This window comes from Mesorhizobium sp. AA22, from assembly GCF_001672375.2.
In the GTDB taxonomy this organism is placed as follows: Bacteria; Pseudomonadota; Alphaproteobacteria; order Rhizobiales; family Rhizobiaceae; genus Mesorhizobium; species Mesorhizobium wenxiniae.
The window spans coordinates 3,648,233-3,704,628 of the sequence record NZ_CP048406.1; the positions used below are offsets into that span (position 1 = coordinate 3,648,233).

The 56,396-nt window shown below is 62.0% G+C and carries 55 protein-coding genes, 1 tRNA gene and 1 pseudogene (2 of these 57 running past the window's edge); 39 read left to right on the forward strand and 18 right to left on the reverse strand.

Annotated elements, in window-relative coordinates:
* Window positions 1–989, forward strand: the 3' end of a protein-coding gene (locus A9K68_RS17600; RefSeq protein ID WP_065009528.1) for a PAS domain-containing sensor histidine kinase. 1,582 nt of this gene lie to the left of the window's left edge; 989 of the gene's 2,571 nt are visible here — the last part of the coding sequence; the start codon falls outside the window, past its left edge; its stop codon occupies window positions 987–989.
* Between the two features lie 86 nt (window positions 990–1,075).
* The gene (locus A9K68_RS17605) at window positions 1,076–1,786 is read left to right on the forward strand and encodes a DeoD-type purine-nucleoside phosphorylase (protein ID WP_065009529.1); all 711 of its coding nucleotides are present in this window, start codon (window positions 1,076–1,078) and stop codon (window positions 1,784–1,786) included.
* Here the strand turns inward: A9K68_RS17605 and A9K68_RS17610 are convergent.
* Entirely contained in the window at window positions 1,783–2,088 is a 306-nt protein-coding gene (locus A9K68_RS17610; RefSeq protein WP_065009530.1) for a ribbon-helix-helix domain-containing protein, read from the reverse strand. The genes A9K68_RS17605 and A9K68_RS17610 overlap by 4 nt on opposite strands.
* 261 nt (window positions 2,089–2,349) lie before the next feature.
* Here A9K68_RS17610 and A9K68_RS17615 point away from each other — a divergent pair, with 261 nt between their 5' ends.
* The 3 genes from A9K68_RS17615 (at window position 2,350) to A9K68_RS17625 (ending at window position 4,993) form a co-directional block, all read left to right on the forward strand.
* Window positions 2,350–2,745: a VOC family protein gene (locus A9K68_RS17615; RefSeq protein WP_029352911.1), complete on the forward strand. Its 396-nt coding sequence runs from the start codon at window positions 2,350–2,352 to the stop codon at window positions 2,743–2,745.
* A gap of 79 nt (window positions 2,746–2,824) precedes the next feature.
* The gene (locus A9K68_RS17620) at window positions 2,825–3,373 is read left to right on the forward strand and encodes a Twin-arginine translocation pathway signal (RefSeq protein WP_065009636.1); all 549 of its coding nucleotides are present in this window, start codon (window positions 2,825–2,827) and stop codon (window positions 3,371–3,373) included.
* A 48-nt stretch (window positions 3,374–3,421) separates the two neighbouring features.
* A complete protein-coding gene (locus A9K68_RS17625; RefSeq protein ID WP_065009531.1) occupies window positions 3,422–4,993 on the forward strand; it encodes a GMC family oxidoreductase in 1,572 nt (523 codons plus the stop codon).
* A gap of 67 nt (window positions 4,994–5,060) precedes the next feature.
* On the opposite strand, the gene A9K68_RS17630 is transcribed toward A9K68_RS17625, so the two are convergent.
* Window positions 5,061–5,456 carry a hypothetical protein gene (locus A9K68_RS17630; RefSeq protein ID WP_065009637.1) on the reverse strand — a complete coding sequence of 132 codons (396 nt, stop codon included), beginning with the start codon at window positions 5,454–5,456 and terminating at the stop codon, window positions 5,061–5,063.
* A 301-nt stretch (window positions 5,457–5,757) separates the two neighbouring features.
* On the opposite strand from A9K68_RS17630, the gene urtA reads away from it, so the two are divergent.
* From urtA to A9K68_RS31345, 6 genes are all read left to right on the forward strand, one after another.
* Window positions 5,758–7,068 (forward strand): urea ABC transporter substrate-binding protein, encoded by a 1,311-nt coding sequence (urtA, locus tag A9K68_RS17635; RefSeq protein ID WP_065009532.1) that lies wholly within the window; start codon window positions 5,758–5,760, stop codon window positions 7,066–7,068.
* 126 nt (window positions 7,069–7,194) lie between these two features.
* Entirely contained in the window at window positions 7,195–8,811 is a 1,617-nt protein-coding gene (gene urtB, locus A9K68_RS17640) for an urea ABC transporter permease subunit UrtB (RefSeq protein ID WP_065009533.1), read from the forward strand.
* Window positions 8,808–10,040, forward strand: coding sequence for an urea ABC transporter permease subunit UrtC (gene urtC, locus A9K68_RS17645; RefSeq protein ID WP_065009534.1), 1,233 nt, complete (start codon window positions 8,808–8,810; stop codon window positions 10,038–10,040). Before urtB ends, urtC begins: the two co-directional genes overlap by 4 nt.
* Before the next feature lie 3 nt (window positions 10,041–10,043).
* A complete protein-coding gene (urtD, locus tag A9K68_RS17650) occupies window positions 10,044–10,790 on the forward strand; it encodes an urea ABC transporter ATP-binding protein UrtD (protein ID WP_029352899.1) in 747 nt (248 codons plus the stop codon).
* 70 nt (window positions 10,791–10,860) lie between these two features.
* The gene (gene urtE / locus A9K68_RS17655) at window positions 10,861–11,556 is read left to right on the forward strand and encodes an urea ABC transporter ATP-binding subunit UrtE (RefSeq protein WP_065009638.1); all 696 of its coding nucleotides are present in this window, start codon (window positions 10,861–10,863) and stop codon (window positions 11,554–11,556) included.
* A 494-nt stretch (window positions 11,557–12,050) separates the two neighbouring features.
* Window positions 12,051–12,227 carry a hypothetical protein gene (locus A9K68_RS31345; protein ID WP_082982505.1) on the forward strand — a complete coding sequence of 59 codons (177 nt, stop codon included), beginning with the start codon at window positions 12,051–12,053 and terminating at the stop codon, window positions 12,225–12,227.
* A 40-nt stretch (window positions 12,228–12,267) separates the two neighbouring features.
* On the opposite strand, the gene A9K68_RS17660 is transcribed toward A9K68_RS31345, so the two are convergent.
* From A9K68_RS17660 to A9K68_RS17690, 7 genes and pseudogenes are all read right to left on the reverse strand, one after another.
* On the reverse strand, window positions 12,268–13,419 hold the full coding sequence (locus tag A9K68_RS17660; RefSeq protein ID WP_065009535.1) for a GGDEF domain-containing protein: 1,152 nt from the start codon (window positions 13,417–13,419) through the stop codon (window positions 12,268–12,270).
* A gap of 96 nt (window positions 13,420–13,515) precedes the next feature.
* Complete coding sequence (locus A9K68_RS17665; RefSeq protein WP_065009536.1) at window positions 13,516–14,322, reverse strand: DUF72 domain-containing protein; 807 nt, start codon at window positions 14,320–14,322, stop codon at window positions 13,516–13,518.
* A 27-nt stretch (window positions 14,323–14,349) separates the two neighbouring features.
* Window positions 14,350–14,821: pseudogene (locus A9K68_RS17670) on the reverse strand (GNAT family N-acetyltransferase).
* 34 nt (window positions 14,822–14,855) lie between these two features.
* Complete coding sequence (uvrA, locus tag A9K68_RS17675; protein WP_065009537.1) at window positions 14,856–17,777, reverse strand: excinuclease ABC subunit UvrA; 2,922 nt, start codon at window positions 17,775–17,777, stop codon at window positions 14,856–14,858.
* Window positions 17,778–18,928: 1,151 nt separating this feature from the next.
* A complete protein-coding gene (locus A9K68_RS17680) occupies window positions 18,929–19,534 on the reverse strand; it encodes an ATP-dependent Clp protease proteolytic subunit (RefSeq protein ID WP_065009539.1) in 606 nt (201 codons plus the stop codon).
* A gap of 21 nt (window positions 19,535–19,555) precedes the next feature.
* A complete protein-coding gene (locus A9K68_RS17685) occupies window positions 19,556–20,032 on the reverse strand; it encodes an SRPBCC domain-containing protein (protein WP_065009540.1) in 477 nt (158 codons plus the stop codon).
* Window positions 20,029–20,343 carry a metalloregulator ArsR/SmtB family transcription factor gene (locus tag A9K68_RS17690; RefSeq protein WP_065009541.1) on the reverse strand — a complete coding sequence of 105 codons (315 nt, stop codon included), beginning with the start codon at window positions 20,341–20,343 and terminating at the stop codon, window positions 20,029–20,031. Before A9K68_RS17690 ends, A9K68_RS17685 begins: the two co-directional genes overlap by 4 nt.
* 235 nt (window positions 20,344–20,578) lie before the next feature.
* Here A9K68_RS17690 and ssb point away from each other — a divergent pair, with 235 nt between their 5' ends.
* Both ssb and A9K68_RS17700 read left to right on the forward strand, forming a co-directional pair.
* Window positions 20,579–21,097: a single-stranded DNA-binding protein gene (gene ssb / locus A9K68_RS17695; protein WP_065009542.1), complete on the forward strand. Its 519-nt coding sequence runs from the start codon at window positions 20,579–20,581 to the stop codon at window positions 21,095–21,097.
* A 134-nt stretch (window positions 21,098–21,231) separates the two neighbouring features.
* On the forward strand, window positions 21,232–21,657 hold the full coding sequence (locus A9K68_RS17700; RefSeq protein ID WP_065009543.1) for an OsmC family protein: 426 nt from the start codon (window positions 21,232–21,234) through the stop codon (window positions 21,655–21,657).
* Window positions 21,658–21,744: 87 nt separating this feature from the next.
* Here A9K68_RS17700 and A9K68_RS17705 read toward each other — a convergent pair whose 3' ends face one another.
* Both A9K68_RS17705 and A9K68_RS17710 read right to left on the reverse strand, forming a co-directional pair.
* Window positions 21,745–22,374 (reverse strand): MarC family protein, encoded by a 630-nt coding sequence (locus A9K68_RS17705; RefSeq protein WP_029352879.1) that lies wholly within the window; start codon window positions 22,372–22,374, stop codon window positions 21,745–21,747.
* A 78-nt stretch (window positions 22,375–22,452) separates the two neighbouring features.
* A complete protein-coding gene (locus tag A9K68_RS17710) occupies window positions 22,453–22,989 on the reverse strand; it encodes a hypothetical protein (protein ID WP_065009544.1) in 537 nt (178 codons plus the stop codon).
* An 86-nt stretch (window positions 22,990–23,075) separates the two neighbouring features.
* On the opposite strand from A9K68_RS17710, the gene A9K68_RS17715 reads away from it, so the two are divergent.
* Window positions 23,076–23,930, forward strand: coding sequence for an AraC family transcriptional regulator (locus tag A9K68_RS17715; protein ID WP_065009545.1), 855 nt, complete (start codon window positions 23,076–23,078; stop codon window positions 23,928–23,930).
* Window positions 23,931–24,121: 191 nt separating this feature from the next.
* Window positions 24,122–26,932, forward strand: a complete 2,811-nt coding sequence (gene gyrA, locus A9K68_RS17720; protein WP_065009546.1) for a DNA gyrase subunit A — start codon at window positions 24,122–24,124, stop codon at window positions 26,930–26,932.
* A 44-nt stretch (window positions 26,933–26,976) separates the two neighbouring features.
* Here the strand turns inward: gyrA and A9K68_RS31350 are convergent, their stop codons facing one another.
* Window positions 26,977–27,129, reverse strand: coding sequence for a hypothetical protein (locus A9K68_RS31350; protein WP_082982506.1), 153 nt, complete (start codon window positions 27,127–27,129; stop codon window positions 26,977–26,979).
* Between the two features lie 297 nt (window positions 27,130–27,426).
* Between A9K68_RS31350 and coaD the strand changes: the two genes are divergently transcribed.
* The 21 genes from coaD to glpK all read left to right on the forward strand — a co-directional run bounded on the left by coaD (window position 27,427) and on the right by glpK (window position 48,260).
* A complete protein-coding gene (gene coaD / locus A9K68_RS17725) occupies window positions 27,427–27,927 on the forward strand; it encodes a pantetheine-phosphate adenylyltransferase (protein WP_065009547.1) in 501 nt (166 codons plus the stop codon).
* 75 nt (window positions 27,928–28,002) lie between these two features.
* Window positions 28,003–28,593, forward strand: coding sequence for a peptidylprolyl isomerase (locus A9K68_RS17730; protein ID WP_065009639.1), 591 nt, complete (start codon window positions 28,003–28,005; stop codon window positions 28,591–28,593).
* Window positions 28,594–28,621: 28 nt separating this feature from the next.
* Complete coding sequence (locus A9K68_RS17735; RefSeq protein ID WP_065009548.1) at window positions 28,622–29,134, forward strand: peptidylprolyl isomerase; 513 nt, start codon at window positions 28,622–28,624, stop codon at window positions 29,132–29,134.
* Window positions 29,131–29,529: a hypothetical protein gene (locus A9K68_RS17740; RefSeq protein WP_065009549.1), complete on the forward strand. Its 399-nt coding sequence runs from the start codon at window positions 29,131–29,133 to the stop codon at window positions 29,527–29,529. Before A9K68_RS17735 ends, A9K68_RS17740 begins: the two co-directional genes overlap by 4 nt.
* A gap of 12 nt (window positions 29,530–29,541) precedes the next feature.
* A complete protein-coding gene (gene queA / locus A9K68_RS17745) occupies window positions 29,542–30,654 on the forward strand; it encodes a tRNA preQ1(34) S-adenosylmethionine ribosyltransferase-isomerase QueA (RefSeq protein ID WP_065009550.1) in 1,113 nt (370 codons plus the stop codon).
* Window positions 30,651–31,781, forward strand: coding sequence for a tRNA guanosine(34) transglycosylase Tgt (gene tgt / locus A9K68_RS17750; protein ID WP_065009551.1), 1,131 nt, complete (start codon window positions 30,651–30,653; stop codon window positions 31,779–31,781). Before queA ends, tgt begins: the two co-directional genes overlap by 4 nt.
* Before the next feature lie 210 nt (window positions 31,782–31,991).
* On the forward strand, window positions 31,992–32,228 hold the full coding sequence (locus A9K68_RS17755) for an Lrp/AsnC family transcriptional regulator (protein WP_029352863.1): 237 nt from the start codon (window positions 31,992–31,994) through the stop codon (window positions 32,226–32,228).
* 170 nt (window positions 32,229–32,398) lie between these two features.
* Entirely contained in the window at window positions 32,399–33,811 is a 1,413-nt protein-coding gene (locus A9K68_RS17760) for a circularly permuted type 2 ATP-grasp protein (protein ID WP_065009640.1), read from the forward strand.
* Window positions 33,812–33,948: 137 nt separating this feature from the next.
* The gene (locus A9K68_RS17765; RefSeq protein WP_029352858.1) at window positions 33,949–34,890 is read left to right on the forward strand and encodes an alpha-E domain-containing protein; all 942 of its coding nucleotides are present in this window, start codon (window positions 33,949–33,951) and stop codon (window positions 34,888–34,890) included.
* Window positions 34,891–34,952: 62 nt separating this feature from the next.
* Window positions 34,953–35,747 carry a transglutaminase family protein gene (locus A9K68_RS17770; protein WP_065009552.1) on the forward strand — a complete coding sequence of 265 codons (795 nt, stop codon included), beginning with the start codon at window positions 34,953–34,955 and terminating at the stop codon, window positions 35,745–35,747.
* A gap of 31 nt (window positions 35,748–35,778) precedes the next feature.
* On the forward strand, window positions 35,779–36,510 hold the full coding sequence (locus tag A9K68_RS17775; protein WP_065009553.1) for a peptidase: 732 nt from the start codon (window positions 35,779–35,781) through the stop codon (window positions 36,508–36,510).
* 55 nt (window positions 36,511–36,565) lie between these two features.
* Window positions 36,566–37,978, forward strand: a complete 1,413-nt coding sequence (locus A9K68_RS17780; RefSeq protein ID WP_065009554.1) for an aspartate aminotransferase family protein — start codon at window positions 36,566–36,568, stop codon at window positions 37,976–37,978.
* 129 nt (window positions 37,979–38,107) lie between these two features.
* Window positions 38,108–38,875 (forward strand): DeoR/GlpR family DNA-binding transcription regulator, encoded by a 768-nt coding sequence (locus tag A9K68_RS17785; RefSeq protein WP_029352850.1) that lies wholly within the window; start codon window positions 38,108–38,110, stop codon window positions 38,873–38,875.
* A gap of 126 nt (window positions 38,876–39,001) precedes the next feature.
* A complete protein-coding gene (glpD, locus tag A9K68_RS17790; protein ID WP_065009642.1) occupies window positions 39,002–40,528 on the forward strand; it encodes a glycerol-3-phosphate dehydrogenase in 1,527 nt (508 codons plus the stop codon).
* Between the two features lie 28 nt (window positions 40,529–40,556).
* Entirely contained in the window at window positions 40,557–41,639 is a 1,083-nt protein-coding gene (locus A9K68_RS17795) for an ABC transporter ATP-binding protein (protein ID WP_065009641.1), read from the forward strand.
* A gap of 13 nt (window positions 41,640–41,652) precedes the next feature.
* On the forward strand, window positions 41,653–42,723 hold the full coding sequence (locus A9K68_RS17800; protein ID WP_065009555.1) for an ABC transporter ATP-binding protein: 1,071 nt from the start codon (window positions 41,653–41,655) through the stop codon (window positions 42,721–42,723).
* A 2-nt stretch (window positions 42,724–42,725) separates the two neighbouring features.
* Window positions 42,726–43,592, forward strand: coding sequence for a sugar ABC transporter permease (locus tag A9K68_RS17805; protein ID WP_065009556.1), 867 nt, complete (start codon window positions 42,726–42,728; stop codon window positions 43,590–43,592).
* A 1-nt stretch (window position 43,593) separates the two neighbouring features.
* On the forward strand, window positions 43,594–44,514 hold the full coding sequence (locus A9K68_RS17810; RefSeq protein WP_203546849.1) for a carbohydrate ABC transporter permease: 921 nt from the start codon (window positions 43,594–43,596) through the stop codon (window positions 44,512–44,514).
* Window positions 44,515–44,580: 66 nt separating this feature from the next.
* Window positions 44,581–44,862, forward strand: coding sequence for a DUF2160 domain-containing protein (locus A9K68_RS17815; RefSeq protein ID WP_065009557.1), 282 nt, complete (start codon window positions 44,581–44,583; stop codon window positions 44,860–44,862).
* Window positions 44,863–44,939: 77 nt separating this feature from the next.
* Window positions 44,940–46,664 carry an ABC transporter substrate-binding protein gene (locus tag A9K68_RS17820; protein WP_065009558.1) on the forward strand — a complete coding sequence of 575 codons (1,725 nt, stop codon included), beginning with the start codon at window positions 44,940–44,942 and terminating at the stop codon, window positions 46,662–46,664.
* 102 nt (window positions 46,665–46,766) lie between these two features.
* A complete protein-coding gene (gene glpK / locus A9K68_RS17825) occupies window positions 46,767–48,260 on the forward strand; it encodes a glycerol kinase GlpK (RefSeq protein ID WP_065009559.1) in 1,494 nt (497 codons plus the stop codon).
* Between the two features lie 83 nt (window positions 48,261–48,343).
* On the opposite strand, the gene A9K68_RS17830 is transcribed toward glpK, so the two are convergent.
* On the reverse strand, window positions 48,344–48,898 hold the full coding sequence (locus A9K68_RS17830; protein ID WP_065009644.1) for a BA14K family protein: 555 nt from the start codon (window positions 48,896–48,898) through the stop codon (window positions 48,344–48,346).
* A 263-nt stretch (window positions 48,899–49,161) separates the two neighbouring features.
* Here A9K68_RS17830 and A9K68_RS17835 point away from each other — a divergent pair.
* A tRNA-Lys gene (locus A9K68_RS17835) sits at window positions 49,162–49,237 on the forward strand.
* A 198-nt stretch (window positions 49,238–49,435) separates the two neighbouring features.
* Here the strand turns inward: A9K68_RS17835 and dprA are convergent.
* The 4 genes from dprA to A9K68_RS17855 form a co-directional block, all read right to left on the reverse strand.
* Window positions 49,436–50,560: a DNA-processing protein DprA gene (gene dprA, locus A9K68_RS17840; protein WP_065009560.1), complete on the reverse strand. Its 1,125-nt coding sequence runs from the start codon at window positions 50,558–50,560 to the stop codon at window positions 49,436–49,438.
* Window positions 50,557–51,144 carry a glycerol-3-phosphate 1-O-acyltransferase PlsY gene (gene plsY, locus A9K68_RS17845; RefSeq protein WP_065009561.1) on the reverse strand — a complete coding sequence of 196 codons (588 nt, stop codon included), beginning with the start codon at window positions 51,142–51,144 and terminating at the stop codon, window positions 50,557–50,559. Before plsY ends, dprA begins: the two co-directional genes overlap by 4 nt.
* A gap of 121 nt (window positions 51,145–51,265) precedes the next feature.
* Window positions 51,266–52,552 carry a dihydroorotase gene (locus A9K68_RS17850; RefSeq protein ID WP_065009562.1) on the reverse strand — a complete coding sequence of 429 codons (1,287 nt, stop codon included), beginning with the start codon at window positions 52,550–52,552 and terminating at the stop codon, window positions 51,266–51,268.
* Window positions 52,549–53,511, reverse strand: coding sequence for an aspartate carbamoyltransferase catalytic subunit (locus A9K68_RS17855; RefSeq protein WP_065009563.1), 963 nt, complete (start codon window positions 53,509–53,511; stop codon window positions 52,549–52,551). The genes A9K68_RS17850 and A9K68_RS17855 overlap by 4 nt, the downstream gene beginning before the upstream one ends.
* A gap of 158 nt (window positions 53,512–53,669) precedes the next feature.
* Between A9K68_RS17855 and A9K68_RS17860 the strand changes: the two genes are divergently transcribed.
* Window positions 53,670–55,298, forward strand: a complete 1,629-nt coding sequence (locus A9K68_RS17860; RefSeq protein ID WP_065009564.1) for a DNA alkylation response protein — start codon at window positions 53,670–53,672, stop codon at window positions 55,296–55,298.
* Here the strand turns inward: A9K68_RS17860 and A9K68_RS17865 are convergent.
* On the reverse strand, window positions 55,280–56,218 hold the full coding sequence (locus tag A9K68_RS17865; protein WP_065009565.1) for an AEC family transporter: 939 nt from the start codon (window positions 56,216–56,218) through the stop codon (window positions 55,280–55,282). The genes A9K68_RS17860 and A9K68_RS17865 overlap by 19 nt on opposite strands.
* 167 nt (window positions 56,219–56,385) lie before the next feature.
* Here A9K68_RS17865 and A9K68_RS17870 point away from each other — a divergent pair, with 167 nt between their 5' ends.
* On the forward strand, window positions 56,386–56,396 hold the 5' portion of the coding sequence (locus tag A9K68_RS17870; RefSeq protein WP_065009566.1) for a hypothetical protein. 568 nt of this gene lie beyond the right edge of the window; only the first 11 of its 579 coding nucleotides appear in the window; the start codon lies at window positions 56,386–56,388; the stop codon falls past the right edge of the window.

Sequence of the window (56,396 nt, forward strand, 5' to 3'; positions counted from 1 at the left end):
CGTCGCTGGTGCGGCAGCTTCTGGCCTTCTCGCGCAAGCAGACGCTGCGGCCGGAGGTGCTCAACCTGACCGACGTGCTAGCCGATCTGCGGATGCTGCTGGCCCGTCTGGTCGGCAACGACATAAAGCTGAAGGTCGATCATGGTCGCGATCTGTGGCCGGTGAAGGTCGACATCGGGCAGTTCGAGCAGGTGGTGGTCAATCTGGCGGTTAATGCGCGCGATGCGATGCCGAACGGCGGCGACCTCACCGTGCGCACCCGGAATGTGACCACAGAGGAGAGCGAGAGCATTCCCTACCGCGAACTTGCGCCGGCCGACTATGTGGTGGTCGAAGTCGAAGACACCGGCAGCGGCATCGCCCCCGAAGTACTCAAGAAGATTTTCGAACCCTTCTTCACCACCAAGGAGGTCGGCAAGGGCACTGGCCTCGGCCTGTCCATGGTCTATGGCATCATCAAGCAGACAGGCGGCTTCATCTTCTGCGAATCCGAGGTCGGCAAGGGATCGGTGTTCCGCATCTTCCTGCCGCGCTACATTGCAGAGGCGAGAGCGGGGGGCGAACCCGGCGAGGCGCCCGCTGCACCGGCAAAGATCGCCGACGCAGCCAAGGATCTGTCGGGTTCGGCCACGGTGCTGCTCGTCGAGGACGAAGATGCCGTGCGGATGGGCGGCATGCGGGCCCTGACGTCGCGCGGCTATACCGTCCACGAAGCGTCCTCAGGCGTCGAGGCGCTGGAAGTCTTCGAGGCGCTCGGCGGCAAGGTCGACATTGTCGTTTCCGATGTGGTGATGCCTGAGATGGATGGGCCGACGCTGCTTGGCGAATTGCGCAAGCGGCAGCCGAACATCAAATTCGTCTTCGTTTCCGGCTACGCGGAGGATGCGTTCGCTAAAAACCTGCCGGCAGACGCGCATTTCGGTTTCCTGCCGAAGCCGTTTTCGCTCAAGCAACTGGCCACAATCGTCAAGGATGTGCTGGAATCTTAAGGCTTACTAATTCTCGCACTTGCGAAATGGCGTGAGACTGCCATGATTATGGGCGAAACGGGCGGCGGGTTTTGGGGGAGCATGCCGTGACGCCGCACAACGAGGCACGCAAGGGTGATTATGCCGCAACAGTGCTGTTGCCGGGCGACCCGCAGCGTGCCGAATGGATGGCGGAAACCTTTCTGGAGGCGCCGCGCTGCGTCAACCGTCGAAGGGAAGCCCTCGGTTTTACCGGCTTGTTTCGCGGCAAGCCCGTGAGCATCCAGTCCACCGGCATCGGCGTCTCGTCATTCCTGATCTACGCGCATGAATTGCTGGATTTCCACGGCGTGAGGACACTGATCCGCACCGGTACCTGTGGTGCCCTAACTGCCGCGGTTAAACTGCGCAGCCTGGTGATCTCGCAGTCGGTGCGCGGTGAAAGTGCCGAGAGCGGCCAGGTTTTTGGACTCTATGGTGCTGATGCCGGCCCCGATCCGGCGCTATTTTCCCGAGCCTTAGCCCGAGCTGCCGGAATCGGCATCGAACATCAGGCTGGGCTGACCATCTGCAGCGATATATTCTATCATCCTCAGGGGCGCGATCGCTTCGCCGAAGCGCAGGCCCACGGCGCGCTGGCCGTGGATATGGAGACCAGTGCGCTCTATCGCATCGCGGCGCATTTCGGCGCCCGGGCGCTGTCGATCCTGACTGTCGTCGACAATGTGGTGACCGGCGAGCAAACCGATTATTCCGAACGCCAAGCGCTTTTCACCGATATGACCCGCCTGGCACTCGATGTCGCGAGCGAAAGTTAAGCTGCTTGCCGCTTCGGGGCCGTGTGTTCTTCGATGCCCGGCCGATCGCCGCGCAGATAGAGGGCACAGGTCGTGCGCAACATCGAGGCGAAGTTCGGAATCTGGCCATTGATCTCTATGGCCTCGTCATAAAGCTTCGAGATGAATTTCGGCGTCGTTAAGCCTTGGCTGTCGGCGATCTCGTCGAGCAATGCCCAGAACGTCGCCTCGAGCTGGATACTCGTCGAGTGCCCATCGATGCGGATCGATCGATTGATCTGCCGGTAGCCCTCCGGATCCTGCCCGGCAAAAACCCTGCACATCGTTACCTCCCGTTCTTAGTGGTCTTGGCCATTCTTGTTGATTTTAGGCGCAATCAGCAGCGATTCGCGCCTTTGAGCAGTGCCTATTGCGGCCAATTATCTTCAGCCGGAAAGCGGAAAACGGCAATCGGACTTTCGTCCTTAGGCGGTTTGCCACCCCGTCGTTAGATTAGGGCGTGGTAATCGGCTGCCACCACCTTTGCCGCAACCCGCGCATAATCACGCCGACGCGCATGAGGCGCTGGTGCGACGGAGTGTCATTTGGCGAAGACGATCCACACGATGATCCGGGTTCTGGACGAGGCCCGTTCCATCGACTTCTACCGGAAAGCCTTTGGGCTGGACGTCGCTGAACGGCTCGATTTCGAAACCTTCACGCTCGTCTATCTGAGCAATGCCGAGGCGGGCTTCGAAGTCGAGCTCACCGTCAATAAGGGCCGCCAGGAGCCTTATGCGCTCGGCGACGGCTACGGCCATCTCGCGGTTTCGGTCGCCGATCTGGACAGCGAACATGACCGGCTCGGCGCGCTTGGCCTGAGCCCGAAGAAGATCGTCGAGTTCAACCGCGACGGAGCGCTGCTCGCGCGCTTCTTTTTCATCGAGGATCCCGACGGTTACAAGATCGAGGTTCTGCAGCGTCAGGGTCGGTTCAAATAGGAGACATTACGGCCGCGCCGGCCAGCGGGCGCTAGCCAGGGCACCTTCGGGTGCGAACAGCAAGCAAATGGAGGAACAAATGGTCACGATTTATGAGAGAAAGCCGGCCGATGAAAGGAAGCCCGGGCTATCGCGCCGCGAGCTTCTGAAGCGCGGCGGTGTCGGCGCGTTGCTGGTCATTTCGGGTAGTGCCGTCATCAGCTCGGAACATGCCTGGGGTCTCGAAACATCTGCGCTCAAGCCCGAAACCATGGCGACCCTGATCCAGATGGCGCGCGACATCTACCCGCACGACCAAGTGCCTGACAAATATTACGCAATCGCCGTCAAGGCCCATGACGAGCAGGCCGGCAAAGACCCAGCCCATAAGGACCTCATCGAAAACGGCATCGCCGAACTCGACTCGAAGTCGGGTAAGGGTGGCTACACCAGCCTCGGCTGGGAGGAGCAGCGCGTTGCCGTGCTAAGAGAGATCGAGGACGCGCCGTTCTTCCAGGCAGTCCGTGGCGGGCTTGTCGTCGGTCTCTACAACCAGAAAGAGGTCTGGCCGATCTTCGGCTACGAGGGCGAGTCCTACTCCAAGGGCGGCTACATGGCGCGCGGGTTCGACGACATCGAGTGGCTCTGAGCCCCCGTCGTCCCAAACCGTACACAATAGACATCATGGGAGGAAACCATGGCAGCACCATTTGATCTCACGAACGACGGCGTGGTTGTCATCATCGGCTCCGGCGCCGGCGGCGGCACGCTCGGCAACGAACTCGCCCAGAAAGGCATCGATGTCGTCATCCTGGAGGCGGGCGCACGCCACGAATACGAGGATTTCATCAACGACGAGTGGGACTCATTCGCCCAACTCGCCTGGACGGACAAGCGCACGACCTCGGGCGACTGGCGGGTGGCGAAAGATTTTCCCAATCTGCCGGCATGGATCGTCGAGGCGGTCGGCGGCTCGACCACGCACTGGGCGGGCGCCTCGCTGCGGTTTCAGGAGCATGAATTCAGAACGCTTTCGACCTACGGAAAACTAGAAGGCGCGAACCTGCTCGATTGGCCGATCACGCTTGCCGAGCTGGAGCCCTACTACGCAAAGGCCGAAGATAAGCTGGGCGTGACGCTCACCAACAACATCCCAGGCCTTCCCGGCAACAACAACTTCAAGGTGATGAAGGCCGGCGCCGACAAGCTCGGCTACAAGGAGTGCCACACCGGCCGGATGGCAATCAATTCCGAGCCGCGCGACGACCGCAATGCCTGCCAGCAGACCGGCTTCTGCTTCCAGGGCTGCAAATGGGGCGCCAAATGGTCGACGCTCTACAGCGAAATTCCCAAGGGCGAGGCCACTGGCCATCTCGAGGTCAGGCCGAACGCCATGGCTATCAAGATCAACCACGATGCGTCAGGCAAGGTGACCGGCGTCGTCTATGCCGACAAGGACGGCAGACTGCAGGAACAGAAGGCCCGCATCGTCGCCGTGGCCGGAAATTCGATCGAGAGCCCCCGGCTGCTGCTCAATTCGGCATCGAGCCAGTTTCCCGACGGTCTTGCCAATTCATCGGGGCAGGTCGGCAAGAACTACATGCGCCACACCACGGGCTCGGTCTACGGCATCTTCGACAAGCCGGTGCATATGTATCGCGGCACCACCATGGCCGGTATCATCCGCGATGAGGCCCGCAACGATCCTTCGCGCGGCTTCGTCGGCGGCTACGAGCTTGAGACGCTGTCGCTCGGCCTGCCGTTCATGGCCGCCTTCCTCAATCCCGGCGGCTGGGGGCGTTCCTTCACCACGGCACTCGACCACTACGACCATATGGCCGGCATGTGGATCGTCGGCGAAGACATGCCGCGCGAGGAAAACCGCATCACGCTGCAAGCCGATCTCAAGGACGAGCACGGCATGGCGGTAGCGGACGTCCATTTCGACGACCATGCCAACGACACGGCAATGCGAGACCACGCCTACAAGCAGGGCTCGGCGCTTTACGCAGCGGTGGGTGCGACCCGGACCTTCCCGACGCCACCCTATCCGTCGACCCACAATCTCGGCACCAACCGGATGAGCGAGAAGGCGGCCGACGGCGTCGTCAACAAGCATGGCCAGGCGCACGACATCAAGAACCTGTTCGTGTCGGATGGCAGCCAGTTCACCACCGGCGGCGCTGAAAACCCAACATTGACGATCGTGTCGCTGGCGATCCGTCAGGCCGACTATATCGCTGAACAGATGTCGGCCAAGAGCATTTAGCGATACCCTCTCGACTGCCTGTTGGCGCGGAACCTCGCAAGGTTTCGCGCCTCTTCTTGTCGGCTGTTCAACGCTTCGTGCAGGTGGAGGCGGTGAAGGCGCCGTCAGGCTGCTTCATGATGATGTCGAAGGACGGGCTGGTTTGACCGTCCAGGATGGCTTGCGTGAGCGAGATCGAGTTGCCGCCGGTCGTATAGCCGCCCAACGGACCCAACCATGTAATCTCGCCATTTGTATCCATCTGATAATTGTAGCCCTGCCGGGCGGTTCCGAAGGTCACCGGACCGCTATAGACATTTCCCTTGATGGTGATGTTGCCAAGGCTGAGGAACATGCCAAGCAGATAGACTTCGCAGTGATAGGTCCCGTCCGGCAATTTGCCGTGGGTGAAATCGGCGCGTGCACTGCCGGTGGCCGCAACCAGAAGCATGGTGCTGAAAATACGAGAAATCCTGGAGGTCATGACGTCGCTCTTTTGGAGATCGAGCTTGCCGCATTTTCCTGCAGCGCTGCAACCTTTCGTCGTCTTTGATACGGTGTTGCTCAAAATTCATGCATTAATTCGTGACTGATGAAAACTTAGGCGAGAGCGGAAAATTTTTTCTCAATCAGAACACCTGCGGCGGCGCTTAACTTTGGCAACTAATATATTAACCAGCTGATAGAGCAAGGAAATCTCAGCGCACTCAATTTTGCTCCCGCGGTTGGCACAGCGGTTGCATGGTCTGTTGGCGATGCGATCAACCAGCTAGGGAGTTTGAAATATGAGGGGCAGTTTCTCGACAATAACAAAAATGTTTTCGGCAGGCGCGGTCACAGCCGGCTTGCTGATGAGTGTCCCGGCCAGGGCGGCTGACGACACGATCAAGGTGGGTATTCTCCACTCGCTGTCGGGGACCATGGCGATTTCGGAGACGACGCTGAAGGACGCCATGCTGATGCTCATCGAAGAGCAGAATGCAAAGGGCGGCCTGCTCGGCAAGAAGCTCGAAGCGGTCGTCGTAGATCCGGCTTCGAACTGGCCGCTGTTCGCCGAAAAGGCACGCGAGCTGATCTCCAAGAACAAGGTCGCGGCGGTGTTCGGTTGCTGGACCTCGGTGTCGCGCAAATCGGTGCTGCCGGTGTTCAGCGAACTCGACAACATCCTTTTCTACCCCGTCCAGTATGAGGGCGAGGAGAGCGAGCGCAACGTGTTCTACACCGGTGCGGCGCCGAACCAGCAGGCTATTCCGGCCGTCGACTATCTGATGAGCGAGGACGGCGGATCGGTGAAGCGCTGGGTCCTTGAAGGCACCGACTATGTCTATCCACGCACCACCAACAAGATCCTCGAAGCCTATCTGAAGGCCAAGGGCGTCGCTGCCGAAGACATCATGGTCAACTACACGCCGTTCGGCTTCTCCGATTGGCAGACCGAGGTCTCGGCGATCAAGAAGTTCGGCTCGGCCGGCAAGAAGACGGCCGTCGTCTCGACCGTCAATGGCGACGCCAACGTGCCGTTCTACAAGGAACTCGGCAACCAGGGCATCAAGGCCGAGGACATCCCGGTCATGGCCTTCTCGGTCGGCGAGGAAGAGCTTGCCGGTCTCGACACCGCGCCGCTCGTCGGTCATCTCGCCGCTTGGAACTATTTCCAGAGCATCGATACGCCCGAGAACGCGAAGTTCATTGCCGACTGGCACAAGTTCATCAAGAACGACAAGCGCACCACCAACGACCCGATGGAAGCCCACTATGTCGGCTTCAACATGTGGGTGAAGGCGGTTGAGAAGGCTGGCACCACCGACCCTGACAAGGTCATCGACGCCGTGATCGGCGTCTCGGTGCCGAATCTGACCGGTGGTTATTCGACCATGATGCCGAACCATCACATCACCAAGCCGGTGCTGATCGGCGAAATCCAGGCCGATGGCCAGTTCGAGACCGTCTCGCAGACGCCTGGCCTGGTGATGGGTGACGAGTGGTCTGACTATCTGGCTGATTCGAAGGACCTGATCTCCGATTGGCGCGCACCTCTGTCCTGCGGCAACTTCAATGTTGCCACCGGCAAGTGCGGCGGTAAGGGAACCAACTGATCCTCCCGGGTCTGACGGTCGCGGATTTCTCCACGACCTAGACCGCGACGCGTCCGGGCGAGCTCCTCCTCTCCTCCAGTCCGCCCGGACGCGAAGTTCAAACCCTTCAAGAGTCGCCAGAAATCGATGATCTTCACCCGCGCTATCGGCCTGACGCTGCTGCTCCTCCTGGGGATGCTGTCGCCGTCGAACGCTGCCGAAGCGGATCTGCGCGCCATCATCGCCAAATTTGCCACTGCCTCGAATTTTTCGGCCACCGAAGCTGTCGTGCGCGAGCTGGCGGCCACCGGCGACCCTGCCGTCGAACGCCCGCTTGGCGCGCTTGCGGAGGGCGATCTCTATGTCCGCAAGACCGATTCGCTGGTTTTCATCGGCAAGGAAGGTGGCGGCAGCGTTGAGCTGCTCGACCCGCTGAGCGGTGAAAAGTCCGGCGACGCGGCCAAGGCCGAGATCACCAAGATCAAGGTCAACAATACGCTGCGCCGCGCCATCCGCGATGCTTTGGGCATGCTGACGCTCGGCGCTAAAAACCCGGCTGCGCGCATTGCTGCTGCCGATACAATGTTCAAGACGCCCGATGCCACGAACATCGAGCCACTCGATGCCGCAATCGCCAGCGAAACCGTGGCAAGCGTCAAAGCGCTGCTCGAACAGGCCCGCGCCGCATCGGTTCTGGTGTCGGACAGACCGGAGGCCGATAAACTCGCGGCGATCGCCCTGATCGGCGCGCGCGGCGACCGCACCGCACTGTCTCTGCTCACCGCCGTCGAGGCCAATTCCGAAGGCGCGGTCAAGGACGCGGCGACGGCGGCGATCGCCAGCATCAATTCGACGCTGGCGCTGTGGGATGCGGGCCAGAACATCTGGTACGGCATTTCGCTTGGATCGGTGCTGCTGCTGGCGGCGATCGGCCTCGCCATCACCTTCGGCGTCATGGGTGTCATCAACATGGCGCATGGCGAGATGGTCATGCTCGGCGCCTACACGACCTTTGTCGTGCAGGAGGTGATCCGCAATTCCTTTCCCGGCCTGTTCGACTGGTCGCTGGTCATCGCGCTGCCGCTCGCCTTCTTGGTCGCGGCGCTCGTCGGCCTTGTCATCGAGCGGGGCGTCATCCGTTTCCTCTACGGCCGGCCGCTGGAGACGCTGCTGGCGACATGGGGGGTCTCGCTGATCCTGCAGCAGGCCGTGCGCACCATCTTCGGGCCGACCAACCAGGAAGTCGGCAACCCGTCATGGATGTCCGGTTCGTTCGATATCGGCCAGCTTGCGGTTACCTGGAACCGGCTCTGGATACTGGTATTCGCGCTCGGTGTGTTCGCGGTGCTGCTTTATGTGATGAAGCGCACGCCCTGGGGCCTGCAGATGCGCGCCGTCACCGCCAATCGCCGCATGGCCGCGTCTATGGGAATCAGGACGCCATGGGTCGACGCGCTGACCTTTGCGTTGGGGTCCGGAATTGCCGGCATCGCCGGTGTCGCGCTCAGCCAGATCGACAATGTCTCGCCCAATCTCGGCCGCGGCTACATCATCGACAGCTTCATGGTCGTCGTCTTCGGCGGCGTCGGCAATCTATGGGGCACGCTGATCGGCGCCTTCTCGCTCGGCATCGTCAACAAGTTTCTCGAACCCTATGCCGGGGCAGTCCTCGGCAAGATAGTCGTGCTGGTCCTCATCATCCTGTTCATCCAGAAACGCCCGCGCGGCCTTTTCGCACTTAAGGGCAGGTCGGTGGAAGCATGATCACGGGACGCTTCTTCGCCGCCGGCGCCGACCGCCGCATCGCCATCACGATCTTCATCCTTTTGGCGGTCGCCTTCATCGTGCCGCTGCTCAATCTTGCGGTCTCGCCGACAAGTGCGTTCTACGTGCCGTCCTATGTCGTCGCGCTCACCGGGAAATACCTCTGCTACGCGCTGCTCGCCTTGGCGCTCGATCTCGTCTGGGGCTATTGCGGCATCCTTTCGCTCGGCCACGGAGCCTTTTTCGCGCTCGGCGGCTATGCGATGGGCATGTATCTGATGCGCCAGATCGGTTCGCGCGGCGTCTACGGCAATCCGCTGCTACCCGACTTCATGGTGTTCCTGAACTACAAGGAGCTGCCGTGGTTCTGGTACGGTTTCGACCATTTCTGGTTTGCGGCGATCATGGTGCTTGCGGTGCCCGGCCTGCTCGCCTTCGTCTTCGGCTGGTTCGCCTTCCGCAGCCGCGTCACCGGCGTCTATCTGTCGATCATCACCCAGGCGATGACCTATGCGCTGCTGCTTGCGTTTTTCCGCAACGACATGGGTTTCGGCGGCAACAACGGCCTGACCGATTTCAAGGATATTCTCGGCTTCAACGTGCAGGCCGATGCGACTCGCTCGGGATTGTTCGCGGCCAGCGCCATAACGCTGGCGCTCGCCGTCTTCGTCACCTGGGCAATCGTAGGTTCAAAATACGGCAAGCTGCTGATGGCGGTGCGCGACGCCGAGAGCCGCACGCGCTTTCTCGGCTGGCGCGCGGAGAACGTCAAACTGTTCGCCTTCACTGTGTCGGCTGTCATGGCCGGCATTGCCGGCGCGCTCTACGTGCCGCAGGTGGGCATCATCAATCCGGGCGAGTTCGAGCCGTCCAACTCGATCGAGGTGGTGGTATGGGCGGCCGTAGGCGGGCGCAGCACCATCGTCGGGCCGATCATCGGCGCACTCGTGGTCAATGCCGGCAAATCCTGGTTCACCGGCGTGCTGCCGGAGTTCTGGCTGTTTGCGCTTGGCGGCCTGTTTGTCGCCGTCACGCTGTTCCTGCCCCAAGGCATCATCGGCATGTGGGATTCCTGGCGCGGCAATGCCAAGGCGCTGCGCGCGGCCTCGATCGCCGAGGAGGCCGGCACCGATCCTGACGTCCAGCCACCGCCGAAGATCGTTCGCTCGGCTGCGAGAACGCCGGGCGACTGGTCCACATCCAGCCCCGAACCGCAGCCGGCGGAGTGAGCGATGTCGAAGAGCAACACCATCCTCTATCTCGACGGCGTCTCGGTTTCCTTCGACGGCTTTCGCGCCATCAACAACCTGTCGCTGGTGCTCGACAAGGGCGAGATGCGGGCGATCATCGGTCCCAACGGCGCCGGCAAGACCACGATGATGGACATCGTCACCGGCAAGACGCGTCCCGACGCGGGCGAGGTTTACTTCGACGGGCAGGTCGACCTGACCAAACATGACGAGGCCGAAATCGCCATGATGGGCATCGGCAGGAAATTCCAGAAGCCGACCGTCTTCGAAAGCCACACGATCGAGGAGAACCTGATGCTGGCGCTGAAGGGCCCACGCTCGATCTTCCCGGCGCTGTTCCATCGCCGCTCGGCCGCGGAGGCGCGGCAGATCGACGATATCCTCGGCATCACCCGGCTGGGCGACAAGCGCGATGAACTCGCCGCCAATCTCAGCCACGGCCAGAAGCAATGGCTCGAGATCGGCATGCTGCTGGCGCAGGATCCGAAGCTGCTCCTGGTCGACGAACCGGTTGCCGGCATGACCGACGCCGAGACTGAGGAGACAGCGCGGCTGCTCAAGGATATTGCAAGCGACCATTCAGTCATCGTCGTCGAGCACGACATGCATTTCGTGCGCGAGCTCGGCGTCAAGGTCACCTGCCTGCACGAAGGTTCGGTCCTGTCCGAAGGCTCGCTCGATTTCGTTTCGGCCGACGAGCGTGTCGTCGAAGTTTACCTGGGAAGATGATCATGGTCTGGCGCGTTCCGTTCCATCATTTCGACCTTTCGTTCTTCAGGCGTTGGAGAAGGCGCTGACCATGCTCGAAGTCTCCAACGCCACGCTGCACTACGGCGCCGCCCAGGCGCTGCGTGGCGTCTCGCTGAAGGCCGGCGCGGGCAAGATCACCTGCGTACTCGGCCGCAACGGCGTCGGCAAAACCAGTTTGATGAGATCGATCGTCGGCCACCACCGGTTGACGAGTGGAAGTGTTGCCTTCGAGGGGAAGGCGCTCGACCGGAGCGCGGCGTATGATCGCGCCCGGTCGGGCATCGCATTCGTGCCGCAGGGCAGGGAGATCTTCCCGCTGCTCACCGTGCGGGAAAACCTCGAATCGGGCTTTGCGCCATTGAAGCGCGCCGACCGCAGCATTCCCGGCCACGTCTTCGAATTGTTCCCCGTGCTGAAGCAGATGCTCGGCCGCCGGGGCGGCGACCTTTCCGGCGGCCAGCAGCAGCAGCTTGCCATCGGCAGGGCACTGGTGATGCGGCCGAAACTGCTGGTGCTAGACGAGCCGACCGAAGGCATCCAGCCGTCGATCATCAAGGATATCAGCCGCGCCATTCGCTATCTGCGCGACCAGGCAGGCATCGCCGTGCTGCTGGTTGAACAGTATCTTGATTTCTGCCGGGAACTGGCGGACGAGGTCAACATCATGGACCGCGGCCAGATCGTCCACATCGGCCCGGCCGAGGATCTCGACCGCGCCGATGTCCGCAAGTTCCTGACTGTCTAAAGCCTCAGTGGCAAATCCCAAACCTCTAGGATTAGCTGAACCATCTCTCCCGTCGTCATCCTGGGGCGAAGCAAGGAGCGAAGCGACGCGGTGCAAACCCCAGGAATCCATGCCGTGACACCCGCCGAAGAGTGCCGAAGAGAAAAAGCCGTTCTCCGGCGCCCCCCATCCTGGATTCTGCACCGTGGCGATGCTCTGAAGTCACGGCATTGACCCTTGCGTCTTCACTCCGCTTCGCGTCGCTGCGCCCAAGGATGACGAAATAACGAAGGTTTACGAGATTTTCTTCAACGACACCGTTTGCAACTCTGGCGCGCCGAAGATTGCATGCTAGGCTTTACTTGGCCTTGTTGAGTCGGCCGCTTTCCGTATCAGTCTCGTTGACAGATCAAGGTGAGGCGTGGGCTCAGCCGGCACGTTCCGTGCAAGCAGCCCCCCTTCCTGAGATCTGGTTGTTGTTCAACGCATTTGGGGCACTTGGGCCAGGGCAGCCGATGGAACGTTACGTCGAGGACTACCAGAAACGACGGCTCACCGAGCGCGTCGACATCATGACCGCCATCAACATACTGAAATCACAAGGATACGACCACGACGAGCTGATCGCAGAGATCACCAAGGTCTTCTATGTCGATCTCGATACCTACAACGAGGTCGTGAAGGCGGCGTGAGGGGTGACGGAAGGGGCGGATGCGCTAAACCGCGAAGCGGCTAGCTTGCGCGTCGGAAGGTCGAGGCGGCGACGCGGTTGCGACCCCCGCGCTTGGCGGCATAGAGCGCCTTGTCGGCCGCGCTGAGCACCTTGTCGAAGCTTATGCCGTCCTTGCTGCCGAAAGCGTATCCGGCGCTGACCGTACATGTCAGGGGACGGGTTTCGGTCGCGATGACGCGCGCGGCGAAGGCGGTGCGTATACGCTCGGCGATGAATTCCACCGTTTCGGGCAGGGTCCGCTTCAGAACCAGCGCGAATTCCTCTCCGCCCATGCGCGCGGCGACATCGGTCGGGCGAAGGTTCTCGACCAGTTCCTCGGCGAACACTTTCAGCACCTGATCGCCCGTGGCGTGGCCGAATTCGTCGTTGATGGCCTTGAAGCCGTCGAGGTCGAACACGACTACAGCCGTGAAAGCCCCGATCGGAGCGCCGCCATTGAGGTCGAACAAAGCGCGACGATTGAGCAGGCCGGTCAGCGGATCGGTCAGCGCATCCAGACGGTGATGCCGTGCCAGACGGCCTTGGTTGAGCGCCAGCGAAAGGGCGCCGATGCCGGTCATGCTGGCGATGACCACAACGAGGCTCAGATCCTCGGCCCAGTTGCTGGGCGCATGTCCGAGGACAAGCTTCCCATCCCATGCAAGAGCCATGGCACACAGCACAAAGGAAATCCCGGTGGTCGAGTAGAGCACGGTAAGGCCGATGATCGGGACAGTGGCTTCCGTGCGCCCGATCCAGTACTGATAGGCCGTTGCAAATAGAAGGAGGGCGGCGAGGAGATTTTCGAACATGAAGCCGAGCCCGTCATAGCCGAGCGCCATCGGCGGCAGCGCCAGGGCCAGCGAGATGCAGCTGCCGAGAACCGTCAGCGGGATCGGCGACCGGCCGCTCCTGAACTGGTAGGCGGCGCCCAGCATGGTCGAGAACCCAACCAGGAGCAGAGCGAACGTCGCGATGCCGAGAATGCGTCCGGGCGTCTCGATATAGTCCTTGTAGATAACAACGTCGCCGACGATCAACAAAGCGCTGATCGCCCATGTCAGCAGAAACTTTTCAGTTCGCGCGGTCAGCCAGATGCCGAACAATGTCAGGCTCAGGCAGGCGGCGGAAAAACCGACAGCCAGCAGAAGTGAGTGGTAGTCAAGCGACATGCCCTAACCCGCGGCTGCCTTAGCTCCGCGGATTCATGCAGCAAGGAGGTATCGATAAGGTTACGACGGCGGTGAAGGTGTCACAATTCGAGATCGTCAGCCTGTGACGCGTTTCATCAGCGCCATGGCGCCGAACGGTGCGCGGACCTTGCCCTCGGTGATGAAGTAGACGAACACATCACGCGGTTTTACCGGTGCGTCGGTCGAGGGGTCGACGCGCGGCAGGTCGACTGGCGCCTTGCCTTCCGACCAGGTTTTGGCACGCGCCGCCCACTCATCGAGCCCCTTCGGCGTGTAGCAGTCGGGATTGTCGTCGCTGCCGGTCTGCAGCCGCGCATAGATGAAATCGCCGGTGATGTCGGCGATCCCTGGATATTTGGCGTGATCGGCATAGACGATCGCGACCTTGTATTTGCGCGCCAGGGCGGCGAATTCCGGCACGACGAAGCTGTCGTTGCGCACCTCCACCGCATGGCGCAGCGCAACGCCGTCATGCTTTTCAGGCAATAGCTTGAGGAAGGCCTCGAAATCGTCCGGGTCGAACTTTTTCGTCGGCGCGAACTGCCACAGGATCGGCCCGAGCTTGTCGCCGAGTGCGGCGACGCCCGACCCCAGGAAGCGCGTCATCGACTCGCCGGCCTCGCCGAGCACGCGTCGGTTGGTGACGAAGCGGTTGCCTTTCAGCGAATAGACGAAGCCATCCGGCGCTTCGTTAGCCCATTTGACGAAGGTCGGCTCCTTGAAACTCGAATAATAGGTGCCGTTGACCTCGATGCTCGGCACCTGCCGGGTTGCGTAGTGCAGTTGCTTCGCCTTGGACAGTTTGTCCGGATAGAAGGACGTGTCCCATGGCTCGAAGGTCCAGCCGCCCATGCCGGCGCGAATTGTTCCTGATTGAGTCACTGTCGTCCTCCCGTTTGCTGCAAAGGATCAGGCGATCGCCGTTGTCTGGGCGGCTTTAGCCACGTCGACGATCGTCCATCCTGGCCGGTACGGATTGGGCCGGCGACCCGTTTCGTGAAAGCCACAGGCTTTGTAGAGCGCGATGTTCCGCTCCATCTTCGCGTTGCTGTAGAGCCGCACCTCGGGCAGATGCCATAGGCGCGTCTGTTCGTCCGCCCATCTGAGTAGGGGCGATGCCGAAACCTTTGCCCTGGAAGGCAGGGCCGACGGCCACGGAGAAGATCATTGTGTGGTCCGGGTGCCGCTCGATGACAATCTGTCCGGCCGGCTCGCCGCTGCTTTCCAGCAGCCAGACATCGCCGCGTCCGATCCGCGGCGCATAGTCTTCGGTGACCGGGATCGGCCGCGCGCCGAACAAGGCTGTGTAGGGCGCGTAGGCGGCGTCGGTCAGCTGGGCGACAGCGTCAAAATCACCGGCAAGCGCTCTTCTGATCTTCATTTGAAGGTTCTTCCAGACGCCAGCCAGTCCTCATTCACTCCGCCGCTTCGCGCTTGCCTCCGGGCCGCCGCTCCAGCAGTTCCCGCAGGAACTGGCCGGTGTAGCTGCGCTTCTCGCGGATGATATCCTCCGGCGTGCCGGACGCCACCAGCTCGCCGCCGCCGTCGCCGCCTTCGGGGCCGAGGTCGAGCACCCAGTCGGCGGTCTTGATGACCTCGAGATTGTGCTCGATGACGACCACCGTATTGCCCTGGTCGACCAGCTCGTGCAGCACTTCGAGCAGCTTGGCGACGTCGTGGAAATGCAGGCCGGTGGTCGGCTCGTCGAGGATGTAGAGGGTCTTGCCGGTCGCCTTGCGCGACAGCTCCTTGGCGAGCTTGATGCGCTGCGCCTCGCCTCCCGACAGCGTCGTCGCCTGCTGGCCGACATGGATGTAGCCGAGGCCGACCTGCTTCAGCGTCTCCAGCTTGTCGCGTACGCCGGGCACCGCGGCGAAGAAATCGACGCCCTCCTCGACCGTCATATCGAGCACGTCGGCAATCGACTTGCCCTTGAACAGGACGTCGAGCGTCTCGCGGTTGTAGCGCTTGCCATGGCAGACGTCGCAGGTGACATAGACGTCCGGCAGGAAGTGCATCTCGATCTTGATGACGCCGTCGCCCTGGCAGGCCTCGCAGCGGCCGCCCTTGACGTTGAACGAGAAGCGGCCCGGCTGATAGCCGCGCGCCTTGGATTCCGGCAGGCCGGCGAACCAGTCGCGGATCGGCGTGAAGGCGCCAGTATAGGTGGCGGGATTGGAGCGCGGCGTCCGTCCAATGGGCGACTGGTCGATATCGATGACCTTGTCGAGGAACTCAAGGCCCTCGATGCGGTCATGATCGGCCGGGTGCTCGCGCGAGCCCATGATGCGGCGCGACGCCGCCTTGAACAGCGTCTCGATCAGGAAGGTTGACTTGCCACCGCCGGAGACGCCGGTGACGGCGGTGAAGGTGCCGAGCGGGATTTCGGCGGTAACGTTCTTCAGATTGTTGCCGCGCGCGCCGACGATCTTCAGACGCCGGTTCTTCTTGGCTTCGCGCCGCACGGCCGGCGTCGCCACTTCGAGCTCGCCCGACAGATACTTGCCGGTGATCGAGGCCGGGCTGGCCATGATCTGCTGCGGCGTTCCCTGCGCGATGATGTGGCCGCCATGGATGCCGGCGGCCGGGCCGATGTCGACGACATAGTCGGCATGCAGGATGGCGTCCTCGTCATGCTCGACGACGATCACCGTGTTGCCGATGTCGCGCAGGTGCTTCAGCGTGTCGAGCAGGCGCGCATTGTCGCGCTGGTGCAGGCCGATCGACGGCTCGTCCAGCACATAGAGCACGCCGGTGAGGCCGGAGCCGATCTGCGAGGCCAGGCGAATGCGCTGGCTCTCGCCGCCCGACAGTGTGCCGGAATTACGCGACAGCGTCAGGTAGTCGAGCCCGACATCGTTGAGGAAGCGCAACCGCTCGCGGATTTCTTTGAGCACGCGCACCGCGATCTCGTTCTGCTTGTCGCTGAGCGAGCCGGGCAGGGCGGTAAACCACTGGTCGGCCTTGCGGATCGACAGTTCGGTGACCTCGCCGATATGCTTGCCGGCAATCTTCACCGCAAGCGCTTCCGGCTTCAGCCGGTAGCCGCGGCAGGCCGGGCAAGGCGTGGCCGACATGAAGCGCTCGATCTCCTCGCGCATCCAGGCAGATTCGGTCTCCTTCCAACGCCGCTCGAGATTGGGGATGACCCCTTCGAAGGTTTTCGTCGTCTTGTAGGAGCGCAGGCCGTCATCGTACTGGAAGGTGACCTCGCGCTCGCCGGTGCCATGCAGGATGGCTTGCTTTGCCTCTTCGGTCAGATCCCTGAACTTGTCGCCGAGCTTGAAGCCATAGACCTTGCCCAGCGCCTCCAGCGTCTGCACGTAATAGGGCGAGGTCGATTTCGCCCACGGGCTGACGGCGCCGGCACGCAGGGACAGGTTGTCGTCGGGCACGATCAGGCTGGCGTCGATGGCGCGCTGGCTGCCGAGGCCGTCGCAGGTCGGGCAAGCGCCGAACGGGTTGTTGAAGGAGAACAGCCGCGGCTCGATCTCGGGGATGGTGAAGCCTGACACCGGGCAGGCGAACTTTTCCGAGAACAGAATACGTTCGTGCGTCTCGTTCTTCGACTTGTTGACCGAATCCTCGCCGGTCTGGCTGGAGTCGAGCGGACGGTCGGCGAATTCGGCCACCGCCAGCCCGTCGGCGAGCTTCAGAGCGGTTTCGATGGAATCGGCAAGCCGCGTCGCCAGATCGCCGCGCACCACGATGCGGTCGACGACGACATCGAGATCATGCTTGTACTTCTTGTCCAGCGCCGGCACGTCGGCGATTTCGTAGAAGACACCGTCGACCTTGACGCGCTGGAAGCCCTTTTTCTGCAGCTCCAGCAGTTCCTTGCGGTACTCGCCTTTGCGGCCTCGCACCATCGGCGCCAGGATGAACAGACGCGTGCCTTCCTCGATCGCCAGCACGCGGTCGACCATCTGCGACACCGTCTGGCTCTCGATCGGCAGGCCGGTGGCCGGCGAGTAGGGGACGCCGACGCGCGCGAACAGCAGCCGCATGTAGTCGTAGATTTCCGTGACGGTGCCGACCGTCGAGCGTGGGTTCTTCGAGGTGGTCTTCTGCTCGATCGAGATAGCCGGCGACAGGCCGTCGATCTGGTCGACGTCAGGCTTCTGCATCATTTCGAGGAATTGCCGCGCATAGGCCGACAGACTCTCCACGTAGCGGCGCTGGCCCTCGGCATAGATGGTGTCGAAGGCGAGCGACGACTTGCCGGAGCCCGACAGGCCGGTCATGACGATCAGGCTGTCACGCGGCAGGTCGAGATCGACATTCTTCAGATTGTGTTCGCGCGCCCCGCGAATGGAAAGGTATTTATGGTCGGCCATTGCCGGTCGCCGCCTCAGGTCTGGACTTTCGTGGGATGGCGGGTTGTCCCTGCCATCCCATATGTAGGTAATTTCGCCACCTTTTCGAGAGACGCCACAACTCTCGACCAGAGCCTTTAACCGTCTTTCGCGCGGGCGGGCAAGCGGAAAGAACAAAGGCCGAACACGTTCCTGACAAAAGCGTCCATGTAATCACGGCCGCCGCGGCGCTGCTCAAAACGGATGCAAATTTCGGATTCGCCATCCAAGCGATCACATTTGTTGTAACCGGCTATCCAACGGTTGACGTCTCAGCCTCAGAGAGTCAGACTCCAAACGTCACCGAAGCCGACCGTCTATCGATGGCCTCGCCGCCTAAGGCGGCCTGCGAGACGCCGCAGGCTTTTGCGAAATGCACTTCGGACGACACCAGTCGCAATGGACAGAAAAGGAGAGCAGAGGAATGACTCCACCGGACAGTCCCTTGAGGCTCCACGTGTCGCTGGAGCCGCGGCAGGCATAAGTGCCAGGGCCAGGCGTTTACGCCGCCCGACAAATCGTGACCTGCCGATACCCATAAAATCAGAGACTACTAGTCGGATCGTCGGCTGAACGCCGCGAAGCATCCGAAATCAAAGCCGGCAGTGTACTCCCGGCAAGTTGGATTTGAGGTCCAAAAAAGCCCCGACCGTTTGCGGAAGCAGCGGCGGGGCTGTTTGCTTCAGATGGCCGCCGCAAGCGCTCGAGTGCCTTGAGATTGTGGCAGCGATGAAGGCCGATGCGCTATCACCGGGGGCCTTGAACGCGCCTACGCCGACGTCGAAGGTTATGCTGCCGGAAATCCTGACATCGGTAGCGACGATCTTGAACTGGCCGTTACCGTTGCTGGGCACGGCGTCGTCGGGTTCGGGAGCCGGCTCAGCGATACAATAGTCATCGGCCACCGCCGGGCAACGTGCCGTTCTGCGAAGACGTTGAATTGTCTTCCGCGAACGCCGCGCCGGAAGTCATGGCCGCGACGGCAACACCGATGATTAGCCGGTTCAAGTGGGTGCGTAACATCTTGTCGAGCATCGGCGGACTATATTCGCCGAGCCCTGGTCGAAGCCAGACCGGTGGCGATGAAACTTGCCGAACGACTTGGCCGCATCGCGCATGAGCCGGCTACCTTTTCACGCCGCCTTCTTACGGGTGTCAAAAACATGATCGACGAGCCCCCAAGTCTTTGCCTCCTCGGCGGTCATGAAATGGTCGCGGTCGAGCGTGCGTTCGACCTCTTCGAACGTGCGACCGCAATGGTGCGAGTAAAGCTCGGTCATGCGCCGTTTGGTCCTGAGGATGCCTTCGGCGTGGCGCTGGATGTCGGAGGCTTGGCCCTGGAAACCGCCTGACGGCTGGTGCAGCAGGATGCTGGCATTGGGCAACGCGATACGCCGTCCCGGCGTGCCCGCCATCAGCAGGAACGAGGCCATCGAGGCGGCAAAGCCCATGCAGACGGTCGATACTGGACTGCTTATATACTGCATCGTGTCGTAGATGGCGAAACCGCTGGTCACCACACCGCCCGGCGAGTTGATGTAAAGGGAAATCTCCTTATCGGGATTGTCGGATTCCAGCGATAGAAGCTGGGCACAGACCAGCGCCGACACGCCAACGTCGATCGGACCGTTGATGAAGACGATGCGCTCGCGCAGCAGCCGCGAAAAAATGTCGAAGGCGCGTTCGCCGCGGCTCGACTGCTCGATCACCATCGGCACCAGGTTGGCAAAACCGCTCATCGCTTTTCTCCGTTGTGCCGCTCAGGCCGCGCGCAGGAAGAGGCGAGGCGTGTTTGCGGCAATAGTCTGTTTGGGGCTGTGTGCGTTGAGCGAAAGCCGGCAACCGGCGCCCACCGTCGCAACCGCAGACGTAGCGAACCGCGCGAATCCATCGTGGACGATGCGCAGATGCGTACCGCCCGACGCGGTGCGGCCGAGCGTGAAGGTGACGATACTGTCGAGCGGATCCGCTGCGTTGCCAGACGCCGGCCGCTCCCGCCAGGAATAACGCAGCAGGCGTTCGGGCTCGGCGTTGAGGATTTCGCACTCGATCGGTGCACCCGCCTTAGCAAAGGCAAAGCGACTGCCGATCTCGGGTTTGATGTCGTTCGGCATCATCCAGGCCGCGAGCAGGTCCGGCACCGTCAGGGCCCGCCATACTTTTTCCGGCGGGTCTGGAAGCTCGCACTCGAACTCGATCGAATCTGCCGCCATGTCTGAATGCTGTTTTGCCGTCATTGGTCCATATCCTTCAAAACCGCCTTGAGCCTTTCGATGCGCTCGGGCCAGAACGCACGGTACCGCTCGATCCAGCCGAGCAGAGGGTCAAGCCCTTGCGGATCGGCGCGATAATAGGCGTTGCGGCCGGCTCGCCGCTCGACCACCAGGCCGGCGCCGCGCAGCACCGCGAGATGCTGCGACACGGCCGGTTGCGACACGGTCATGCCGCTGCGCAGTTCCGACACGGTCTTCTCGCCGGCGGCGAGCCGTTCGTAGACGGCGCGGCGCGTCGGGTCGGAAAGCGCTCGAAAAATCTCTGCTTCGATCATGATTGAAGCATAAGTCTGCACTTATTGGTTTGGCAAGCAGTCTTTTCGCGCCCATATGGAATGGCACGGCGGACCCATCGATTGCTGACATTCCTTGACAGTAGGAATTGAGTGGGATAGAACGAAAAGAGAACAAAAACCTTGTGGGAAAAGGCAGCCACGGCAGGCGGGGATTGTCCGCAGTCTATAAGGTGAGCGGCAGAAATTTTGTTTCGGATGAGCGCGGAGAAGTATCATGGCGGGTAGCGTCAACAAGGTCATTCTGGTGGGCAATCTCGGGGCGGACCCGGAAATCCGCCGTTTGAATTCGGGTGAGCCGGTCGTCAACATCCGCGTCGCTACCTCGGAAAGCTGGCGCGACAAGACTTCCGGCGAGCGCAAGGAAAAGACCGAGTGGCACAATGTCGTCATCTTCAACGACCAGCTCGCCAAGGTCGCCGAGCAGTATCTGAAGAAGGGTGCGAAGGTTTATGTCGAGGGCCAGTTGCAGACGCGCAAATGGCAGGACCAGACCGGCAATGATCGCTACACGACCGAGATCGTGCTGCAGAAATTCCGTGGCGAGCTGCAGATGCTCGACGCGCGCGGGCAAGGCGAGGGCGGTCAGGTCGGCAGCTATGCCGGTGGCGGCAGCAGCCGCGTTTCCGATTTCGGGCAGTCGGGCCCGGGCGAGAGTTTCAATCGCGGTGGCGGCAACAAGGGCGGTGGTGGCGGCGGTTCGTCGCGCGAACTCGACGACGAAATTCCGTTCTGATTTCTTGGGGCGGATGTCTCTTACGCGGGCGAAAAACGCCAGCTACTTGAGGCCACGAATTGGCGTCCCGAAAATCTGTCTTGGATTTCGGGACGTTCTGCATTTAAGCGGTGCGCAGTGAAAGGACGTATTAGGTGAAAGCACGGGTCAAGTGGGTCGAGGAGCGCACCTTTGTCGGCGAGTCCGGCAGCGGCCACAAGGTGGTGCTGGGGACTGCCTTCGGGCCGGAAGGCAGGACGCCGGGGCCGAGCCCGATGGAGCTTGTGCTGCTCGGCACCGGCGGCTGCTCAGCCTATGATGTCGTCCACATCCTCGAAAAGAGCCGCGAGGCGGTCGAAGACTGCGTGGTCGAACTCGACGCCGATCGGGCGGAGAAGGAGCCGCGGGTGTTCACCCGCATCCATATGCATTTCATCGTCAAGGGTCGCGCGCTTTCGCGCGACAAGGTGAAACGGGCGATCGACTTGTCGATCGAAAAATACTGCTCGGCGACCGCGATGATGGCCAAGACCGCCGAGATCACCCACGACTTCGAAGTCATCGATACGATGGCGAGGTAGGATAGCGCCTGGTGGCGGCGGTTCGCCGCGCGAGCTGGACGACGATAATGACAGCCTCGGCAATCAAGCGCGAGGCCGCTTTCGTTTTCATGCCGCCATCAGCGCCTTGATGCCGTCCGCGACGAACTGCACGGCGAGCGCCGCCAGAATGACGCCGAGCAGCCGGGTCAGGATCGAGCGGCCGGTCTGGCCGAGGATGCGGTCGATGCGCTCGGCCAGCACGAACACCAGGTAGGTGATGACAAGACAGATCGCGATGATGCCGACAAGGGCTGCCTGCGCGCCAAAACCTGGAAAAGAGCCGGACAGCAGGACGGTCGCTGAAATGGCGCCCGGACCGGCGATCAGGGGGATCGCCAGCGGAAAGGCGGCGATGTTGTGGATCATGTCCTTGGTGATGGCGACGTCGCCGATCTTTTCCTTGCGGTCCTGCCGGCGCTCGAACACCATTTCAAAGGCGATGAAGAACAGCAGGAACCCGCCGGCGACGCGGAACGCCGGCAGCGTGATGCCGAACACCGACAGGATCGATGCACCGGCGATTGCAAACAGCGCCATCACCAGGAAACCGATGATCGAGGCGCGGACGGAAACCTGGTTGCGCTCCTCGCGGTTCATGCCGCGCGTCACGGCGAGGAAGAGCGGTGCCAGGCCTGGCGGGTCGATGGTCACGAGAATGGTGACGAAGGCGTTGAACAGGCTGTCGAAGCTCGGCATCTCTGACCCTCCCCGCCGGGCCGTGCCCGAGACCCCTGCATTGGTAGAGCAAAGCAGCGTCAGGGGAAACCGTGCAGGTCAGGTGCTGCCGGCTCGCTGCGCCAGGAACTCGACTTCGAGCCGCCAGGTCGCGCCATCGTCCTGAGAGCGTTCGCCCAGCCAGCGGAAGGAGTTTTCGGTAATCCGGGAAAAGCTCCAGCGCACCGAGGCGCCGCTGCCGTCAGCGCCTTGCTGGACGATGGTGTCGCCCTCGGCCCGGCCGAGCTGGCGGCTGTAGTACTGGGTGCGCGGATCGCTCCAGAAAATATGCCAGGCGTCGACGCCGGGGTCATAGACACGCAATGTCGTGCCATAGAAAGTCCATTTGCCGAGGGAACTCTGTGCGCCAGTGTTCCGCGCGGGCAGGATCCATACGTCCTGGATCGCGCGGCCCTCGAGCACCCAGCCGAAATGCACCTCGCCGCGCCCGGTCAGCACCTGGCCGTCCTCGAGGTGGCGCGTGGCATCGAATGTCCAGGCGCCGACGAAGCGGCCGTAAAGGTTCAGTTTTCCGGCCAGGTCCCCGGCAGGCTCGTCGCTGTGCAGGGCTTCGACAAAGGAAGATGAATTGAACATGATTTCGACCTCATCTTGTCAGGAGACTGGAGGGAATAGGCGGCGGCAGGGTTCTGTGCTTGGGAAAAATTGCTATCTTTCAAGCCATGACAACGAGCGCGCATACACTGGCGTCCGGACGAGGCTGGCAGGTGTTGGACGTGGTCTGCACCGCCGGCGCCGCCGATCGCCCGTTCGAGGAAGAGCACCGTAATTTCTGCGTCGCCGTGGTGACCAATGGCACATTCCGCTACCGGGGACGCCAGGGTGATGCGATGCTGACGCCGGGCGCGCTCCTGCTCGGCAACCTTGGCACGTGCTATGAGTGTGGGCACGAGCATGGCGCCGGCGACCGCTGCCTCTCCTTCCAGTTCGAGCCGACCTATATGGAACAGATCGTTGCCGACATGCCGGGCGTGAAGAAGCTGGCCTTCGAGACGCCGCGGCTGCCGCCCTTGCCGGCGCTGGCACCGCTGCTGGCCGAGGCGGAATCCGCACGCGAGATGGCCGACGTCGACGCGTTTGAGGAAATCGGTCTGCGGATTGCCGGCGCAGCCGTCGCCTCCGGCGTCACGCCTGCTGCCCGGATGCCGAGCCGCCGCGACGAGAAACGTGTCGCGGAGGCGGTGCGGCGCATTGAGCTGGATGCCGACCGGCCGGTCTCACTTGCTGCGCTTGCAAGCGAGACGGCGACCAGCCCGTATCATTTCCTGCGCACGTTCCGACGCGTCGCGGGCATGACGCCCTACCAGTTCCTGCTGAAAACCCGGCTGCACAGGGCGGCGGTGCGGCTGCGCATGTCGGACGAGGCGATCTCGACGATCGCGTACGAGGCGGGGTTCAACGATTTGTCGACCTTCAACCGCCGATTCCGGCGCGTGATGGGGGAGGCGCCCGGCGCCTATCGGGTCCGGCGGCGAGGCGATAAATTGCCGAACGCATCCGCCGTTCCGGCGTTGTGAAGCAAATTGGTCTGATAATGAGCTTTGCCGCGAGAGCAACGAAAAAGCGCCTCGGCCATATCGTCGCAATCAGTGATATCCTTTTGAAATCACCACAAAAATCGACACTGGAAAACTACCGCGGATATTGGAGTTTCGACCCGGCTTCCTATATAAGCACCGAGTGATTCCCGATTAGATTGTGACCTGATTTGACCGACCAGAAGACACCGCGCGGCGCCGACGGCGGCCCGACCGGCATCGAGCCGATATCCATCCTCGAGGAGATGCAGCGCTCCTACCTCGATTACGCGATGAGCGTGATCGTCAGCCGTGCGCTGCCCGATGTGCGCGACGGGCTGAAGCCGGTGCATCGCCGCATCCTCTATGCCGCCCATGAGAGCGGCTACCACTGGAACCGCAAATACGTGAAGTCGGCGCGCCCGGTCGCCGACGTGATGGGTAAATACCATCCGCATGGCGACGCCTCGATCTACGACGCCTTGGTGCGCATGGCGCAGGATTGGTCGCTGCGTGTGCCGCTGATCGACGGGCAGGGCAATTTCGGCTCGATCGACGGTGATCCGCCGGCGGCGATGCGTTACACCGAATCGCGCCTGACGAAGGTCGCGCATGAGTTGCTGGAAGACATCGACAAGGACACCGTCGATTTCCAGGACACTTATGATGCGTCCGGCAGCGAGCCGAAAGTCCTGCCGGCGCGCTTTCCAAACCTGTTGGTCAACGGCTCCGGCGGCATCGCCGTCGGCATGGCCACCAACATCCCGCCGCACAATCTGGGCGAGGTCTGCAACGGCGCCATCGCCCTCATCGACAATCCGGCGATCGATCTGCCGGCGTTGATGGAGATCATTCCGGGGCCGGATTTCCCGACCGGCGGCATCGTGCTCGGCCGCTCCGGCATCTACAGCGCCTATTCGACCGGCCGCGGGTCCATCGTCATGCGCGGGCGCGTCAACGTCGAGGCGCGCGGCAACGACCGTGAGTCGATCGTCATCACCGAAGTTCCCTACCAGGTGAACAAGTCGTCGATGATCGAGAAGATGGCGGAGCTGGTGCGCGACAAGCGCATAGAGGGCATTTCCGACATCCGCGACGAGAGCGACCGCCAGGGTTACCGCGTCGTCATCGAACTGAAGCGCGACGCGGTCGCCGACGTCATCCTCAACCAGCTCTACCGTTTCACGCCGCTGCAGACGTCCTTCGGGGCCAATATGGTGGCGCTGAACGGCGGCAAGCCGGAATTGCTGACGCTGACCGACATGCTGAAGGCGTTTGTCGCCTTCCGCGAGGACGTGATCAGCCGGCGCACGAAATTCCTGCTGCGCAAGGCGCGCGACCGCGCCCATGTGCTGGTCGGCCTTGCCATTGCCGTTGCCAACATCGATGAGGTCATAAAGCTGATCCGCACCGCGCCGGACCCGCAGACGGCGCGCGAGCAGTTGATGGAGCGGCGCTGGCCTTCGGGCGACGTCGAATCGCTGATCCTGCTGATCGACGATCCGCGCCACCGCGTCAACGAGGACGGCACATACAATCTGTCCGAGGAACAGGCGCGCGCCATCCTCGAACTGCGCCTGCAGCGCCTGACCGCGCTCGGTCGCGACGAAATCGCCGACGAGTTGAACACGATCGGCGACGAGATCAAGGACTACCTGGACATCCTGTCGTCCCGCGCCCGCATTCAGCAGATCGTCAAGAACGAGCTTGCCGCCGTCCGCGACGAGTTCGGCACGCCGCGCCGTACCGAGCTCTCCGAGGGCGGGGCTGATATGGAAGACGAGGACCTGATCCAGCGCGAGGACATGGTCGTGACGGTCAGCCATTCCGGCTACATCAAGCGCGTGCCGTTATCGCTCTACCGGGCGCAGCGGCGCGGTGGCAAGGGCCGATCCGGAATGTCGACCAAGGAAGAGGATTTCGTCACTAGGCTGTTCGTTGCCAACACGCACACGCCGGTGCTGTTCTTCTCCTCGCGTGGCATCGTCTACAAGGAAAAGGTCTGGCGCCTGCCGATCGGCAATCCGCAGTCGCGCGGCAAGGCGCTGATCAACATGCTGCCGCTGGAGCAGGGCGAACGCATCACCACCATCATGCCGCTGCCTGAGGACGAGACCAGCTGGGGCGAGCTCGACGTGATGTTCGCCACCACCCGCGGCACGGTGCGCCGCAACAAGCTGTCGGACTTCGTCCAGGTCAACCGCAACGGCAAGATCGCGATGAAGCTGGAAGAGGAAGGCGACGAGATCCTCGGCGTCGAGACCTGCACCGACAATGACGACGTGCTTCTGACAGCAAGCTCCGGCCAGTGCATCCGCTTCTCGGTCAGCGACGTGCGCGTCTTCCAGAGCCGCAACTCGGTCGGCGTGCGCGGCATCGCCATGGCTGCCGCCGACCGGGTGATCTCGATGGCGGTGATCGAACATGTCGAGGCGCCGCCGGCCGAGCGCGCCGCTTATCTCAGGCGAGTGGCGGCGGAAAGGCGGCTCGCCGCCGGCATTGCGGCGGGCGAGGACGAAGACATCCAGCTCACCAATGAGGAGGTCGGCGAGGAGACGGAGCTTTCCGACGAGCGCTACGAATTCCTCAAGGCACACGAGCAATTCGTGCTGACGGTGACGGAATATGGCTACGGCAAGCGTTCGTCTTCCTATGATTTCCGCCTCACAGGGCGCGGCGGCAAGGGCATCCGCGCCACCGATGTGTCGAAAGTGGCTGAGATCGGCCGTCTGGTGGCGACTTTCCCGGTCGGCAATGACGACCAGATCATGCTTGTCTCGGATGGCGGCACCGTCATCCGCGTACCGGTCAACGGCATCCGTTTCGCCAGCCGCGCCACCAAGGGCGTGACCATCTTCAACACGGCCGACGGCGAGAAGGTCGTTTCGGTGGAGCGGATATCGGAACCGCAATCCGACGAGGAAGCGGAAGAGAGTGTCGAGGGCGACGCAACTCTGGATATTGGTACTGAAGACGTTGGCCTGGACAACAACGCCGAGTAGGTGTGACGGGCAATGCGGGCCCGATGGGCCGGCGCCGTCAACAGCTAGCGGTGGCGAAACGGCTTGCGGATACCAAAGCCTCCGAACCGCTTGGCATTGGACTTGGCGCGGACGCGCTCTGCTTCCTGATGCAGCCCGAATACGGTGGCGATCAGCATGGCGACGGTCATTGCGGTGGCGAGCATGTAGATCAGCATGTGCGTGTCTCCTGCACCTAGCAACGATTAAATGGGGTTTTGGTTTCATCTCCTGAAGCTGCAACCTAGTGAACGCTGCGTGAAGGCTTCGTGATCGGCCCGTTCATTGGCCGTTCATCTCGGCCAAAAGGTTCACACAAAGCGCATCGCGATTACCGTGGCTCAGGCGTTGCGCTTTGAGGCTCTGTTTGGGTGCATGTCGTTGTCCAAAACCGCTGCACACTTTTGGGCGACATGCATTGGCGGCTCGCTGATCGGATTTGCCTTTGCGAGAGAGGCTCGCTAGAAGCACCTGCCATGACCGAACGCATCGCCCTTTATGCCGGCTCCTTCGACCCGCTGACCAACGGCCATCTCGATGTGCTGAAGGCGTCGCTGGCCGTGGCGGACACAGTCTATGCGGCGATCGGCATTCATCCCGGCAAAAAGCCGCTGTTTTCGTTCGAGGAACGGGTCGGCCTCATCGAAGCAGCGACGAAGGCCGAATTTGGCCGCGACGGCGCGCGCATCAAGATTGTCGCTTTCGACGGGCTGGTCATCGACGCGGCCAGGAAGCAGGGCGCCTCGATCATGATCCGCGGCCTGCGCGATGGCACCGATCTCGACTACGAGATGCAGATGGCCGGCATGAACGAGACGATGGCGCCGGAACTGCAGACAGTTTTTCTGCCCGCCAGCCCTTCGGTGCGAACCATTACCGCCACACTTGTCCGTCAGATAGCCTCCATGGGAGGCGACATCCGCCCCTTCGTGCCGGCGGCTGTGGCCGACGCACTTACCGCCAAATTCGCGAAATAATGCGTGTCGCCCCAACGTGGAACCCGGCTTTGGGACAACGACATGCTTGAAACAAAGGTTTTCGGAGAAATATCCATGCCGCTCAAAAGGCTCGCCACCTGCTTTGTCGTTGTTTTCAGTCTTGTGGCTGCAACCGTTGCGGCGTTCGCGGCCGATCCGGAAAACACCATGATCATAACGCTGAAGGGCGGCGACGTGACAATCGCGCTCAGGCCCGATCTCGCGCCGAAGCATGTCGAGCAGATCAAGAAGCTGGTTCGTCAGGGCGCTTACGACAACGTCGCTTTCCACCGCGTCATCGACGGCTTCATGGCGCAGACCGGCGACGTGAAGTTCGGCAACATGAAGAACGGCTTCAACTCCGATGCTGTCGGTACTGGTGGTTCCGATCTTCCCGACCTACCGGCCGAATTCTCGACGTCCGAGCGCTACGAGCGCGGCGTGGTCGGCATGGCCCGCTCGCAGGACCCGGATTCTGCCAATTCCCAGTTCTTCATCATGTTCGCGCCGGCGCCGCCGCTCGATGGCCAGTACACTATCGTCGGTAATGTCGAGAACGGGATGGAGTTGGTGGACCAGATAAAGAAAGGCGATGCGGCACAGAACGGGGTTGTCACTGATCCCGATCGCATGATCAAGGTGCGCATCGCCGCCGACGGCAAGTAAACCCATTAGTTCCAAAGGATATTCTGACATGGCCGAGATCAAGGACCGCGAGAACGCGCTCATCATGGAAACGACCAAGGGCAAGGTCGTCATCGAACTGTTTCCCGATCTGGCGCCTGGCCATGTCGGCCGCATCAAGGAACTGGCGCGCGAAGGCGCTTATGACGGCGTGGTGTTCCATCGCGTCATCGAGGGGTTCATGGCGCAGACCGGCGACGTGAAATTCGGCAATTCCACCAAGCCCTCTTTCGCACCGGCGCGCGCTGGCACGGGCGGCTCCGACAAGCCCGACCTGAAGGCGGAGTTCTCTAACGCCAATCACGGCCGTGGCACCTGCTCGATGGCGCGCTCGCAGAATCCGAACTCGGCCAATTCGCAGTTCTTCATCTGCTTCGACGATGCCGCCTTCCTCAACCGCCAATACACGGTCTGGGGCCAGGTCATCGAGGGCATGGACAATGTCGACAAGATCAAGCGCGGCGAGCCGGTGCCGGATCCCGACAAGATCGTGTCGCTGAAGGTGGCAGCCGACGTGAAATGACCTACCGGGCTGTCGCGGCTATCACTCTGATGCTTGTCGCGGCGGCCACTCCGGCGCTGGCGACGGAATCGATTGTTTGCAGCGCCGAAGGCGACGCGGCATCGATCGACGTCCTGATGGGGCACACTGCCGTCATCGCGGTTGCGCGTGTATGGCTTGATGCCGGCGGCAGGAACTGGACCACCGACGGTCGGCCGGGTTCGACGAAAGTCATCGTCGGACAGGCATTCGAGGACGACCAGCACATGGCGATCGATCTCACCGATGAGGGCATCAGCTCGATCGTCGCCAAATTGCGACTGGTCAAGGCCAGCGAACAGTCCAATTTCGCAATGGGCGGCACGCTGAGCATCGACGGTGTTGGCGCCTGGGCGGTGACCTGCCCGGAATTTTGAGGCGGGATTTTCTTGCGCGTCGATCTTTTCGACTTTGATCTGCCGGAGGAGCGTATCGCGCTTCGACCGGCAGAACCGCGCGACAGCGCCAAAATGCTGGTTGTCAGGCCGGGTGAGGGCCGCGAAGACCGGATGGTGCGCGAGCTGCCGTCCCTGCTCGAGACCGGTGACGTGCTGGTCTTCAACGACACCAAGGTCATTCCGGCACAGTTGAAAGGCATCAGGCGGCGCGGCGAAGCGGTGGCGCAAGTCGAAGCCACGCTGCACATGCGGGTGGCTCCCGACCGCTGGCTGGCTTTCATGCGGCCGGGCAAGCGCATCGCCGCCGGTGACCGCGTCCATTTCGGCCATGACGCCAATTCCTGCTTTCTCGGCCAGCTCGATGCCAAGGTGATCGAGAAAGGCGAGGCCGGCGAGGCTTTGCTCGGTTTTGACCTCTCAGGTCCGTTTCTCGATGAGGCGTTGCACGCCGTCGGTCACATTCCGCTGCCGCCTTACATCGCTTCGAAGCGCGACGACGACGAACGCGACCGCAAAGACTACCAGACCATCTATGCCAGGGAGGAGGGGGCCGTGGCGGCACCCACTGCCGGCCTGCATTTCACGCCCGAGCTTTTCGCGGCGCTGGATGCCAAAGGCGTCGAGCGGCGATTCGTCACCCTGCATGTCGGCGCCGGCACGTTCCTGCCGGTGAAAGTCGACGACACCGCCGATCACAAGATGCATGCCGAAATCGGTTCGGTCAGCCCGGAAACCGCCGAGGCGCTGAACGCGGCGAAAGCGCGCGGCGGGCACATCATCGCCGTCGGAACGACGTCGCTGCGCCTGCTGGAGAGCGCCGCGCGGGAGGACGGCACATTGGCTGGATGGTCGGGTCCGACCGACATCTTCATCACCCCCGGCTACCGTTTTAAGGCCGCCGACATGCTGATGACCAATTTCCATCTGCCGCGTTCGACGCTGTTCATGCTGGTTTCGGCGTTTTGTGGTCTGGAAACAATGCGTGCGGCCTATGCGCATGCCATCGAGAACAGCTACAGGTTCTACTCCTACGGAGATGCAAGCCTTCTGTTCAAAGAGGAGAACGATGGACGCGCGCCCGGTATAGGACAAGGAATTCAATGACTAAGGCGTTCACCTTCGAGGTGCTGGCGATCGACGGGAAAGCGCGGCGCGGCTCCATCACTGTGCCGCGCGGAGAAATCCGCACGCCAGCCTTCATGCCGGTCGGCACCGGCGGCACGGTCAAGACCATGTATATGGATCAGGTGCGCGGCGTCGGCTCGGACATTATCCTTGGCAATACCTATCATCTGATGCTGCGGCCTGGCGCCGAACGTGTGGCGCGGCTTGGCGGTCTGCATGAATTCGCCCGCTGGCCGCACCCGATCCTGACCGACAGCGGCGGCTTCCAGGTAATGTCGCTGTCGAAACTGAGGAAACTCACCGAAAAGGGCGTCACCTTTCGCTCACATATTGATGGCGCCCCCTATGAGATGTCGCCCGAGCGCTCGATCGAAATCCAGGGACTGCTCGATTCCGAAATCCAGATGCAGCTCGACGAATGCACCGCGCTGCCGGCCATGGAGAAGGAGATCGAGCGGGCCATGGAGCTGTCGCTGCGCTGGGCCGAACGTTGCAAGACGGCATTCGGGGACCAACCGGGCAAGGCGATGTTCGGCATCGTCCAGGGCGGCGACATACCGGCCCTGCGGCTGCGCTCGGCGCAGGCGCTGAAAGCTATGGACCTCAAGGGCTACGCCATCGGCGGGCTGGCGGTCGGCGAACCGCAAGCGGTGATGCTCGAAATGCTCGACATCACCTGTCCGGAGCTGCCGGCGGATAGGCCGCGCTATCTGATGGGTGTCGGCACGCCTGACGACATATTGAAATCGGTGGCACGCGGCATCGATATGTTCGATTGCGTGATGCCGACGCGCGCCGGCCGTCATGGCCTCGCCTATACAAGGCGCGGCAAGGTCAATCTGCGGAACGCTCGCCATGCCGACGATCCGCGCCCGCTGGACGAGGAGAGCGACTGCCCGGCCGCCAGAGATTATTCACGCGCCTATCTGCACCATCTGGTCCGCTCGCAAGAGGCGCTGGGGGCGATGCTGCTGACCTGGAACAATCTTTCCTACTACCAGAGGCTGATGCAGGATATTCGTGCCGCCATCGAAGCCGGCGCCTTCGAGGCGCAAGCGGCGGCAATTTCCGAGGGCTGGGCAAGGGGCGATATCCCGGTGATGTGAGCGGGCCCTCGCAGCGAAGCGAGCGCGCGCAGGGCATAGCCTGCGCTTGGCAGCGCTCCACGGTCTCAGCGCCAGCGTGCATCCGTCGTTTGGCTGTACTAAAGCTTCCCTCAGGTCGCGTTCTGCCTGAGCGCCGTCCTGATGCTTGAAAGCCGGGCGGCAGTCTGCCACAAGGGCCGCTTATGCGTGCAAGTTGAGCAGGACCGGGCAATGAAGGCATTTTTCGTGCAGATAAAGTGCGATCTGGGCAGGGCCTATGACGTTGCCGGCGCATTGGCCGATGCCGAGATCGCTTCGGAAATCTACTCGACAGCCGGCAACTACGATTTGCTCGCCAAATTCTATGTCGACGACGAGGAAGACATAGGCCACTTCGTCAACGAGAAGGTGCAGATTCTTCCCGGCATCAAGGACACGTTTACGGTTGTCACCTTCCGCGCCTTCTGAGTGGCGCCGGCCCCTGCCCGGGCACAAGGCAAAGCCTGACCCAGCCATATCGGCGCTGCCCTAATTTTAGGCAGGTCGCGACATACTGATCGCCAGCACCTCCAAATCACCGATTGCGCTTGATTTTCTCCCGTGACGCCAGTGAAATGGTCTCACAGGGGAGTATGCGATTGGCAGCGTTCGACGAAATGCTTCCGGAAATCTCCGGATTGAGAAAACCGTATTCGGCTTACGACCGCTGGCTGAAGGAGCAGGATCCGGCCAGGCTTACCGAGAAGATGCAGGACGCCGAACGCGTCTTTCGCAAGACCGGCATCACCTTTGCTGTCTATGGCGAGCAGGAAGCCTCCGAACGCCTTATTCCCTTCGATATCGTTCCGCGCATCATTTCCGGCAACGAATGGCGACGGCTGACGCAAGGCATCGAGCAGCGCGTCCAGGCGCTGAACGCGTTTCTCGACGATATCTACCACCGCCAGGAGATATTGCGCGCCGGGCGCGTCCCCAAGGAATTGATCGCCAGGAATGAGGCGTTCCTGCCGGAGATGATCGGGGTAAGGCCGCCGGCCGGCGTCTACACCCATATCATCGGCGTCGATATCGTGCGCATCAGCGAGAACGAATTCTACGTGCTGGAGGACAATGCGCGGACGCCGTCTGGCGTGTCCTACATGCTGGAGAACCGCGAGACGATGATGCAGCTCTTTCCCGAGCTGTTCCAGCAGATCAAGGTGCGGCCGGTGGAAAACTATCCGCAGCTCTTGCGCCAGTCGCTGGCGGCGGTGCGGCCGCAAAGCACCAAAGGTGCGCCGACCATTGCCGTGCTGACGCCGGGCAGCTTCAACTCCGCCTATTTCGAACATGCGTTCCTTGCCGACCAGATGGGCGTGCAGCTTGTCGAGGGGCAGGATCTGCGCGTCGTCGATGGCCACGTCGCGATGCGCACGACCGAAGGCTACAAGCAGATCGATGTGCTTTATCGAAGGGTGGACGATTCTTTCCTCGATCCGCTGACCTTCCGTCCGGACTCGGCACTTGGAGTGCCGGGCATCATGGATGTCTACCGCGCCGGCAACATCACCATCGCCAATGCGCCGGGAACCGGCATCGCCGACGACAAGGCGATCTATTCCTATATGCCCGAGATCGTCGAATTCTACACTGGCCGCAAGGCAATCCTCGGCAACATCCCGACCTGGCGCTGCTCGGAGCCGGACAGCCTGAAATACGTTCTCGAACATATCGACGAGCTGGTGGTGAAGGAGGTGCACGGCTCAGGCGGCTACGGCATGCTGGTCGGGCCGGCGGCGACCAAGAAGGAATGCGAGGATTTTTCCAAGAAACTCGCGGCAAAACCGTCGAACTACATCGCCCAGCCAACGCTGGCGCTGTCGACCTGTCCGATCCTGACCGACAAAGGGCTGGCGCCGCGCCATGTCGACCTCAGGCCCTACGTGCTGGTTTCCGACCGCATCCAGATCGTGCCGGGCGGGCTGACGCGCGTGGCGCTGAAGGAAGGCTCGCTGGTGGTCAACTCATCGCAGGGCGGCGGCACCAAGGATACGTGGGTGCTGGATGATTGAGACGAGCAAGTAGTGAATAGTCAGTAGTCAGTAGTCAGTAGTAGAGGGAAAGCACAATGTCATACTCCGTCAAATTCCGAACATTCACCATGTATTACTCACCCCTCACTACCCACTAGCCCGAAGGGCAGCCCCACATGCTTCTCGGCCGCACCGCCAACGGGCTCTACTGGATGAACCGCTACATCGAGCGGGCGGAAAACATGGCGCGGCTGGTCGATGCCGGGCTGCGCATGGCGCTGACCCGTACGCAGAACGCCTCCGAAGAGTGGAATTCGGTGCTGCTCAGCGCCGGTTCGGACGCTGCCTTCACGCAGAAATATTCCGACTATACCGCCGCCAACGTCGCGGATTTCCTGCTTCGCGACACATCGAACCCGTCGAGCACGATGGCGTCGATCGAGACGGCCCGCAACAACGCCCGCATGGTGCGCACCGCGCTGACGCGCGAAACCTGGGAAAGCATCAACGAGGCCTGGATGTCGCTGAAGCGCATGCTGGCCAAGCCGATCGACGAACGCGACCTGCCCAGCGTGCTCGACGCGATCAAGCGCGAAACGGCGCTGATCCGCGGTTCATTCTACGGCACCATGCTGCGCAACGAGATCTTCGATTTCTCGCAGCTCGGCACCTATGTCGAACGCGCCGACAACACGGCACGCATCCTGGACGTGAAGTATTACGTGCTGTTGCCGTCGATCTCGTGGGTCGGCTCGACGCTCGACAATTATCAGTGGGAATCGATCCTACGTTCGGTGTCGGCGCACCGCTCGTATCGCTGGGTATACGAGGCCGACTACAAGCCGAGCAACATTGCCGACTATCTGATCCTCAATGTTCGAATGCCGCGCTCGCTGACCTTCTGCTACCGTTTCCTGACGGAGCACCTGAAATTCCTGGGCGACGATTATGGCGAACGCCACGCCTGTCATGCGACAGCCGGCAAGACCCAGGCCATGCTGACGGCCGGCTCGATCAAGGACATATTTGACGCCGGCCTGCACGAATTCCTGGCCAATTTCATTCGCGACAACACCAGGCTCGGCGACGAGATCGCGCAGGACTACAGGTTCTATTGAGCATGATCCCGGAAAGTGAACGCCGGTTTTCCGGTAAAGATCATGCTCAGGGGACGAGAGCAATGCGGCTGAAGATCACCCACCGGACCGAATACCGCTACGATGCGCCGGTGCATTATCTATTGCAGCGGTTGCGGCTGCTTCCAGTCAGCGGGCCGACGCAGACCGTTTTGTCCTGGGCGCTGACGATCGAAGGGGCACGCGAGGAAGTGCGCTTCATCGACCATTTCGGCAACGATACGCGGCTGTTGAGCGTCGAAGGTGAGCGCGATTTCATCACCGTCGAGGCATCAGGCGAGGTGGTGACACGCGACACCGCTGGCGTCTCCGGGCCACATCAGGGTTTCGCGCCGCTCTGGCTGTTTGGCCATGAAACCCCGTTGACCACGATCGGGAGCGGCATTCGCGAACTCGCGGCCTCGGTTGGCGAGGGGACCGATATCGAAAGGCTGCACCGGCTGATGGCCGTGATCGGCGAGCGCGTGGCTTATACGCCGGGTATCACCAATGCGGCGACCCCGGCCGAGGACGCGCTGGCGCTCAAGACCGGCGTCTGCCAGGACCACAGCCACATCTTTGCCGCCACGGCGCGCGCCATGGGGTTTCCGGCCCGCTACGTCAGCGGCTATTTGATGATGGATGCGGCGGTCGAGCAAGCGGCAAGCCATGCCTGGGCTGAGGCGCATGTTGCGGGCCTCGGCTGGGTCGCGTTCGACGTCGCCAACGGCATTTCGCCCGACGAACGCTATGTAAAGGTGGCGACCGGCCGTGATTACCGCGATGCCACGCCGGTGTCGGGAATTCGGCTGGGACAAGCGGAAGAACAGCTTGCGGTCATCGTCACCGTGGAGCAGTAATCCACGGCAAGATTGCTGCCAAAGAGATTCGATGACCTATTGCGTCGGCCTGAAGATCGATCGCGGGCTCGTGTTCATGTCGGACACGCGTACCAACGCCGGCATGGATTCGATCTCGACCTTCAAGAAGATGCATGTCTGGGAAGAGCCGGGCGAGCGCGTCATCGTGCTGATGTCGGCCGGCAATCTGGCGACGACGCAGGCGGTCGTCAGTTTGCTCGACGAACGCACCAAGGCGGTGGCCGATCGCCACGCCACTCTGCTCGAAACGCCGTCTATGTATCAGACGGTGCGGATGGTCGGCGACACCGTTAAGGAAGTCATCGCCAGTTCGTCGCCGGCAGGCGAAAAGGCCGATTCCTATTTCAATGCCTCCTTTATCCTCGGCGGCCAGATCAAGGGCAGCGCGCCGCGGCTGTTCATGATCTATCCGGAAGGCAATTTCATCGAATCGACCGATGACACGCCGTTTTTCCAGATCGGCGAGACCAAATACGGCAAGCCGATCATCATCCGCGCCTATGAAAAGACGATGAGTTTCGCCGAGACGGTGAAACTCCTGCTGGTGTCGTTCGACTCGACGCTGAAATCGAACCTGTCGGTCGGTCTGCCGCTTGACCTGCTGTTCTACGAAAAGGACGCCTTCAAGGTCAGCCTGAAGAAACGGATAGCCCAGGACGATCAATATTATCGCACGATCTCGGACGGCTGGTCGAACGCGCTGAAGACCGCTTTCGCGAGCCTGCCTGATTTTCCCGAATGAAAGCCTCCGTTTTTCGTGCTCTTTGATTTCTGGGCTCGATGCGACGGAGAGGAAAATGGATAGCAACGAATTCCGGGAATGGTCGCTGTACGCGGCCGAATGGGGTGCCGACTACAGGGGCACACTTCGCGAAAGACCGGTGCGGCCGCTTGTCGAGCCGGGCGAAATCTCTAGAAGCATCGATGTCTCGCCGCCGGAAGAGGGCGAAACGATGCAGGCAATCTTCGCCGACTTCGAGCAAAAAATCCTGCCGGGCATGACGCATTGGCAGCATCCGCGCTTCTTCGCCTATTTCCCGGCCAACGCCGCACCGGTCTCGGTGGTGGCCGAATATCTGGTCTCGGTGATGGCCGCGCAATGCATGCTCTGGCAGACCTCGCCGGCAGCGACCGAACTCGAGACGCGCGTCGTCGACTGGATGCGTCAGGCGCTTAGCCTGCCGGAAGGGTTTTCCGGCGTCATGCAGGATTCGGCATCATCGGCGACGCTTGCCGCCGTGCTGACCATGCGCGAGCGCGCGCTAGACTGGCAGGGCAACAAGAAGGGCCTGCAAGGCCAGCCGATATTGCGCATCTATTCTTCCGACCAGGTCCATACTTCCATCGACCGGGCGATCTGGGTATCGGGCATTGGCGAGGACAATCTCGTGCGAATTCCGGTTGCTGGCCGCCTTCGCGCCATGGATGTCACAGCCCTCGAAGCGGCGATCGACGCCGACCGGGATGCGGGCATGCTGCCGGCCGGCATCATCGCTTGTGTCGGCGGCACCAGCACCGGCGGCACTGATGACATCGCCGGCGTCGCTGCTGTGGCTAGGCGGTACGGGCTCTATCTGCATGTCGATGCCGCCTGGGCCGGATCGGCGATGATATGTCCGGAATACCGGCATTTCTGGGCCGGCGCGGAGCACGCGGATTCCATCGTCTTCAATCCGCACAAATGGCTGGGCGCGCAGTTCGACTGCTCGATGCAGTTCATCCGCCGGCCGGAAGACCTGGTGCGGACGCTCGCCATCAAGCCGGATTACCTGAAGACGCATGGACGCGACGGAATCATCAACTATTCCGAATGGTCGGTGCCGCTCGGGCGGCGCTTTCGCGCACTGAAACTGTGGTTCCTGCTGCGCGCCCACGGGCTGGAAAATCTCCGGACCATGATCCGCAACCATGTCGCCTGGAGCGAAGGCCTTGCCGCGCGGCTGGCTCGGCAACCGGATTTCGAGATCGTCACGGAACCGATGCTGTCGCTGTTCTCGTTCCGGCATCTGGCGGCGGCCGGCATCGATTCGGACGAACACAATCTGCGTCTGGTCAACGCGATCAACAACGATGGCCGCATCTATCTGACACAGACACGGGTGGACGGGCAGATCGCGATCCGCTTTCAAGTCGGTCAGTTCGAGACGACAGCGGCGGATGTCGACACAGCTTTCGAGGTCATCACCGAAATCGCCCGCGGTCTGGGTTGAGTTGAAATGGTCGGCAAAGTTGCGCCGTGGTTGTCTTTGGACGGATGTAATTTTGTTAGCCGGCTTATGCCTTCTCATCACTTTCGTTTTCCGCTATAGACAAGAAAAGCGAAAACGAGAGGCCCCCAAATGTATCTGTCGCCGCGTCATTCCGAAATCATCCAAATGGCCAAGGACAATGGCCGCGTGCTGGTCGACGATCTGGCAACGCATTTCAACGTGACTCCGCAGACCATCCGCAAGGACCTTAACGACCTGTGCGACCAGCGGCTGCTGTCGCGGATTCATGGCGGTGCGCTGTTCCCGTCCGGCATCGAAAACATGGAATATGAGGCGAGACGCAAGATCGCCGCCGAGGAGAAGGAGGCGATCGGCCGCGCAGCAGCCAGGCTTATCCCGGACAATGCCTCGCTGTTTATCAATATCGGCACCACGACGGAGTCGGTCAGCAAGGCGCTCCTTGATCATACCGGATTGATGGTCATCACCAATAATATCAATGTTGCCAACAGGATGCGCATCTACCCTTCCATCGAAGTCGTTATTGCAGGCGGGGTTGTGCGCGGCTCCGATGGCGGCGTGGTCGGCGAGGCGGCGGTCGATTTCATCAGGCAGTTCAAGGTCGACTACGCGGTGATCGGCGCCTCGGCGATCGACCATGACGGTGCGTTGCTCGATTTCGATTTTCGTGAAGTGAAGGTGGCGCAGGCGATCATCGCCAATGCCCGGCATGTCATCCTCGTTTCCGACCAGACCAAATTCGAGCGGACGGCGCCGGTCCGCATCGGCCATCTGTCGCAGGTCAACACCTTCATCACCGACCGTTGCGACATCCCGTCGGTACGCAAGATTTGCCAGGAGGCAGAGGTTCAGCTGATCGAAACGTCGCTCTCGTAAGGGTGCCGTAGCGGCAATTGCCGCTGTTTATATTTCGTTTGACATTCGTTCCCATTTCGAAATAATCCCACCACGGTTTCGTAAAAACCTAAAAATGCTGCAATGCGAAATCCGGGAGGACTTATTGTGGACGCACCCCCGATCCATGACATCTTCGTCATCGGTGGCGGTATCAACGGCTGCGGCATCGCCCGCGATGCGGTTGGGCGCGGCTTCTCGGTCTTCCTTGCCGAAATGAACGATCTGGCCAGCGGAACCTCCTCCGGCTCGACCAAACTGATCCATGGCGGCTTGCGCTATCTCGAGTTCTACGAATTCCGCCTGGTGCGCGAGGCGCTTATGGAGCGCGAAATTCTCTGGAAGAATGCGCCGCACATCATCTGGCCGATGCGCTTCGTGCTGCCCTATGCCAAGGGTTTGCGTCCGGCCTGGCTGATCAGGCTCGGCCTTTTCCTTTACGACCACATTGGCGGGCGCAAATTGCTGCCGGCGACCAAGACGCTGGACATGGCAAAGGACCCAGCCGGCAAGCCCCTGAAGCCGTTGTTTCGCAAGGCCTTCGAATATTCCGACGCCTGGGTCAACGATGCGCGGCTGGTGGCCCTGAACGCCCGCGACGCCGCCGATCGCGGCGCAACGATCCGAACCCGCACGAAAGTCATCGGCGCACGCCGTGAAGGCGAACTTTGGACGGTCAGGCTGGAAAACGCGCAGACCGGGGACACCGAGGAGGTCAAGGCGCGGCTTTTGGTCAACGCCGCCGGTCCATGGGTCGACCATGTGCTGTCTGCTACGTTCGGCTTGAACGAGGTGCACAATGTCCGGCTGGTACAGGGCAGCCATATCGTCATCGGCAAGAAGTTCGACGATCCGCGCGCCTATTTCTTCCAGAACAAGGATGGCCGCATCATCTTTGCTATCCCCTACGAGGAAGAGTTCACGCTGATCGGCACCACTGACCAGGACTATGCTGGCGACCCGCACGACGTGAAGATCAGCGACGCCGAGATCGATTATCTCTGTGCCGCGGCGAGCGAATATTTCGCGCAGCCGGTCAAGCGTTCGGACATCGTCTGGACCTATTCCGCCGTGCGCCCGCTTTATGACGACGGCGCCTCGAAGGCGCAGGAAGCAACCCGCGATTATGTGCTGAAGACCGACGGCGGCGAGGGCACGGCACCGATCATCAACACCTTCGGCGGCAAGATCACCACCTATCGCCGGCTGTCTGAATCGATGCTCGAGAAAATCGAGGGTTTTCTCGGCAAGCGCGGCAAGCGGTGGACGGCAAACGCGCCGCTGCCGGGCGGCGATTTCCCGGCCAGCGGTTTCGACGCCGAAGTGGAGAATCTGAAAACGGCCTATCCGTTCCTCGACGCACGTCTGGCGCGCCGCCTGAGCCGGCTTTACGGGACTCGCGCAAGAATGCTGCTGGGCCTCGCCAGATCGAATGCCGACCTTGGCCGCAACTTTGGCGCCGATCTCTATGAGGCCGAAGTGCGCTACCTCGTTCAAAATGAATGGGCGATGACGGCTGAAGATGTATTGTGGCGCAGGACCAAGCGCGGCCTGCATCTGAGCCGCGAGCAGACGGCAGCGCTCGACGAATTCATGCGCGGGATAAGCCGGCGCCATGTCGCGGCTGCCGAATAGTCATGCAGAAAGCCTGGGAGGAGGCATCATGCTGGAACTGAGAAACGTGACGAAGACGGTCGGGGCGACGGAGCATATACGCGACGTGTCGCTGACGCTTCAGCACGGCTCGCTCAATGTCCTTCTCGGGCCGACGCTTTCCGGCAAGACCAGCCTGATGCGGCTGATGGCCGGCCTTGATGTGCCGACATCCGGCTCGGTCTGGTTCGATGGCAAGGATGTCACCGGCATCCCGGTGCAGAAGCGCAACGTCGCCATGGTCTACCAGCAGTTCATCAATTATCCGGCGATGACCGTCTACGAGAACATCGCCTCGCCGCTGAGGGTGGCCGGGACCGAGCGGGCAAAGATCGACAAGGAGGTGCGCAGTGCGGCAGCCCTTCTCAAGCTGACGCCCTATCTCGACCGCACGCCGCTCAGCCTCTCCGGTGGCCAGCAGCAGCGCACCGCGCTGGCGCGCGCCATCGTCAAGAACGCCAGCCTCGTGCTGCTCGATGAGCCGCTCGCCAACCTCGACTATAAGCTGCGCGAGGAGCTGCGCGCTGAATTGCCGAAAATCTTCGCGGCGACCGGCACCATTTTCGTCTACGCCACTACGGAGCCGCACGAAGCCTTGCTGCTCGGCGGCAACACGGCGACGCTTTCCGAAGGCCGCATCACTCAGTTCGGCCCGACGATCGACGTCTTCCGCAGGCCGAACGACCTCGTCACGGCCAAGACTTTCGCCGATCCGCCGCTCAACACGATCGTGCTGAAGAAGAGCGGTTCGAGCTTCCTACTTGATGGTGGGGTGAACCTCCCGGTGCCGGTCGAGCTCGCCGGTATCGCCGATACGAGCTACACGATCGGCTTCCAGCCCCACCATCTCTCTCTTGCCCGGCCGAGCCCTTCGGCGGTTCCGGTGAGAGCCAAGGTGTCGGTCACCGAAATCACCGGTTCTGAAAGCTTTGTGCATCTCGATTTCGCCGACGTCCGCTGGGTGATGCTGGAGCACGGCATCCTGGTGTTCGAGCCGGACCAGACCATCGAGGTGTTCATCGATCCTCGGCACATCATGGTTTTCGACGCGAACGGCCGCTCGGCCGCGCCGCCACAGATGCTGGCGGCTTGAGGGAGGAGGGCACATGGCGCGCATCGACTGCAATCACATCCGCCACGCCTACGGGCCGCATCCGAAGTCGGACAAGGACTATGCGCTGAAGGAGGTGCATCACGCCTTCGAGGACGGCGGCGCCTATGCGCTGCTGGGGCCGTCGGGCTGCGGCAAGACCACGCTGCTCAACATTATTTCCGGCCTGTTGTATCCGTCGCATGGCGAGCTTCTGTTCGACGGCAAGGACGTTACCAATCTGTCGACGCAGGAGCGCAATATCGCGCAGGTGTTCCAGTTCCCGGTCATCTACGACACCATGACCGTCTACGACAATCTGGCCTTCCCGCTGCGCAACCGCGGCGTTCCAGAACCCGACGTCGACCGCAAGGTGCGCGAAACGCTGGAAATGACGGGGTTGGCCGATATGGCCAAGAGAAAGGCGAGGGGGCTGACCGCCGACCAGAAGCAGAAGATCTCGCTCGGGCGCGGGCTGGTGCGCTCCGATGTCAACGCGATCCTGTTCGACGAGCCGCTGACCGTCATCGACCCGCACATGAAGTGGGTGCTGCGCTCGCAACTGAAACAGCTGCACAGGCGCTTCGGTTTCACCATGGTCTATGTCACGCACGACCAGACCGAGGCGCTCACCTTCGCCGAAAACGTCGTCGTCATGTATGAGGGCGAGATCGTGCAGATCGGCTCTCCAGCCGAGCTGTTCGAGCGGCCCAAGCACACATTCGTCGGCTATTTCATCGGCTCGCCGGGCATGAACGTCATGCCGGTCGCGGTCGAAGGCAGGAGTGCGCGGCTCGGCAGCCAGACGATCGAATTGCCGGGCGCACCTAAAGCTGGAACCACAGGCGTGATCGAACTCGGCATCCGCCCCGAATATGTCAGGCTTGGCGCTAGCGGCATGCCGGTTTCAATCCGCAAGGTCGAGGATATCGGCCGCCACAAGGTGGTGCGCGCCAGTTTCGAAGGCCGCGACATCGCGGCGATCGTCGGCGAGGACGAGGACATTCCCGCCGATCCGAAGATCGCTTTCGACGCGGCCGGCATCAACATCTATGCCGATTCCTGGCGCGTCGAGATCGGAGGCTGAGCATGGAAAGGACCTGGAACAACAAGGCTTGGTTCATGGTGCTGCCGGTGCTCTTGCTGGTGGCTTTCTCGGCGATCATCCCGCTGATGACGGTCGTGAATTATTCGGTGCAAGACACTTTCGGCAACAACGTCTTCTTCTGGGCTGGCTCGGAATGGTTCGAAGAAATCCTGCATTCCGACCGTTTTTGGGAAGCGATGGGCCGCAACCTGGCGTTCTCGGCCATCATCCTCATCATCGAGATTCCGCTCGGCATCTTCATTGCGCTCAACATGCCGAAGAAGGGCTGGGGCGTTCCGGTCTGCCTGGTGCTGATGGCGTTGCCGCTGCTCATCCCGTGGAACGTCGTCGGCACGATCTGGCAGGTGTTCGGCCGCGTCGACATCGGTCTACTCGGATATTCGCTGCGGGCGCTCGGCTTCGACTACAACTATGTCAACGACCCGTTTGACGCCTGGATCACCGTCATCGTCATGGACGTCTGGCACTGGACGAGCCTCGTCGTCCTGCTCTGCTACGCAGGGTTGGTCTCGATCCCCGACGCCTATTACCAGGCGGCCAAGATCGACGGGGCGTCGCGCTGGGCGATCTTCCGCTACATCCAGCTGCCGAAGATGAACCGTGTGCTGCTGATCGCGGTTCTGCTGCGCTTCATGGACAGTTTCATGATCTACACCGAGCCGTTCGTCGTCACCGGCGGCGGGCCCGGCAACACCACCACTTTCTTGTCGATCGACCTGGTGAAGCTGGCCATCGGAGAGTTCAACCTCGGTGAGGCGGCGGCCATGTCGATCGTCTATTTCCTGATTATCATGCTCCTGTCCTGGGTGTTCTACACCGTCATGACAGCCTACGACGCGGAGCGGTGAAATGGCACACCTCGACGAAACCACGGCCAACGAACGAACGCTGATGCGGCAAACCCCCGCTACAGCGGAAGCGCAGACGGCGAACGCTACGCTGGCACGCAAGATGCGGCGGCGGGGTGAGGAGTCACGGTTCTGGTGGCTGGTGCCGACCATCTACATCATCTTCCTGATGTTGCCGATCTACTGGCTGGTCAACATGAGCTTCAAGAACAACCAGGAGATTCTCGGCGCCTTCTCGCTTTGGCCGAGAAACCCGACGCTTGCTAACTACGCGGTCATTTTCAATGATCCGTCCTGGTACAGGGGCTACATCAACTCCATCATCTATGTGGTTATGAACACGGTGATTTCGGTCGCCGTGGCGCTTCCGGCAGCATATGCCTTCTCGCGCTACCGTTTTCTCGGCGACAAGCACCTGTTCTTCTGGCTGCTCACCAACCGCATGGCGCCGCCGGCGGTGTTCGCGCTGCCGTTCTTCCAGCTCTATTCGGCTTTCGGCCTGATCGACACGCACATCGCGGTGGCGCTGGCGCACTGCCTATTCAACGTGCCGCTGGCGGTCTGGATTCTTGAAGGCTTCATGTCGGGCGTGCCGAAGGAAATCGACGAGACCGCCTATATCGACGGCTATTCCTTCCCACGCTTCTTCCTGAGGATATTCATGCCGCTGATCGCGAGCGGTGTAGGCGTGGCCTGCTTCTTCTGCTTCATGTTCTCGTGGGTCGAACTGCTGATCGCGCGGACGTTGACCACGACCGCCGCCAAGCCGATCGCCGCGATCATGACGCGCACCGTCTCGGCCTCGGGCCTCGACTGGGGTGTGCTGGCCGCAGCCGGCGTGCTCACCATCCTTCCGGGCGCGCTCGTGATCTGGTTCGTCCGCAACTACATCGCCAAAGGCTTTGCCTTGGGGAGGGTGTGATGAAACGAACGCACGAGTTCATACGCAACACCATCGCCAAGGGCTTTGCCCTGGGAGGGATGTGACATGAATCTCACCTGGATGGCATGGACGTTGCCGACGGCGATCTTTTTCATCACGATCCTGGCGCTGCTCTGCGGCATGGCGATCTGGGAGTACGTCTCGCCGGGCGGCAGTCCGCGGGTCGGCGTGCTGCGGTTCGAGACAACGCGCGGCGACCGTCTCTTTCTATCGCTGCTTGGCAGCGCCTTTATCCATCTCGCTTGGCTGGGTCTTGTCGGACCCAACCTGTGGTGGGCTCTCGCTCTCTCCGTGGTCTACGCCATCGGCGTGTTCCGCTACGTATAGAGGGGGAAACTGTTGGAGCGGCCGCGTGCCGGCGGCTGCTCCGATCGCACTTAAAACTGAAACAGTGGAGGAAACACATGAGACGGCAATTTTTGACATCAACGACTGCGCTTGTCCTGTTGCTCGGGGCAGGCAACGCCTATGCCGGAATGGACGAAGCCAAGGCGTTTCTCGACGCCGAGATCAAGGACATGTCGACGCTCGATCGCGCTGCCCAGGAAGCCGAGATGCAGTGGTTCATCGATGCCGCAAAACCCTTTGCGGGCATGGACATCAAGGTCGTCTCGGAAACCATCACGACGCACGAGTATGAATCGAAGACGCTGGCCAAGGCGTTCGCCGACATAACCGGCATCAAGATCACGCATGATCTGATCGGCGAAGGCGATGTCGTCGAGAAGCTGCAGACGCAGATGCAGTCGGGCGAAAACGTCTATGATGCCTATGTCAACGACTCCGACCTGATCGGCACCCATTGGCGCTACCAGCAGGCGCGCAGCCTGACCGACTGGATGGCGAACGAGGGCAAGGACGTCACCAACCCGAACCTCGATCTCGCCGACTTCATCGGCACCAAGTTCACGACGGCTCCGGACGGCGATCTTTATCAGCTGCCCGACCAGCAGTTCGCGAACCTCTACTGGTTCCGCTACGACTGGTTCAACGACGAGAAGAACAAGGCGGACTTCAAGGCGAAGTACGGCTACGACCTCGGCGTGCCGGTCAACTGGTCAGCCTATGAGGACATCGCCGAATTCTTCACCGGCCGCGAGATCGACGGCAAGAAGGTCTACGGCCACATGGACTACGGCAAGAAGGACCCGTCGCTCGGCTGGCGCTTCACCGATGCCTGGCTTTCGATGGCCGGCAATGGCGACAAGGGGCTGCCGAACGGTCTTCCGGTCGACGAATGGGGCATCAAGGTCGACGAGAAGTCGCGGCCGGTCGGCTCCTGCGTGGCTCGGGGCGGCGACACCAACGGTCCGGCGTCGGTCTATGCCATCCAGAAATATCTCGACTGGATGAAGGCCTACGCTCCGGCCGCGGCCCAGGGCATGACCTTCTCGGAATCCGGACCGGTGCCGGCGCAGGGCGAAATTGCCCAGCAGATGTTCATGTACACGGCCTTCACCGCCGATATGGTGAAGGACGGCCTTCCCGTCGTGAACGAGGACGGTACGCCAAAATGGCGCTTCGCTCCGTCGCCGCATGGCGTCTACTGGAAGGACGGCATGAAGCTCGGCTACCAGGACGTTGGTTCCTGGACGCTCCTCAAGTCGACGCCTGATGACCGCGCCAAGGCAGCCTGGCTTTACGCGCAGTTCGTCACCTCGAAGACCGTGGACGTGAAGAAAAGCCATGTCGGCCTGACGCTGATCCGCGAGAGTACGATCCAGCACAAGAGCTTCACGGACCGCGCCCCGAAGCTCGGCGGCCTGATCGAGTTCTACCGCTCGCCGGCCCGCGTCCAGTGGTCGCCGACGGGTACGAACGTTCCTGACTATCCGAAGCTGGCACAGCTTTGGTGGCAGGCGATCGGCGACGCCTCGTCGGGTGCCAAAACCCCGCAGGAGGCGATGGACTCGCTCTGCGCCGAGCAGGAAAAGGTGCTTGAGCGCCTCGAGCGCGCCGGCGTGCAGGGCGACATCGGACCGAAGCTCGCCGAGGAAAAGACCCTCGAAGAGTGGAACGCTGATGCCGTCTCCAAAGGCAATCTCGCGCCGCAGCTGAAGATCGAGCCGGAGAAGGACAAGGCGCAGACCATCAACTACGACGAGCTGGTCAAGAGCTGGAGCAACTGAGCATCGATCCGGGCGTTCGCGCCCGCATCGCTACAATCGGGGGAGGCGGCATCGTGCCGTCTCCCCTGTTTGCGCCAAGGGAGTGGGGCTGAGGGAGTGAGAATGAGTGGCTTTATCCTTGCAATTGACCAGGGAACGACATCGAGCCGGGCGATCTTGTTCGATCCCGAAATGAAGGTCGTAGGCAGCGGGCAGAAGGAATTTACCCAGCATTATCCGGCTTCCGGCTGGGTCGAGCACGATCCGGAGGAAATCTGGTCGAGTGTCGTGGCGACGGTGAAGGCTGCGATGAACAGCGCCGGCCGCGATGCGTCGGATGTCGCGGCGATCGGCATTACCAACCAGCGCGAGACCGTCGTCATCTGGGACAGGGCGACCGGCAAGCCGATCCATAACGCGATTGTCTGGCAAGACCGCCGCACCGCGCCGCTGTGCCAGAAATTGAAGAAGCAGGGACTGGAGAAGAAGTTCACCAGAAAGACCGGCCTGCTGCTCGATCCCTATTTCTCCGGCACCAAGATCGCCTGGATGCTGGACAAGGTGAAGGGCGCGAGGAAACGCGCCGCCAAGGGCGAATTGCTGGCCGGCACTATCGACAGCTTTCTGATCTGGCGGCTGACCGGCGGCAAGGTTCACGCTACCGATGCCACCAATGCCTCGCGAACGCTGGTCTACAACATCGAAAAGAATGCCTGGGACGACGAGCTTCTGGCCATTCTCGGCATACCGGGAAAAATGCTGCCGCAGGTGAAGGATTGCGCTGACGACTATGGAATCACAGAGAAAAGCCTGTTCGGTGCAGAGATAAGAATCCTCGGCGTGGCTGGCGACCAGCATGCGGCGACCATCGGCCAAGCCTGTTTCGAGCCGGGCATGATGAAGTCCACCTATGGCACCGGCTGCTTCGCGCTGCTCAACACCGGCAGCGATCTGGTGCGCTCGAAGAACCGGTTGTTGACGACCATTGCCTACAGGCTGAACGGCAAGACCACTTATGCGCTGGAAGGCTCGATCTTCATCGCTGGTGCGGCCGTGCAATGGCTGCGCGACGGCATCAAGGTGATCGGCAAGGCCGAGCAGAGCGGCGTGCTGGCGGCGAGCGCCGACCCGACTCAAGAGGTGTATCTAGTGCCGGCTTTCGTTGGGCTTGGCGCGCCGCATTGGGACGCCGAGGCGCGCGGCGCCATCTTCGGGCTGACCCGGAATTCGGGCCCGGCTGAATTTGCCCGGGCCGCATTGGAATCCGTGGCCTTCCAGACGCGTGACCTGCTCGACGCGATGCGCAAGGACTGGAAGGGCTCGTCAGCGAAGACCGTTCTCAGGGTCGATGGCGGGATGGTGGCGTCGAACTGGACCTTGCAGCGGCTGGCCGACATCCTCGATGCGCCGGTCGACCGTCCGACCATCCTGGAGACGACGGCGCTTGGCGCGGCATGGCTGGCCGGCTCGAAGGCGGGTGTCTGGCCGAAGACAAGGGAATTCGCCAAGAGCTGGGCGCTCGAACGGCGGTTTCAGCCGGATATGAATGTTTCGGTCCGTTCCGCAAAACTCGCCGGCTGGCGCGACGCCGTGCGCAGGACGCTAAGCACGATTTAGATTCTTAGATTCGCGCACCAAAAAGCCTGCGCCGGTGCCGGCGCAGGCTCTTCAACAATCTTTGTTCAACTCTGCCCGGCGTATCAATAGGGCGAGATGCACTGCCGGCGGGGGCCGTAGTAAGGCTGATACGTGTTGTCATACGCCCGGTAGGATCTGTAGCGGCTGTAGCACCACTCCACGTGTGAACCGCCTCGATAGACGGGGCGGTACTGGTTGTTGATGATCGCGCCGGTGATCAGCGCGCCAGTGGCGAAGGCCGCCAGCGGGAACCAGTAGTCGTTGTAGCGACGATAGCCGGGGCGATAATAGCGATAGCCGCGATAGCCGCGCCAATACCTGAAATCGTCACCGGCGAAACGACGAAAATCGCGGCGGGAAAAATCGCGACGGGCAAAATCGCGACGGAAATCACGGCGGAAGTCGCCGCGGCGGAAGTCGCGACGGAAATCGCGGCGTGAAAAATCGCGATCGCCGTCGAAACGCCTCCAACGCCTGTGGTCGACGGTCTGGACATCCGACGAGACATTCTGGCCTAGCGGCACGTAGATGGGCTGGGCGTTGACGGGCACGATCTCTGCTACAGCGAATGACGCTGACAGCGCGGTCGCCAGCAAGCCCGACATGATCCTGTTCATGGTCTTCTCCTTGAACGCGTCGTCCCTTGTGCCGATGAAAACGGGCAGGTTGCGCAATTGTTCCGCGAGAAATAGCAAGCTGCTGATTTGTAATGCATCTCGGCTTTCGTGCGAGACAGCCACGCCGATCTTGTCGACACGGTTTGCGAGGCGTCAGGAGACCGCGAAAAGCCCGGCTTGCAAGCCCTCTTTTTCCGGTTGACCGGTCGCGGCACTCTCCCTATGTTCCGCGCAATTTCGAGGGCGGCATTCTGAGCCCGCGGGAGCGCGTAGCTCAGCCGGTAGAGCAACTGACTTTTAATCAGTAGGTCCAGGGTTCGAATCCCTGCGCGCTCACCATTTTTTCATGTGTAACATCAATATGTTAGCGTTTTGGCTGCTGGAGCAGAGCCGGAACCTGTGCGACTGTTGCGACCCGTGCGACTGCAAAAAGCCGCACGAGCCGTTCGCTTCCTGTTCCCCGTCTAAAGCGAGGTGCTTTATGACGTCTTGGGTTTTCTAGCGGCGTCGAGCCAGGTTCTTCAAGAATCGCCCCGATTATACCACCGAGACATTCCCGCCGGCGTGGCGCTCCAGCCGGCCGGCGAGGTCGAGTTCCAGCAGCACCATGAAAACCTGGGCGGGATGCAGGCCGGTGTGGCGGATGATTTCGTCGACCGCCACCGGCGTTGGGCCAAGCGCTTCGATGACGCGGGCACGGTCGTCTTCGCCGGGTGGCGGTGTTGCCGAAAAGTCGGGCGGCTCTCCAAGTGGCGGCGTCCTTGGCGCCAGTGCGCCGACCAGCGGCGCGATCGCACCGGTAATGTCCGATGCTTCGGTGACCAGGGTGGCGCCGTCCTTGAGCAAGGCGTTGGTGCCGGCGGCGCGCGGATCGAGCGGCGAGCCGGGGACGGCGAAGACCAGCCGGCCCATCTCGCCGGCAAGCCTGGCGCTGATCACCGAGCCGGAGCGTTGCGCCGCCTCGACCACGACCAGCCCCAATGCAGCACCTGCGACGAGGCGGTTGCGGCGCGGAAAATCCTGGGCGCGCGGCTGCCATCCGAACGGCATCTCTGAAATGATGGCGCCGCCGCGCTCGGCAATCTCGTTACAGAGTTCGGCATTCTCGGGCGGGTAGGGCAGGTCGAGGCCGCCGGCCAGCACGCCGATCGTGCCGGTCGCAAGGCTGCCCTGATGTGCTGCCGTGTCGATGCCGCGCGCCAGACCGGAGACGATGCCGTAGCCGTCGCGGCCGAGTTCGGCGGCGAGCGTTCGCGCCATCTTGATGCCGGCCAGCGAGGCGTTGCGGGCGCCGACGATGGCGATTGCCGGCAGCCGAAACACCGCGCCTTCGCCTTTGACCGCGAGCAGCGGCGGCGGATGGTCCATGCTTTTCATCAGCGGTGGATAGTCGCCTTCGCCGATGCCGACGAAGCGGGCGCCGGCGCGCCGGGCTGTCTCCACTTCCGCCTCGGCCTCCGCAATCGACGGGATGCGGACGATCTTTCTGGCGCCTCCCGAAATCATCAGCTCGGGCAGCATCTCGAGCGCCGTCTCGGCCGAGCCGAAACGGTTGATCAGGTCGCGAAAGGTGGCCGGGCCGACATTCGGCGTGCGGATCAAACGAAGCCAGCTCAACCGCTGCCGGTCGCTGAGCCGCGGCCCGGCGGCGCGCTGGCTCACTCCCTGGCTCCGATCTTGCCCTCGGTGCCGGCCAGCAGCCGCGTGATGTTGGCGCGGTGTTTTATGATGACGATCAGGCTCATCAGCGCGAACAGCCCGGCAATCTCAGGCGTGCTGAGGACATAGAGCGCGATCGGCACGACGACTGCTGCCGTCAGCGCGGCCAGCGAGGAATAGCGGAACAAGAAAGCGACGGCCAGCCAGACGACGGCGAAGATCAGTGCCACCTGCCAGGCCAATGCAATCAGCACGCCGAGATAGGTGGCGACCCCCTTGCCGCCCTTGAAACCGAGCCAGACCGGAAACAGATGGCCGAAAAAGGCGCCGAGGCCGGCCCAGGGCCCGAGCTCCGGTGCAAAGCGACCGGCGATCAGCACGGCCGCCGTGCCTTTCAGCGCGTCGAGCAGCAGCGTGGCGGCGGCCAGGCCCTTGTTGCCGGTGCGCAGCACATTGGTGGCGCCGATATTGCCGGAGCCGATATTGCGGACGTCGCCAAGACCGGCGGCACGTGTGATCAGGAGCCCGAACGGGATCGAGCCGAGCAGATAGCCGAACACCAGCGCCAAGACGATGCCGTAAGCCATTGTTCCCCCAGATATGCCCTAAAGCGCGTCGCGTTTGACCCGCCTCAGCGACGCGCTTTAGGTTACTGTTTTATGCATGTCGTTATCGCAAAACCGCTGCACACTTTTTGCGCGACATGCATTAGGCTGAAAACACTGTGCGGCCCGCCATCATCGTTTGCAAGACCTTGCCCTGCAGCCGCGCGCCTTCGAAACAGGTGTTTTTCGAGCGCGAACGGATACCGCTTTCGCTGACGATCCATGGCTCGTCGAGATCGACCAGCGCAAGATCGGCGATCGCGCCTGGCTTCAGCGTGCCGCCGGGCAGGCCGAGCAGTCTTGCCGGCGCGGTGGACAAGGTCTCGACCAATCTAAGCAGCGTCACGTCGCCATTGTGATAAAGCCGCAGCGCCGCACCCAGCAGCGTTTCCAGCCCGATGGCGCCGGCCGCGGCGTCGGCGAAAGGCAGGCGCTTGGTGTCGACGTCCTGCGGGTCGTGCGAGGAGACTATGATGTCGACCGTGCCGTCCTTGACCGCCTCGATCATCGCCAGCCGGTCTTCCTCGGCGCGAAGCGGCGGCGTCAGCCGGAAGAAGGTGCGGTATTCGCCGACATCGTTCTCGTTGAGCGACAGATTGTGGATCGACACGCCTGCTGTGACATTCGCGCCGTCGGCTTTCGCCCGCGTTACCGCGTTTGCCGCCATGGCCGTCGAGATCTTGGCCGCGTGATAGGCGCCGCCGGTCAGCCGCGCCAGCGCAAGGTCACGCTCCAGCGGAATGGACTCGGCCTCGCGCGGAATGCCGGCGAGTCCGAGCCAGCTGGCATAGAGGCCTTCGTTCATGACGCCTGATGAGGCGAGGTCGGCGTCTTGGGTTTCATGCGCGATCACGCCGCCGAAATCGCGCGCATAGGTCAGCGCGCGGCGCATCACCAGTGCGCTTGATATGGTGTGCCGCCCGTCGGTGAAGGCAACCGCGCCGGCTTCGCGCAGCAGGCCGAATTCGGTCATCTCGCGGCCCTCGAGGCCCTTGGTGATCGCCGCCGCCGGAAAGATGTTGACGATGGCCGTATCCTTGGCAGTGCGCAGCACGAATTCGACCAGCGCGACATTGTCGATCACCGGGTCGGTGTCGGGCATCATGACGATGGAAGTGACGCCGCCGGCCGCCGCCGCCAAGCTGGCCGAAGCGATGGTTTCGCGGTGCTCGCCGCCCGGCTCGCCGATGAAGACGCGCGCATCGATCAGGCCCGGGATGAGTGCTTTGCCGGCGCAGTCGATGACGGTAGCATCTTGCGGAGCGCCCTGGTTCAAGGCCGACTTGCCGGCAGCGACGATCTTGCGGCCCTCGACAATGACGGTGCCGACCTCGTCAATGCCGCGCGACGGATCGATGATGCGGGCCCGGCTGAAGACCGTTGTGCTCATCGGGCAACTTCGCGGTTGCGGCGGGGGTCGAGCAGCGCTTCCATCACTGCCATGCGCACGGCAACACCCATCTCCACCTGTTGCTGGATGACGCTCTGCGGCCCGTCGGCGATTTCCGAGGCGATCTCGACGCCGCGGTTCATCGGGCCGGGATGCATGACCAGCGCGCCGTCCTTGGCCGCTTTCAGCTTCTCGGCGTCGAGGCCGAAATAGTGGAAATATTCGCGCACCGAAGGCACGAAGGCGCCTTCCATGCGCTCGCGCTGCAGCCGCAGCATCATCACCACATCCGCGTCCTTGAGCCCTTCGGCCATCGAACGGGTGACGATCACGCCCATTTTCTCGATGCCGGCGGGCAGAAGCGTCGACGGCGCCACGACGCGGACCTGGGCGCCGAGCGCATTGAGCAGTATGATGTTGGAACGCGCCACGCGCGAATGCAGGATGTCGCCACAGATCGCCACGATCAGCTTCGACAGCTGGCCCCTGGCGCGGCGGATGGTCAGCGCGTCGAGCAGCGCCTGCGTCGGGTGCTCATGGGGGCCGTCGCCGGCATTGATCACCGAGCAGCCGACCTTTTGCGCCAGCAGTGCGGCGGCACCCGCCGACTGGTGGCGGATGATCAATATGTCCGGGCGCATGGCGTTCAGCGTCATCGCCGTGTCGATCAGCGTCTCGCCCTTCTTCACCGAAGAGCTCGCCACCGACATGTTCATGACGTCGGCGCCTAGCCGTTTTCCGGCCAGCTCGAACGACGACTGCGTGCGGGTCGAGGCTTCGTAAAAGAGGTTGATCTGGGTGCGGCCGCGCAGCGTCGAGGTCTTCTTCTCCGACTGCCGCGAGATCGCGACCGCCCGGTCCGCCTTGTCCAGCAAAAGCTCGATGTCGGCGGGGGAAAGATCGCGGATGCCCAGAAGATGGCGGTGAGGATAGAGTGGCAGGGACGAAGCGTCGGTCATCTCAAGGCGCTGCTATAGGGTGGAGGACCTTTGGCTGCAAGCACCAGCTTTGGATTGCGGTCTTTCTCCCCGGTATTTTCGTCGCGCGCGTTGCGCGGCTTGGGCTATAAACCGCTACTGGCTTCGGATTCGTGGCCTTGTGATGATAAGGACAGTGCGTGACCGACGACGTGACGAACCAGCCGCCGCCGCTGGCAGGCGGCAACGCCTGGCGGGGCGATCCGTTGCTGATCCAGCTTGCCGAGCGTTTTTCCGATCCGGTGCGCAAAGATCTCGATGGGCTTGGCCGTTTCGTGCTGACGCAGGAGGCGCAGGAACTGGCTCGCCTGGCCAATGTCGAGACGCCGAAGCTCAGGACCCATGACCGGCAGGGCCGGCGCATCGATCTGGTCGAGTTTCATCCAGCCTATCACGCACTGATGCGCCGGTCGGTGGCGAACGGGCTGCATTCGTCGGTCTGGGAAAATGGCGATGCCGAGATCGGCCGCCGTCATCAGGTGCGCGCCGCGCGTTTCTACCTGACGGCCGAGCTCGAAACCGGGCATCTCTGTCCCATCACCATGACCAGCGCATCGCTGGCAGCGCTGATGGCAGGCCCGAAGCTGTTTCGCGAATGGGCGCCGCGGGTGACGACACGCAAATACGACCAGGGCCAAAAGCCGCCGGTCGAAAAAACCGGGCTGACGCTCGGCATGGGCATGACCGAGAAGCAGGGCGGCACCGATGTCCGCGCCAACATCACCAGGGCCGAGCGGGCCGGCAGCAGCTTCTATCGGCTGACCGGCCACAAATGGTTCATGTCAGCGCCGATGTCGGATGCGTTCCTGGTGCTTGGACAGGCGCCGGAAGGACTTTCGTGCTTTCTCGTTCCCCGCATTCTCGGCGATGGTTCGGGCAACGGCTTCCGCTTCCAGCGGCTGAAGGACAAGCTCGGCAACCGTTCCAACGCCTCGTCCGAAGTGGAGTTCGTCAACGCCATCGGCGAGATGGTCGGCGAGCCCGGGGCGGGCGTGAAAACGATCATGGACATGGTGACGCTGACCCGGCTCGACTGCGCGATCGCCTCTTCGGCGATCATGCGTGCCGGCCTGGCCGAGGCCGTCCACCACACCCGTCATCGCCAGGTGTTTGGAACCAATCTGATCGAGCAGCCGCTGATGCAGCGCGTGCTGGCCGACATGGCGCTGGACGTCGCCGCGGCCACCGCGCTGTCGTTCCGGCTGGCGCGCTCCTTCGACGAAGCGGCCGGCGACCGCGGCGAGGCGGCCTTCGCTCGCGCCATGACGCCGGTCGTAAAGTACTGGGTCTGCAAGATCGCACCATCGCTGCTCTACGAAGCGATGGAGTGCCTCGGCGGCAATGGCTATGTCGAGGAGGCGCCGCTCGCCCGCTACTATCGCGAAGCTCCGGTCAACGCGATCTGGGAGGGATCCGGCAACGTCATGGCGCTCGACGTGCTGCGCGTGCTGGGGCGTGCACCCGGCCTGTTCGAGGAGGTGCTGGCCGGCATCGATCGCGATCTCGGCGCCGGCGGACGCGGCACCGTCGGTGTACTCAAGGCGGCAATGCAGGTCGCGGCAACCGACGAGGGCTCGGCCCGCCTGCTCACCGAGCAACTGGCGCTGTCGGCGGCTGCGGCGGAGCTTCGCAGGCTGGGGGCAGGGCGGATCGCCGACGCCTTCGTCGAGACGCGCCTCGCCGGCCAGTGGCGCAACACCTATGGCATGCTCGATTCGCGCCATGACGCGCGTATGATCATCGATACGCTCTATCCGCCGACGAACTGAGCCGCCAGCAGCAGTACAACCGGGATGGTCGCGAAGGAAGCAAGCGTCTGCAGCGTCGTAACCGTAGCGTAAAGCTCGGCGTCGCCGCCCATCTGCTTGGCCAGCACATAACCGTTCATGGCGGTCGGCACGGCGCCGCACAGGATGAGAAACAGCAATTCCTCGCCGGTGACGCCAAGCAGGAGCGAAATGACCAGCAGCAGCGCCGGAAATACCGCCAGCTTGACCGCAACCGGGACGAGGATAGCGATCCTGGGCTTGACCAGGCTGTCGAGCCTCAGGCCCGCACCAATGCCGACGAGGCCAAGCCCAAGCGCGGCCTGGCCGATCAGCTGAAGCGTCTTGTTGACCGGCGCAAAAAGTTCGAAGGGCAGCGCGCGCAGCAGAAGACCGCCGGCAGCCGCGATCACCATTGGATTGGTCGCCATGCGGCGGATCATCGTCGGCCAGTTGGCCGTCCTGTCGGCGAAGCGTGTAACCACGAAAACCGTCACAAGATTGATCGGCAGGATGATGATCGCCATCACCAGCGCGACGACAGCCATGCCGGCGGGCGGAAACAGTTTCTGGGCAATGGCCAGCGCCATGAAACCGTTCCAGCGGATCGACGTTTGGAAAATCGACGAGAATTCGGCCGCTCCGGCAAGACCGGCCTTGCGAAGAAACGGCCACAATGACAGCACGAACACAAACATCAGCGGCACGGTGATCGCCAGCGCCAGCATCATGTCATCCAGCTGCAGGCCGGTGAAATCGGCGTTTACGATCGTCACGAGAATCAGTGTCGGATAGAAGAACCAGTAGCCCAACTGGTCGATGCCGTGCCAGCCGGCCGGATCGATCACGTCGACGCGCCGAAGAATATTCCCGCACAGGATAAGCAGGAAGATCGGCAGGATGCTTTCGAACGTGGCTTGCATGGAAGCGTCTCGGAGGGAGACGGTGCCATAGCAGGCATTGCCGGCATGTAAAGCGCCACGACCGGCGCTGTCGTGCTCCTGCGAACGCCCGTTAACCTTAATAAATGGTTTCCATTGCGGTGGCGGGCCGCAAAGCCCACTGTCCTGTTTACGGAAGCAGGAACGCCATGCGGCATAT

Bases quoted from the DNA above. Each gene is read 5' to 3' on its own strand.
- A9K68_RS31345 (WP_082982505.1), top strand. From the start codon at position 12,051: ATGGAACGTTACGTCGAGGACTACCAGAAACGACGGCTCACCGAGCGC.
- A9K68_RS17690 (WP_065009541.1), bottom strand. From the start codon at position 20,343: ATGATCGAAGCAGAGATTTTTCGAGCGCTTTCCGACCCGACGCGCCGC.
- A9K68_RS17755 (WP_029352863.1), top strand. From the start codon at position 31,992: ATGAAGGCATTTTTCGTGCAGATAAAGTGCGATCTGGGCAGGGCCTAT.
- A9K68_RS17705 (WP_029352879.1), bottom strand. From the start codon at position 22,374: ATGCCGAGCTTCGACAGCCTGTTCAACGCCTTCGTCACCATTCTCGTG.
- A9K68_RS31350 (WP_082982506.1), bottom strand. From the start codon at position 27,129: ATGCTGATCTACATGCTCGCCACCGCAATGACCGTCGCCATGCTGATC.
- A9K68_RS17780 (WP_065009554.1), top strand. From the start codon at position 36,566: ATGGATAGCAACGAATTCCGGGAATGGTCGCTGTACGCGGCCGAATGG.
- A9K68_RS17805 (WP_065009556.1), top strand. From the start codon at position 42,726: ATGGAAAGGACCTGGAACAACAAGGCTTGGTTCATGGTGCTGCCGGTG.
- urtD (WP_029352899.1), top strand. From the start codon at position 10,044: ATGTCGAAGAGCAACACCATCCTCTATCTCGACGGCGTCTCGGTTTCC.
- ssb (WP_065009542.1), top strand. From the start codon at position 20,579: ATGGCGGGTAGCGTCAACAAGGTCATTCTGGTGGGCAATCTCGGGGCG.
- A9K68_RS17865 (WP_065009565.1), bottom strand. From the start codon at position 56,218: ATGCAAGCCACGTTCGAAAGCATCCTGCCGATCTTCCTGCTTATCCTG.
- A9K68_RS17800 (WP_065009555.1), top strand. From the start codon at position 41,653: ATGGCGCGCATCGACTGCAATCACATCCGCCACGCCTACGGGCCGCAT.
- A9K68_RS17625 (WP_065009531.1), top strand. From the start codon at position 3,422: ATGGCAGCACCATTTGATCTCACGAACGACGGCGTGGTTGTCATCATC.
- A9K68_RS17850 (WP_065009562.1), bottom strand. From the start codon at position 52,552: ATGAGCACAACGGTCTTCAGCCGGGCCCGCATCATCGATCCGTCGCGC.
- uvrA (WP_065009537.1), bottom strand. From the start codon at position 17,777: ATGGCCGACCATAAATACCTTTCCATTCGCGGGGCGCGCGAACACAAT.
- A9K68_RS17680 (WP_065009539.1), bottom strand. From the start codon at position 19,534: ATGAGCGGTTTTGCCAACCTGGTGCCGATGGTGATCGAGCAGTCGAGC.
- urtC (WP_065009534.1), top strand. From the start codon at position 8,808: ATGATCACGGGACGCTTCTTCGCCGCCGGCGCCGACCGCCGCATCGCC.
- A9K68_RS17810 (WP_203546849.1), top strand. From the start codon at position 43,594: ATGGCACACCTCGACGAAACCACGGCCAACGAACGAACGCTGATGCGG.
- A9K68_RS17795 (WP_065009641.1), top strand. From the start codon at position 40,557: ATGCTGGAACTGAGAAACGTGACGAAGACGGTCGGGGCGACGGAGCAT.
- A9K68_RS17685 (WP_065009540.1), bottom strand. From the start codon at position 20,032: ATGACGGCAAAACAGCATTCAGACATGGCGGCAGATTCGATCGAGTTC.
- A9K68_RS17765 (WP_029352858.1), top strand. From the start codon at position 33,949: ATGCTTCTCGGCCGCACCGCCAACGGGCTCTACTGGATGAACCGCTAC.
- A9K68_RS17735 (WP_065009548.1), top strand. From the start codon at position 28,622: ATGGCCGAGATCAAGGACCGCGAGAACGCGCTCATCATGGAAACGACC.
- A9K68_RS17820 (WP_065009558.1), top strand. From the start codon at position 44,940: ATGAGACGGCAATTTTTGACATCAACGACTGCGCTTGTCCTGTTGCTC.
- A9K68_RS17620 (WP_065009636.1), top strand. From the start codon at position 2,825: ATGGTCACGATTTATGAGAGAAAGCCGGCCGATGAAAGGAAGCCCGGG.
- tgt (WP_065009551.1), top strand. From the start codon at position 30,651: ATGACTAAGGCGTTCACCTTCGAGGTGCTGGCGATCGACGGGAAAGCG.
- A9K68_RS17855 (WP_065009563.1), bottom strand. From the start codon at position 53,511: ATGACCGACGCTTCGTCCCTGCCACTCTATCCTCACCGCCATCTTCTG.
- A9K68_RS17710 (WP_065009544.1), bottom strand. From the start codon at position 22,989: ATGTTCAATTCATCTTCCTTTGTCGAAGCCCTGCACAGCGACGAGCCT.
- A9K68_RS17730 (WP_065009639.1), top strand. From the start codon at position 28,003: ATGCCGCTCAAAAGGCTCGCCACCTGCTTTGTCGTTGTTTTCAGTCTT.
- coaD (WP_065009547.1), top strand. From the start codon at position 27,427: ATGACCGAACGCATCGCCCTTTATGCCGGCTCCTTCGACCCGCTGACC.
- A9K68_RS17740 (WP_065009549.1), top strand. From the start codon at position 29,131: ATGACCTACCGGGCTGTCGCGGCTATCACTCTGATGCTTGTCGCGGCG.
- urtA (WP_065009532.1), top strand. From the start codon at position 5,758: ATGAGGGGCAGTTTCTCGACAATAACAAAAATGTTTTCGGCAGGCGCG.
- urtB (WP_065009533.1), top strand. From the start codon at position 7,195: ATGATCTTCACCCGCGCTATCGGCCTGACGCTGCTGCTCCTCCTGGGG.
- A9K68_RS17630 (WP_065009637.1), bottom strand. From the start codon at position 5,456: ATGACCTCCAGGATTTCTCGTATTTTCAGCACCATGCTTCTGGTTGCG.
- A9K68_RS17610 (WP_065009530.1), bottom strand. From the start codon at position 2,088: ATGTGCAGGGTTTTTGCCGGGCAGGATCCGGAGGGCTACCGGCAGATC.
- urtE (WP_065009638.1), top strand. From the start codon at position 10,861: ATGCTCGAAGTCTCCAACGCCACGCTGCACTACGGCGCCGCCCAGGCG.
- A9K68_RS17785 (WP_029352850.1), top strand. From the start codon at position 38,108: ATGTATCTGTCGCCGCGTCATTCCGAAATCATCCAAATGGCCAAGGAC.
- A9K68_RS17830 (WP_065009644.1), bottom strand. From the start codon at position 48,898: ATGAACAGGATCATGTCGGGCTTGCTGGCGACCGCGCTGTCAGCGTCA.
- A9K68_RS17775 (WP_065009553.1), top strand. From the start codon at position 35,779: ATGACCTATTGCGTCGGCCTGAAGATCGATCGCGGGCTCGTGTTCATG.
- A9K68_RS17715 (WP_065009545.1), top strand. From the start codon at position 23,076: ATGACAACGAGCGCGCATACACTGGCGTCCGGACGAGGCTGGCAGGTG.
- A9K68_RS17660 (WP_065009535.1), bottom strand. From the start codon at position 13,419: ATGTCGCTTGACTACCACTCACTTCTGCTGGCTGTCGGTTTTTCCGCC.
- plsY (WP_065009561.1), bottom strand. From the start codon at position 51,144: ATGGCTTACGGCATCGTCTTGGCGCTGGTGTTCGGCTATCTGCTCGGC.
- glpK (WP_065009559.1), top strand. From the start codon at position 46,767: ATGAGTGGCTTTATCCTTGCAATTGACCAGGGAACGACATCGAGCCGG.
- A9K68_RS17815 (WP_065009557.1), top strand. From the start codon at position 44,581: ATGAATCTCACCTGGATGGCATGGACGTTGCCGACGGCGATCTTTTTC.
- A9K68_RS17770 (WP_065009552.1), top strand. From the start codon at position 34,953: ATGCGGCTGAAGATCACCCACCGGACCGAATACCGCTACGATGCGCCG.